At 63.2% G+C, this 56,676-nt stretch carries 53 protein-coding genes and 3 pseudogenes (1 of these 56 running past the window's edge); 29 read left to right on the top strand and 27 right to left on the bottom strand.

Annotated elements, in window-relative coordinates:
* Positions 1-211: 211 nt before the first annotated feature.
* From V1279_RS07820 to V1279_RS07805, 4 genes are all read right to left on the bottom strand, one after another.
* A complete protein-coding gene (locus V1279_RS07820; protein WP_334434076.1) occupies positions 212-1,480 on the bottom strand; it encodes a TRAP transporter large permease in 1,269 nt (422 codons plus the stop codon).
* Entirely contained in the window at positions 1,477-2,040 is a 564-nt protein-coding gene (locus V1279_RS07815) for a TRAP transporter small permease (protein WP_334434073.1), read from the bottom strand. The genes V1279_RS07820 and V1279_RS07815 overlap by 4 nt, the downstream gene beginning before the upstream one ends.
* A 114-nt stretch (positions 2,041-2,154) precedes the next feature.
* On the bottom strand, positions 2,155-3,192 hold the full coding sequence (locus V1279_RS07810) for a TRAP transporter substrate-binding protein (protein WP_334434071.1): 1,038 nt from the start codon (positions 3,190-3,192) through the stop codon (positions 2,155-2,157).
* Positions 3,193-3,340: 148 nt separating this feature from the next.
* Complete coding sequence (locus V1279_RS07805; protein ID WP_334434069.1) at positions 3,341-4,546, bottom strand: CaiB/BaiF CoA transferase family protein; 1,206 nt, start codon at positions 4,544-4,546, stop codon at positions 3,341-3,343.
* Between the two features lie 185 nt (positions 4,547-4,731).
* Here V1279_RS07805 and glgA point away from each other — a divergent pair, with 185 nt between their 5' ends.
* Positions 4,732-6,159: a glycogen synthase GlgA gene (glgA, locus tag V1279_RS07800; protein WP_334434067.1), complete on the top strand. Its 1,428-nt coding sequence runs from the start codon at positions 4,732-4,734 to the stop codon at positions 6,157-6,159.
* Positions 6,160-6,166: 7 nt separating this feature from the next.
* On the opposite strand, the gene V1279_RS07795 is transcribed toward glgA, so the two are convergent.
* Positions 6,167-7,330, bottom strand: a complete 1,164-nt coding sequence (locus tag V1279_RS07795) for a patatin-like phospholipase family protein (protein ID WP_334434065.1) — start codon at positions 7,328-7,330, stop codon at positions 6,167-6,169.
* Positions 7,331-7,357: 27 nt separating this feature from the next.
* Positions 7,358-8,182: a 3-hydroxybutyrate dehydrogenase gene (locus tag V1279_RS07790; protein ID WP_334434063.1), complete on the bottom strand. Its 825-nt coding sequence runs from the start codon at positions 8,180-8,182 to the stop codon at positions 7,358-7,360.
* A gap of 186 nt (positions 8,183-8,368) precedes the next feature.
* Here V1279_RS07790 and V1279_RS07785 point away from each other — a divergent pair, with 186 nt between their 5' ends.
* The 5 genes and pseudogenes from V1279_RS07785 (at position 8,369) to V1279_RS07765 (ending at position 12,092) form a co-directional block, all read left to right on the top strand.
* Positions 8,369-9,271, top strand: coding sequence for a LysR family transcriptional regulator (locus V1279_RS07785; protein WP_334434061.1), 903 nt, complete (start codon positions 8,369-8,371; stop codon positions 9,269-9,271).
* Between the two features lie 101 nt (positions 9,272-9,372).
* Positions 9,373-10,092, top strand: coding sequence for a DUF899 family protein (locus V1279_RS07780; protein WP_334434059.1), 720 nt, complete (start codon positions 9,373-9,375; stop codon positions 10,090-10,092).
* Between the two features lie 274 nt (positions 10,093-10,366).
* Positions 10,367-10,693: an antibiotic biosynthesis monooxygenase family protein gene (locus tag V1279_RS07775; protein WP_334434057.1), complete on the top strand. Its 327-nt coding sequence runs from the start codon at positions 10,367-10,369 to the stop codon at positions 10,691-10,693.
* A gap of 230 nt (positions 10,694-10,923) precedes the next feature.
* A pseudogene (locus V1279_RS07770) lies at positions 10,924-11,494 on the top strand (NuoB/complex I 20 kDa subunit family protein).
* A gap of 82 nt (positions 11,495-11,576) precedes the next feature.
* Entirely contained in the window at positions 11,577-12,092 is a 516-nt protein-coding gene (locus V1279_RS07765) for a hypothetical protein (RefSeq protein ID WP_334434055.1), read from the top strand.
* A gap of 29 nt (positions 12,093-12,121) precedes the next feature.
* Here V1279_RS07765 and V1279_RS07760 read toward each other — a convergent pair.
* Positions 12,122-12,855, bottom strand: a pseudogene (locus V1279_RS07760) (peroxiredoxin-like family protein).
* A 68-nt stretch (positions 12,856-12,923) separates the two neighbouring features.
* Positions 12,924-13,208 (bottom strand): hypothetical protein, encoded by a 285-nt coding sequence (locus tag V1279_RS07755; RefSeq protein WP_334434053.1) that lies wholly within the window; start codon positions 13,206-13,208, stop codon positions 12,924-12,926.
* A 338-nt stretch (positions 13,209-13,546) separates the two neighbouring features.
* On the opposite strand from V1279_RS07755, the gene V1279_RS07750 reads away from it, so the two are divergent.
* The gene (locus V1279_RS07750) at positions 13,547-13,981 is read left to right on the top strand and encodes a cupin domain-containing protein (RefSeq protein ID WP_442894878.1); all 435 of its coding nucleotides are present in this window, start codon (positions 13,547-13,549) and stop codon (positions 13,979-13,981) included.
* Between the two features lie 158 nt (positions 13,982-14,139).
* The gene (locus tag V1279_RS07745; protein WP_442894739.1) at positions 14,140-15,330 is read left to right on the top strand and encodes an MFS transporter; all 1,191 of its coding nucleotides are present in this window, start codon (positions 14,140-14,142) and stop codon (positions 15,328-15,330) included.
* Here V1279_RS07745 and V1279_RS07740 read toward each other — a convergent pair.
* The 4 genes from V1279_RS07740 to V1279_RS07725 form a co-directional block, all read right to left on the bottom strand.
* Complete coding sequence (locus V1279_RS07740) at positions 15,302-16,531, bottom strand: MFS transporter (protein ID WP_334446255.1); 1,230 nt, start codon at positions 16,529-16,531, stop codon at positions 15,302-15,304. The two genes, V1279_RS07745 and V1279_RS07740, sit on opposite strands and share 29 nt — an antisense overlap.
* A 220-nt stretch (positions 16,532-16,751) precedes the next feature.
* On the bottom strand, positions 16,752-17,237 hold the full coding sequence (locus V1279_RS07735; RefSeq protein WP_334434047.1) for a PRC-barrel domain-containing protein: 486 nt from the start codon (positions 17,235-17,237) through the stop codon (positions 16,752-16,754).
* A 42-nt stretch (positions 17,238-17,279) separates the two neighbouring features.
* A complete protein-coding gene (locus tag V1279_RS07730) occupies positions 17,280-19,478 on the bottom strand; it encodes an amylo-alpha-1,6-glucosidase (protein WP_334434045.1) in 2,199 nt (732 codons plus the stop codon).
* Positions 19,479-19,544: 66 nt separating this feature from the next.
* Positions 19,545-21,308: an ABC transporter ATP-binding protein gene (locus tag V1279_RS07725; protein WP_334434043.1), complete on the bottom strand. Its 1,764-nt coding sequence runs from the start codon at positions 21,306-21,308 to the stop codon at positions 19,545-19,547.
* A gap of 303 nt (positions 21,309-21,611) precedes the next feature.
* Here V1279_RS07725 and V1279_RS07720 point away from each other — a divergent pair, with 303 nt between their 5' ends.
* Positions 21,612-22,682 (top strand): glycosyltransferase family 4 protein, encoded by a 1,071-nt coding sequence (locus V1279_RS07720; protein WP_334434041.1) that lies wholly within the window; start codon positions 21,612-21,614, stop codon positions 22,680-22,682.
* Between the two features lie 152 nt (positions 22,683-22,834).
* On the opposite strand, the gene V1279_RS07715 is transcribed toward V1279_RS07720, so the two are convergent.
* Both V1279_RS07715 and V1279_RS07710 read right to left on the bottom strand, forming a co-directional pair.
* Entirely contained in the window at positions 22,835-24,781 is a 1,947-nt protein-coding gene (locus tag V1279_RS07715) for an alkyl/aryl-sulfatase (RefSeq protein WP_334434038.1), read from the bottom strand.
* A gap of 41 nt (positions 24,782-24,822) precedes the next feature.
* Positions 24,823-25,320 (bottom strand): hypothetical protein, encoded by a 498-nt coding sequence (locus V1279_RS07710; RefSeq protein ID WP_334434036.1) that lies wholly within the window; start codon positions 25,318-25,320, stop codon positions 24,823-24,825.
* 10 nt (positions 25,321-25,330) lie between these two features.
* Between V1279_RS07710 and V1279_RS07705 the strand changes: the two genes are divergently transcribed.
* Genes V1279_RS07705 through V1279_RS07690 form a run of 4 tightly spaced genes read left to right on the top strand, consistent with a single transcriptional unit; the run spans position 25,331 to position 28,218 of the window.
* Positions 25,331-25,561, top strand: a complete 231-nt coding sequence (locus V1279_RS07705) for a hypothetical protein (RefSeq protein ID WP_334434034.1) — start codon at positions 25,331-25,333, stop codon at positions 25,559-25,561.
* A complete protein-coding gene (locus V1279_RS07700; RefSeq protein WP_334434032.1) occupies positions 25,548-26,372 on the top strand; it encodes a GNAT family N-acetyltransferase in 825 nt (274 codons plus the stop codon). Before V1279_RS07705 ends, V1279_RS07700 begins: the two co-directional genes overlap by 14 nt.
* An 11-nt stretch (positions 26,373-26,383) precedes the next feature.
* Positions 26,384-27,439 carry a dihydrodipicolinate synthase family protein gene (locus V1279_RS07695; RefSeq protein ID WP_334434030.1) on the top strand — a complete coding sequence of 352 codons (1,056 nt, stop codon included), beginning with the start codon at positions 26,384-26,386 and terminating at the stop codon, positions 27,437-27,439.
* On the top strand, positions 27,427-28,218 hold the full coding sequence (locus V1279_RS07690; RefSeq protein WP_334434028.1) for an ABC transporter ATP-binding protein: 792 nt from the start codon (positions 27,427-27,429) through the stop codon (positions 28,216-28,218). The genes V1279_RS07695 and V1279_RS07690 overlap by 13 nt, the downstream gene beginning before the upstream one ends.
* Positions 28,219-28,288: 70 nt before the next feature.
* On the opposite strand, the gene V1279_RS07685 is transcribed toward V1279_RS07690, so the two are convergent.
* The 4 genes from V1279_RS07685 to V1279_RS07670 all read right to left on the bottom strand — a co-directional run bounded on the left by V1279_RS07685 (position 28,289) and on the right by V1279_RS07670 (position 32,701).
* The gene (locus tag V1279_RS07685) at positions 28,289-28,717 is read right to left on the bottom strand and encodes a DUF1772 domain-containing protein (RefSeq protein WP_334434026.1); all 429 of its coding nucleotides are present in this window, start codon (positions 28,715-28,717) and stop codon (positions 28,289-28,291) included.
* Between the two features lie 66 nt (positions 28,718-28,783).
* A complete protein-coding gene (locus V1279_RS07680) occupies positions 28,784-29,887 on the bottom strand; it encodes an ABC transporter ATP-binding protein (RefSeq protein ID WP_334434024.1) in 1,104 nt (367 codons plus the stop codon).
* Between the two features lie 28 nt (positions 29,888-29,915).
* A complete protein-coding gene (locus V1279_RS07675) occupies positions 29,916-30,947 on the bottom strand; it encodes an ABC transporter substrate-binding protein (protein WP_334434022.1) in 1,032 nt (343 codons plus the stop codon).
* Positions 30,948-30,970: 23 nt separating this feature from the next.
* Positions 30,971-32,701, bottom strand: coding sequence for an ABC transporter permease (locus V1279_RS07670; RefSeq protein WP_334434020.1), 1,731 nt, complete (start codon positions 32,699-32,701; stop codon positions 30,971-30,973).
* Between the two features lie 285 nt (positions 32,702-32,986).
* On the opposite strand from V1279_RS07670, the gene V1279_RS07665 reads away from it, so the two are divergent.
* The 10 genes from V1279_RS07665 to soxA all read left to right on the top strand — a co-directional run bounded on the left by V1279_RS07665 (position 32,987) and on the right by soxA (position 42,016).
* Entirely contained in the window at positions 32,987-34,384 is a 1,398-nt protein-coding gene (locus V1279_RS07665) for an MFS transporter (RefSeq protein ID WP_334434018.1), read from the top strand.
* A 51-nt stretch (positions 34,385-34,435) separates the two neighbouring features.
* A complete protein-coding gene (locus tag V1279_RS07660) occupies positions 34,436-35,419 on the top strand; it encodes a TRAP transporter substrate-binding protein (RefSeq protein WP_334434016.1) in 984 nt (327 codons plus the stop codon).
* 260 nt (positions 35,420-35,679) lie between these two features.
* Positions 35,680-36,129 carry a (2Fe-2S)-binding protein gene (locus tag V1279_RS07655; protein WP_334434014.1) on the top strand — a complete coding sequence of 150 codons (450 nt, stop codon included), beginning with the start codon at positions 35,680-35,682 and terminating at the stop codon, positions 36,127-36,129.
* A gap of 10 nt (positions 36,130-36,139) precedes the next feature.
* Positions 36,140-38,338, top strand: coding sequence for a xanthine dehydrogenase family protein molybdopterin-binding subunit (locus V1279_RS07650; protein WP_334434012.1), 2,199 nt, complete (start codon positions 36,140-36,142; stop codon positions 38,336-38,338).
* Between the two features lie 58 nt (positions 38,339-38,396).
* Positions 38,397-38,690: a c-type cytochrome gene (locus V1279_RS07645; protein ID WP_334434010.1), complete on the top strand. Its 294-nt coding sequence runs from the start codon at positions 38,397-38,399 to the stop codon at positions 38,688-38,690.
* A gap of 9 nt (positions 38,691-38,699) precedes the next feature.
* Positions 38,700-39,983, top strand: coding sequence for an FCSD flavin-binding domain-containing protein (locus V1279_RS07640; RefSeq protein WP_334434008.1), 1,284 nt, complete (start codon positions 38,700-38,702; stop codon positions 39,981-39,983).
* A 13-nt stretch (positions 39,984-39,996) separates the two neighbouring features.
* Complete coding sequence (gene soxX, locus V1279_RS07635) at positions 39,997-40,434, top strand: sulfur oxidation c-type cytochrome SoxX (RefSeq protein WP_334434006.1); 438 nt, start codon at positions 39,997-39,999, stop codon at positions 40,432-40,434.
* Between the two features lie 9 nt (positions 40,435-40,443).
* Positions 40,444-40,926 carry a SoxY-related AACIE arm protein gene (locus tag V1279_RS07630; protein WP_334434004.1) on the top strand — a complete coding sequence of 161 codons (483 nt, stop codon included), beginning with the start codon at positions 40,444-40,446 and terminating at the stop codon, positions 40,924-40,926.
* The gene (gene soxZ, locus V1279_RS07625) at positions 40,926-41,246 is read left to right on the top strand and encodes a thiosulfate oxidation carrier complex protein SoxZ (protein ID WP_334434002.1); all 321 of its coding nucleotides are present in this window, start codon (positions 40,926-40,928) and stop codon (positions 41,244-41,246) included. Before V1279_RS07630 ends, soxZ begins: the two co-directional genes overlap by 1 nt.
* On the top strand, positions 41,243-42,016 hold the full coding sequence (gene soxA, locus V1279_RS07620; protein WP_334434000.1) for a sulfur oxidation c-type cytochrome SoxA: 774 nt from the start codon (positions 41,243-41,245) through the stop codon (positions 42,014-42,016). The genes soxZ and soxA overlap by 4 nt, the downstream gene beginning before the upstream one ends.
* 19 nt (positions 42,017-42,035) lie before the next feature.
* On the opposite strand, the gene V1279_RS07615 is transcribed toward soxA, so the two are convergent.
* On the bottom strand, positions 42,036-42,809 hold the full coding sequence (locus V1279_RS07615; protein ID WP_334433998.1) for a ferredoxin--NADP reductase: 774 nt from the start codon (positions 42,807-42,809) through the stop codon (positions 42,036-42,038).
* Between the two features lie 145 nt (positions 42,810-42,954).
* Here V1279_RS07615 and V1279_RS07610 point away from each other — a divergent pair.
* From V1279_RS07610 to V1279_RS07595, 4 genes and pseudogenes are all read left to right on the top strand, one after another.
* Positions 42,955-44,155, top strand: a pseudogene (locus tag V1279_RS07610) (amidohydrolase family protein).
* Entirely contained in the window at positions 44,155-44,319 is a 165-nt protein-coding gene (locus tag V1279_RS07605; RefSeq protein ID WP_334433996.1) for a hypothetical protein, read from the top strand. The pseudogene V1279_RS07610 and the gene V1279_RS07605 overlap by 1 nt, the downstream one beginning before the upstream one ends.
* A 149-nt stretch (positions 44,320-44,468) precedes the next feature.
* Entirely contained in the window at positions 44,469-46,055 is a 1,587-nt protein-coding gene (locus tag V1279_RS07600) for an SUMF1/EgtB/PvdO family nonheme iron enzyme (RefSeq protein WP_334433994.1), read from the top strand.
* A 19-nt stretch (positions 46,056-46,074) separates the two neighbouring features.
* On the top strand, positions 46,075-46,500 hold the full coding sequence (locus V1279_RS07595) for a DUF4399 domain-containing protein (protein ID WP_334433992.1): 426 nt from the start codon (positions 46,075-46,077) through the stop codon (positions 46,498-46,500).
* Between the two features lie 41 nt (positions 46,501-46,541).
* On the opposite strand, the gene V1279_RS07590 is transcribed toward V1279_RS07595, so the two are convergent.
* From V1279_RS07590 to V1279_RS07580, 3 genes are read right to left on the bottom strand one after another with little or no spacing between them, the layout of a single operon-like run.
* Positions 46,542-47,399: a crotonase/enoyl-CoA hydratase family protein gene (locus tag V1279_RS07590; RefSeq protein ID WP_334433990.1), complete on the bottom strand. Its 858-nt coding sequence runs from the start codon at positions 47,397-47,399 to the stop codon at positions 46,542-46,544.
* 24 nt (positions 47,400-47,423) lie between these two features.
* Complete coding sequence (locus V1279_RS07585) at positions 47,424-48,236, bottom strand: crotonase/enoyl-CoA hydratase family protein (RefSeq protein WP_334433988.1); 813 nt, start codon at positions 48,234-48,236, stop codon at positions 47,424-47,426.
* A 13-nt stretch (positions 48,237-48,249) separates the two neighbouring features.
* Complete coding sequence (locus V1279_RS07580) at positions 48,250-48,912, bottom strand: TetR/AcrR family transcriptional regulator (RefSeq protein WP_334433985.1); 663 nt, start codon at positions 48,910-48,912, stop codon at positions 48,250-48,252.
* Positions 48,913-49,331: 419 nt separating this feature from the next.
* On the opposite strand from V1279_RS07580, the gene V1279_RS07575 reads away from it, so the two are divergent.
* A complete protein-coding gene (locus tag V1279_RS07575; protein ID WP_334433983.1) occupies positions 49,332-50,732 on the top strand; it encodes a selenium-binding protein SBP56-related protein in 1,401 nt (466 codons plus the stop codon).
* Positions 50,733-50,734: 2 nt separating this feature from the next.
* A complete protein-coding gene (locus V1279_RS07570; protein WP_334433981.1) occupies positions 50,735-51,400 on the top strand; it encodes a hypothetical protein in 666 nt (221 codons plus the stop codon).
* Positions 51,401-51,420: 20 nt separating this feature from the next.
* Here the strand turns inward: V1279_RS07570 and V1279_RS07565 are convergent, their stop codons facing one another.
* The 5 genes from V1279_RS07565 to V1279_RS07545 all read right to left on the bottom strand — a co-directional run.
* Positions 51,421-51,876 carry a MarR family winged helix-turn-helix transcriptional regulator gene (locus V1279_RS07565; protein WP_334433979.1) on the bottom strand — a complete coding sequence of 152 codons (456 nt, stop codon included), beginning with the start codon at positions 51,874-51,876 and terminating at the stop codon, positions 51,421-51,423.
* 26 nt (positions 51,877-51,902) lie between these two features.
* On the bottom strand, positions 51,903-52,607 hold the full coding sequence (locus V1279_RS07560) for an ABC transporter ATP-binding protein (RefSeq protein WP_334433977.1): 705 nt from the start codon (positions 52,605-52,607) through the stop codon (positions 51,903-51,905).
* The gene (locus V1279_RS07555) at positions 52,604-53,395 is read right to left on the bottom strand and encodes an ABC transporter ATP-binding protein (RefSeq protein WP_334433975.1); all 792 of its coding nucleotides are present in this window, start codon (positions 53,393-53,395) and stop codon (positions 52,604-52,606) included. The genes V1279_RS07560 and V1279_RS07555 overlap by 4 nt, the downstream gene beginning before the upstream one ends.
* Positions 53,392-55,278 carry an ABC transporter permease gene (locus V1279_RS07550; RefSeq protein ID WP_334433973.1) on the bottom strand — a complete coding sequence of 629 codons (1,887 nt, stop codon included), beginning with the start codon at positions 55,276-55,278 and terminating at the stop codon, positions 53,392-53,394. The genes V1279_RS07555 and V1279_RS07550 overlap by 4 nt, the downstream gene beginning before the upstream one ends.
* 205 nt (positions 55,279-55,483) lie before the next feature.
* Positions 55,484-56,676, bottom strand: the 3' portion of a protein-coding gene (locus tag V1279_RS07545) for an ABC transporter substrate-binding protein (protein WP_334433971.1). The gene runs 10 nt beyond the window's last position; only the last 1,193 of its 1,203 coding nucleotides appear in the window; its start codon lies beyond the right edge, outside the window; it ends in the stop codon at positions 55,484-55,486.

Raw genomic sequence — 56,676 nt, 5'->3', positions numbered from 1 at the left:
GAACGAAAAGGAGACACAAGATAACACAGTTTTCCAGAACAATGCTCAATTGAGCGAGTTGGCGAAACAATTAAACCGGCCTGACCAGATCGTCACAAAGCCGCCCGAGCACATCGGCGCTGATCCGGCCATCGGCATCGATTGGCGAGACCAGATAGGGGAAGACGCCGTGAAAATCGGTCGAGGTGGCGAATGTGCCGGCCCCGCAACATCAGAACTTCCCGTTGACAAAGTACATCGCGATCCAGGGTTGCCATATCACCAGCGCCAGACAGGACATCATCAGCAGGATGAAGGGAATCGCGGCGATGCAGAGTCGCCCGAACGGTTGCTTGAACGCGCTCATGGCCACGATCAGGTTCAATCCTACAGGTGGCGTGAGATAGCCGATCTCCAGATTGAGAATCATGATCAACCCGAAGATCACCTTGTCGTAGCCATAGGCCGCTGCGACGGGCGCCAGCAGCGGGGCCAGCACCAGAATCGCTTCGCCTGTCGTCATAAGACAGCCGACGAGCAGCAGCAGCACGTTGACGATCAGCATGAACATCAGCGGACTGGTGATGTAGCCCTGGATGGCCGTCACCAGCATTTGCGGCACGCGGTGCTCGGTCAGGATGATGTTGAGGCTGAGCGCGATCGCCAGCACCGGAAACAGCGACCCGCCGAGTTTCGAGGTATCGAGTACCACGTTGTAGAAGTCGGAGAATTTCAGTTCGCGGTGAATGAAGACCTCGACCAGCATGGCGTAGCACAGCGCCACTGCCGCGGCCTCGGTCGCGGTAAAGTAGCCGGTGTAGATGCCCCCGAGCAGGATGACCGGCATCATCGCCGACCAGATGCCGTTCCTGAACGCCTCCTTGAAGTGGGCGAAGTCAAACCGCTCGGTCGGCATATGCCGGTTGACCCAGACCGAATAGATGGACAGCACGACGGTGAGCAGGATTCCGGGACCGAAGCCGGCAGCAAACAGATCGGTAACGCTGGTCTCGGTCACGAGACCATAGATGATCATCGGGATCGACGGCGGGATGATGATGCCGAGGGTACCGCCGGACATGATCGCGCCGAGCGTAAAGTTCAGATTGTAGCCGGCCTGCCGCATCGCCGGATACATGATCGATCCAATCGCCAGCATGGTCACGATCGAAGAGCCGGAAATCGCGGCGAATACCGCGCAGGAAAGCACACAGGCCACCGCCATGCCGCCCGGCAGCGGGCGGGTGATCGACGCCAGAATATTGATCAGGCGCTGGGCGATCGAGCCGCGCGTCATCACACTGCCGCAGAGGATGAACAGCGGAATCGACAGAATCACTTCCTTGTCGAGGCCGACCCACATGTCCTCGATAATATAATCGAGTTTGGCCTGCCCCCAGACAATGTGAATGCAAGCGGCGACCGACATCAGTATGACAAGCAGCGGCTGACGCAGGATCAGCAGTGCCAGGACGATTCCTACCAGCAGGAGCGCGGTCATTCCTGGAACTCCGGCGGCAACGGCCTCAGACCCGGCCAGGCGGAAAACAGAAAATAGCGTACCGCCGCGGACACAAATCCCAAGGGAATCGCCAGCTGGAACGGCCAGACAGCCCAGTTGAGCACTGGCGCCCTCAAGTCGGTCGCCATCGAAGACTGAACGAAGTGGAAGCCGTAATAAGCAACGATCAGCAGGAACACTCCAGTGATGAGGTCGGCGAGACGGTCAACTGTGGGGCCCCAGCGTTCAGGGACCAGATTGAAGGCCACGCGCGGCACCAGATGGGCGCCGGTAGCGGTGGCGATACCGATGCCGGCGAAGCTGCCGATCACCAGCGCAAACACCGACATCTTCTGCGCCGCAAATATTCCGGTGGCCTGCTTCAGCCCCATCAGACGGACGATCGGTCCAAGCAGTTCACGTCCGAGCACATCGAGCAACAAAATCACGGCGATGAAGGTGAAGGCCGCGACGGCCACCCAGCACTCCACGGTGTGCCAGTTGACGACGAAACTGTGGGCCCAACGCGGCGCTTCCGTCGCTTGCGAGTGCTCAGACATTTGCTGCGCCTGGATGAGGAGTGGGACGGGTTCAGCCTTTGCTGCGGCCGAACCCGTCCGTTGGAAGGAAGAAAATTTGATCACTGCAAGCCGGGGCGGGACGCCCTCGGTGGCTTACACGCCGCAGCTCGCTCGTCCAGCTTCGATGGCCTTGAACAGGGCTTCACCTTCAGAGCCGATTTCCTTGATCATAGTCGGCCATACCGGCTTGATCTTCTTGCGCCATTCCTCGCGCTGTTCGCGCGTGATCTCGACCACCTGCCCGCCACCCTTGACGTGCAGGTCTCGCAGGGTCTGCTCGAAACTGCGGATTTCCTTGCGCAGCAGATCGGCCGAACGCCGCGCAATCGCCCGCTCCAGCGCCGACTTCTGATCGGCCGTGAGCTTGTCCCAGGCGGCCTGGTTCATCACGATGATGCCGGGCGCGTCCGCCATCTCGACCCGGGTCAGCACCGGCGCGATCTTGTTGAGTCCGGACGGCAAGTAGAAGGTGATGACCTGCGCCTGCACGTCGACCAGCCCGGTCTGGAACGCCGACGATATTTCGGTGATGCCGATCGGGTTGGGGTTGGCGCCCAGCGCCGACCACAGCGCCGCGGAGACCTTGTTGCTGGCGGCGGCGGCCTTCAGACCATTGACGTCGTTGGGCGATACGAACGGCCGCTTGCCGATCACATCGGCCGTGCCGACTTCGGTCCATCCCAGGAACTTGACACCCTTCTTGGCGAGGCCGGCGGATATCGGCGCGGTCATGTACTTGTCGATGATGCAGTCCTGCTCGGCCGTGCTGCCAAACAGGAACGGAATGCTGAGCACCGACAATTCCGGCAGCACCAGCGCCACCGCGCCGGTCGAGAAGCCGCCCATGTCGATACGGCCGCGGGCGATTTGCTGGATGGTGTCCTGCTCATTGCCGAGCTGGGCGGCGATGAAAGGATCGATCTTGAGCGCGCCCTTGCTCTCTTCGTCGACATCCGCCACGAAGCGCTCAAGCTGCGTCACCCAGGGCGTCTTGGCAGGGGCGCCCGTGGTGTAGCGAAGCGTCGTGGCCGGCGTGCCCTGCGCCGACGCGGTCGTGATTGACGCCGCCACACCAAATCCCGCCACAAGAAATATTCGCGCGAGCGCGCTCGAACGGATCGCCGCTTTCATAGATGTTCCCTCCGATGTGTCATCCGTCCGGCATTCCGGATCGTGATCGCTGCGGCAAGATTGTCTGGAATCGCCGTCGCGGGCAAGGCCGTTCGCAACCCGCGGATGAAACGCCGCAGGTTCATGTTTCGCTGTGCGGAGCGCGCCGTCAGCCGTGCGCGGCGGCCTGCGCCTTGCCGGCAAAGGCTGCGATTTCATCCTCCGACAGGCCGGTCTCCTTCAGGTAGGCACGCGTGTGCTCGCCGAGCGTCGACATCCGTCTCGCCGCCGACACTTTGGCGCCCGACATACGGAACGGCAGATTGAGCACCTTGAAGGTGCCGCCGCCGTCCTCGACCTCGGCCAACGCGCCGCGATGGGCGATCTGCGGATCGCGCAGCGCCTCGGCGACGGTGCGGTAGGCCGATGAGGGAACGCCGTGCGCATTGAGCGCAGCGAGGCACTGCTCGGTCGTGACAGTGCGCGACCACGCCTCCACGCCTTCGATCAGGCTCGTCCAGTTCTCCCGGCGGTCGGAATATTTCGCAAAGCGCGGATCGCTCACCCATTCGGGATGGCCGATCACCTGCATCAGGCTCTGAAAAGTTTTCTCGCTGGCGATCGCCATCATCACGTAGCCGTCCGTCGTCTCGATCGGGCCGAACATTGGCCGCTGCGTCGGCTTCACCTCGAATTGCGACCATTGCAGTTCGTTCAACGTCAGGCTCAGCATGGATTCCAGCATCGAGACGTCGATGTGCTGGCCCTGCCCCGTTGCCATGCGCTGATACAGCGCCGCCGAGATGGCGCCGAACGCATAGACCCCGGTGAGCACGTCGGCGTGGTAGATGCCGCAATAGTCCGGCCGGCTTCGTCCCGGCTGGTAAGCCAGATGCGCCATCTCATAGCCCGAGGCCGCGTGGATCACCGGCGCATAGGCCGGCAGCTCGGCCGACGGCCCGGTCTGGCCGTATCCCGAGATCGAGCAATAGATCAGCTTCGGGTTGACCTCATGCAGCGAGGCGTGGTCGAGCTTCAATCGCCGCATCACGCCCGGACGGAAATTCTCCACCAGCACATCAGCGGTTGCGACCAGCCGGCGGACCGCCTCCAATCCTTTTGGCGACTTCAAATCCAGAACCAGGCTGTTCTTGCCGACATTGAGCTGGCCGAAGGCGGTCGAACAACTATTGCGAACCGGGGGACGGGTCCGCATCGTCTCGCCTTCCTCCGTTTCAATCTTGATGACCTCCGCCCCCATATCGGCTAGCATGCGCGTGCAGTGAGGCCCGGCAATCGTGGTTGAGAAATCGAGGACCCGCAGGCCTGCGAAGCTGCCTGTCAAATTCCTCTGATCATTGCCGGCTATGGTCATTGCGTGAAACTCCCCGGCCTTTTGCGGCCATTCGTTTTGGTGGCGGGCGTGACCCTAAATTGTGCAGCGTCGACAGGGAAGTAGTTCGGTTGGGAACGACGGCCCGCAGCGCGCGTTGTAACCGGTAAGGAAGTTGGACCTATTCTTGCATCAATAACATTGCGGCAGGTACGAGGACGCTTGACTTGAAGGTCTTGTTCGTCACCACTGAAATGGATGACTTCGTCCGGGTGGGCGGTCTCGCAGCCGTTTCCGCCGCCCTGCCCCGGGCGCTGCGCCGCTGGAGTGACGTCCGGGTCATGCTGCCCGGTTATCGGGACATCATCGAACAGTTCACCCACATTGAAATCGTTGGAGAATGCCCCTCTCTGGCCGAGATGCCGGCCTGCTCGCTCGGGCGGTCAGCGACCAAGGATGGCCTGCCGGTTTACGTCCTGCTCTGCCCGCAGCTTTACGACCGGCCGGGCAACCCCTATGGCGACGAATCCGGGCGCGACTGGCCGGACAACGACGTCAGGTTCGGCCGCTTCGCATCCGCCGCCGCCGAACTTGCCGCGGGCACCCTGGACAAGAATTGGGCAGCGGACCTGGTCCATGCCAACGACTGGCAGGCCGCGCTGGCGCCGGCCTATCTGGCATGGAGAGGCTCAAAGCTCCCCTCGATCCTGACCATCCACAACCTCGCCTATCAGGGACTATTCCCACCGGACTCGCTGCGCCGGATCGGGGCTCCCGAAAGTTCCTTCCACATCGACGGGCTCGAGTTCTACGACCATGTCTCGTTCCTCAAGGGCGGCCTCGTCTACGCCTCGCATCTGACCACCGTCAGCGCCACCTATGCGAAGGAGATCACGACGCGCGAGCTCGGCTGCGGGCTCGAGGGCCTGCTGCAGCGCCGCTCGAACGCGGCGCAATTGACCGGCATCTTGAACGGCATCGACGAAAGCTGGGATCCCAGCGCCTGCGCGCATCTGGCGCAGACCTTTGCCCCCGGCGACTGGGACGGCAAGCAGGCGAATGCCGATTACGTCCGTAAGCAGTTTGGCCTCGCGGTGTCGCGCGGCCCGATGTTCGGCCTTGTCGCCCGCCTGGTTCACCAGAAGGGCATCGACCTCGTCCTGTCTGCCGCCGACGAAATCATCGAGGCGGGCGGGCAGATCGTGGTGACCGGCAGCGGCGAGGCCCAGATCGAACAGGCGCTGGTCAAGGCGCACCGCCGCAGGCCAGATGCGATAGGCGTCGTGATCGGCTTCAACGACGCCCAGGCGCGGCGAATTTTTGCCGGCAGTGATTTCACGCTGATGCCGTCGCGGTTCGAACCGTGCGGGTTGAGTCAGATGTATGCGCAGCGGTTCGGATCGCTGCCGATCGGTCACCAGACCGGCGGGCTGGCGGAGACCATCAAGGACGGCGAAACCGGATTCCTGTTTCCGAAGCCGTCAGCGGAGTCCTTCCTCGGCGGTGTCAGACGCGCGTTCGATGCGTTCCGCGCCAAGGATCGCCTCGACGCGATGCGGCGCAGCGCCATGGCACGGTCCTTTAGCTGGGATCTGTCGGCTGCCCTTTACAGCTCGCTGTATCGCAAGACGATCGCCCCCTCCATCATCGCGTGACTTTCGGCTACTCCGCCGCTTCCGGCATGACCTCCATCTGCTCGTGGAGGATGACGCCGGAGAGCGGATCGAACTCGCCGACCCAGGGCTTGTTTTCGAGCACCGACCTGGTGTGGCGGTAACCGGCCTCCCACCGCTGCATGATGCCGGACGGGCTGAAATCAATGTCCTTGGTGTGGTCCTCGCGGCTGAGCTGCGGGGCGAGCAGCCGCACCACATGCATCCGGGTCGAGCAGCCATAACCAGCCAGTTCCCTCACCGCCTCGCTGTTGCGCTCGGACTCCGGCAGGCGTGCGGCGAGCTGGTTGATGACGTGGCGCAGCCGATGCGCCTGCTGCTGCCGCGCAATGTGGCTCGCGATCCGGCTAGAATACTGCACGTCCTTGTGCCGGTTCAGCACCTCCGCCATTGTGGACGGCTCGGCGCCGGACGGATTCCACAGATGCACCGCGAAGATCAGCGAGTTCTTGCGCGGATTGTCATCGAACACGGCCTCTGTCGGCGTGTTCGATAATATGCCGCCATCCCAATAAAGCTCGCCGTCAATGCGGACCGCCGGGAAGGCCGGCGGCAGCGCGCCCGACGCCATGATGTGCTTGACGCCAAGTTCGCCATCGCGGCTGTCGAAATAGCGCATCTGGCTGGTGCGGACATGGGCAGCGCCGACCGTCAGGCGCGGCGTGCATTGATTGACCAGATTGAAATCGACCAGCTCAGTCAGCGTCCGCTCCAGCGGCGAGGTCGAGTAATAGCCGGCATTGTCTGCCCCGAGCGGATAGCTGTCGCCGGCATGGGCCAGCGGGTTGGGCCGGAAGAAACCGGGAATGCCGTTGGTCACCGTCGACCAGTAAGAGAGCTTTTCGTTGAAGCCCGGAAAGATGTCGCGAAAGCTCCAGACCGGATTCTGTTCCATTTTCTTCCAGAACTCGCGAAGGCGCGACAAGCGGTTCCGCGGCGAGTTGCCGGCGATCAGGCTGGCGTTGATGGCGCCGATCGAGGTGCCAATGATCCAGTCCGGCTCGATGCCGACCTCGTGCAGCGCCTGGTAGACGCCGGCCTGATAGGAGCCGAGCGCGCCGCCGCCCTGCAGCACCAGCACGACCTGACCAGGCTCGGACCTGGCCAGCGATCTCAAGTTCGGCGAAGAGGCGATGTCCTGAATATCTTTCATGTCACGCTCCCTCGGATATTTGTGGCGCTAGTGCGCAGTCCAGCCGCCATCGACCGGCAACGCAGTCCCAGTAATTGATGCCGCTGCGTCGCTGGCGAGAAAGACCGCCAGCGCGCCCAATTCCTCAACGCCCGCAAAATGCTTGTTGGGCTGCTGCGCCAGCAGCACGTCGTGGATAACCTGCTCGCGCGAAATGCCGTGCGCCTTGGCCTGGCTGTCGATCTGGGCCTCGACCAGCGGCGTATAGACGTAACCCGGGCAGATCGCGTTGCAGGTGATGCCGTCTTCCGCCGTCTCCAGCGCCACCACCTTGGTCAGACCGACGATGCCGTGCTTGGCCGCAACATAGGCCGCCTTGAAGGGCGAGCCGACCAATCCGTGCGCGGACGCGATGTTGATGATCCGCCCGAACTTGTTCTTGCGCATCGCCGGCAACGCCAACCGCGTGGTGTGAAACGCCGACGACAGATTGATCGCCAGGATCGCGTTCCATTTCTCGACCGGAAACTGGTCGAGCGGCGCGACGTATTGAATGCCGGCATTGTTGACGAGCACGTCGAGCCGGCCGTGCCCGGCGACGGTGGCCGCGATCATCTCGGCGATCGCCTCCGGGCTCGTCATATCGGCCGCGGAATAGCTGACCTCGACGCCGAAATCGGCGGCAACCTGATCCCGGGTTTTGGCGATCTCGGCCGCTATGCCAAAACCGTTCAGCACCACCGCCGAGCCGGCTTCCGCCAGTGCGCGGGCAATCCCGAGCCCGATACCACTGGTCGAACCCGTGACAAGCGAGACCCTGCCGGCCAGCGGCCGCACAGCCGCAGAACCTTGCGTCTTGAGCTGGATATTCATGGCTGCCCTTTCGTGTGGCTGGTCCGCGTCGTAACGAGACCATTTCCGCTTCAATTTGCGCGGCGGGCAGGTTTTTAGGAAATGCCGTTTGGCTTCCAAAACCATACGCTGACGCTATGGCGGTTTGGGTGGCCATCCGGGGGCGTAATCGGGTAGCTTTGCTGCACGATAGACCGGGGCACGACCATGGAGATGCATCAGGTTCGCTACTTCCTCGCGGTTGCGCGTGTACTCAACTTCACGCGCGCCGCGGACGAGTGCAACGTCACGCAGCCGTCGCTGACGCGGGCCATCAAGCAGCTGGAAGCCGAACTCGGCGGCGACCTGTTTCGCCGTGAGCGACCCGCCGCGCAATTGACCGAACTCGGCCAGCGCATGCATCCGCTGCTCAAGCAGTGTTACGAGGCGGCGACCGGCGCGCGCGAGCTCGCCTCATCCTTCAAGAGCGGCGAAGTCGGCGCGCTCAGGATCGCGCTGACCCATTCCGTCGACCTGTCGCTGTTGATTCCGCATCTCGACCAGATCAAGCGGCTGTTCAATCGTCTGGAGTTTCGCTTTCTGCGCGGCAACGCCTGCGAAGTCGCGGAATTTCTCAGGAAGGGTGAAGCCGAGCTCGGCATTGCCGCCGAAATCAGCGAGGAGTGGGACCGGCTCGACACCTGGCCACTGTTCACGGAAAACTTTCGACTCGTCGTCAACAAAAACCATCCGCTGGCGGCCCGCGAGAAAATCGATTTCGTCGATCTGCGCGCCGAGCAATTGCTGTCACGAAACTACTGCGAGCATGTGGCGCGGGTGAACAGTTCGCTTCGCGAGCACGGGCTCGACGTCGATCGCAGCCACGAGATCGCCTCCGAACGCGATTTGATCGAACTGCTGGAGGCCGATATCGGCGTTGCCGTGGTGCCCGACACCTCCTCGATCCCGCCGACGCTGAAGCGTGCCACCGTCGAAGGGCTGGATGCGCGTCGCACCGTGAACCTCTATGGCGTTGCCGGGCGTGAACGGACTGCGGTGGCATCTGCCGTGATGCGAATGCTGCGCGGCGCCGACTGGCAGCAATTCATCGGCAAGTCCGCAGGCGTCTGAGGGTTAACCCGCTAGCCGACCTCATCACAATGTGGAGGGAACTCTAGTTTCCGAGGCGAGTTTAATCTCGAACAGGTTCCTCAGCGTCTGAGAGGGCAGCCATGGAGCATATCCACTACCCCAATGAAAGCGCCGAATACCGGGCCGCCCGAAACGCGCTTCTGGATGACGAGATTGCGCTTCGGGCGCAGATTGAGGCCGTTGCAGCGAAGCGTCGCGCGCTGCCGCTGGGCGGTGAGGCACCCGAGGACTACGTCTTCGAGTGGATCGGCAAGACCAGCATGCCGGAGAAAGTGAAGATGTCGGAGCTGTTCGGTCCACATGACACGCTGATTCTGTACAGCTTCATGTACGGCCCCGAACGCGAATTACCGTGTCCGGGCTGCACCCATTTGCTCGATGGGATAGACGGCGCCGCGAGACATATAGGCGAGCGCGCTGCGCTCCACATCGTCGCCAAATCACCGATCGCGCGTCTTGCCGCCTGGGCACACGAACGTGGCTGGGAACACCTCTCGCTGCTTTCGACCGCAGGCAATAGCTACGACGCGGACTACTTTGGTGACACGTCAAAATTTTCCAAGGGAATGCGCACGCAACATCGAGTTCCGGACGGCGACAACTGGGACGAAACAATCTTCAACGTCTTCAGAAAGAAGAACGGGGCGATCAGGCACTTCTGGGGCTCGGAGATGAGCTTTGCCCCATCTGCTCCCAACCAGCACCATCGCGCTGGCGATCTCGCCGACCCGCTCTGGGGTCTTCTCGACATGACACCTGAAGGCCGTGGCGATTTCTTTCCAAAGGTGAACTACGATTAAACGACGCTTGACGGTGCACCGCAGAGCTGGGATCCATCGCCGTAGCATGCGGGTCACGGATCAGCGGCACACCACGCCGCAAAGTGCGGCGTGGTGCACAGTGGGCTGATCCAGATGCCCTTGGCTGATCGTCTGGAACTCCCTCCCATTGCGGGAATTTCCATAGTTGATGCGAGGTCGCCACGGCTGAAGCACTATTCGAAATTTCACCGTCCGCTTCGGCCGCAGCACCCCGATGACATCAATGAAAATCCCTAGGCTAGGGAGATCAGCCATGCCGCAGATCCATACCGACAATCAGCCCGTTACCCAGATCACGATCATCGAGTCAGAGCCCGAGAAGCAGGCCGAGGCATTATCCCTCATGACCGAGCGCGCCCGCTTCATGGCGAGTCAGCCTGGTTTCGTCTCCATCAGCCTGCATCGCAGTCTTGATGGCCGCCGCATCGTCAACTACGTGCAATGGCAGAATCGCGATCTGCTGCGATCAGCCCATCAATCGCCGGAATTTCGCAAGCGGTGGGGCCATTTTGACGAGATAACGAGCGAGATCGATCCTCATCTGTACGAGGTCTCTGCAGTCATGGACGGTGGACGGTAAGCATCGCGGCTCCCGATCCACGCCCTTTTGGCTCGCTCGATGGGAACGGGTGGAAGCGCTGCCGCGTTGAACAGTGTCGCGTTGAACATTGAAAGGCTGCCGAGCCAGTCCAGCCCCTGGGAGCGTGAAGGAGGTGCAGCAAACGCGGTGCTGTTCCGACGAGCATCAGAAGGGACGAGGCAAATCCGGACGCGGTTGCAGCCTTGGCCAGACCAAGCTGGAACAACCACATGCAACATTCCCGACCATTGATCACGCCTTCCGGAAGCGGAATTCTGGATCCGGGGACCGGCCGTCCCATGAGTGACGACTACTTTTTTGCGGGGTTGAACAGCGAGCTAAGCGATAAAGGCTTTTTCATCGCCGCCGCCGACGACCTGATCACGTGGGCCCGCAGTGGTTCGTTAATGTGGATGACATTCGGCCTCGCTTGCTGCGCGATCGAAATGATGCAGATGGCGATGCCCCGCTATGACGCCGAGCGGTTTGGATTTGCGCCTCGTGCCAGTCCACGCCAGTCGGATGTGATGATCGTTGCCGGTACGTTATGCAACAAGATGGCCCCGGCGCTCCGCAAGGTTTATGACCAGATGCCCGAACCTCGCTATGTGATTTCGATGGGTTCGTGCGCCAATGGCGGCGGCTATTACCACTATTCGTACTCGGTCGTGCGCGGCTGCGACCGGATCGTTCCGGTCGATATCTATGTTCCAGGCTGCCCGCCGACCGCCGAAGCGCTGCTGTACGGAGATGATGTTGTTGCAGAAGAAGATCAGGCGTTCGGGTACCATCGAGCGTTGACTTTCGATCGCCAGGAAGGCGGGAACCTTGCCATAGCCCCTCGTGTTGACACTATGTCGGAACCAGCACTGAGGAGCATACGATGGTAACGGCAAAGCAAAGCGCTGCAGCGAAAAAGAACGTTCGCAAGGCGCGCACGGCATGGCGTGGCATGTCGGACCGAGCCCATGCACGGGCTCAGCCCGAGGGGCGCGGCCGCGCAAAGCCCGGAGCACGCAGCGGCGGCAGTTTCTTCCATATCGAGGTACGGCCGCGGCGCCAATTCAAGACGTTCCGCACTCAGGATGTAGGGAAGAAAGCCGGGATCGAGCGGGTCGCTGGCAAGCGCGGGAGCGGCTCCTGGGATACGCAGAAATGGTTGATCAGCAAGGAACATGCCCATCGCGTCGGTGCTCGTCTGGTGCCGGATACTGCGGATGCACGAAAGATTCTGAAACTTCTCGGCACACCGCCGCGCCATCTTTCCGGTGACCGCTTCAAGGCAGCGGATCGGCCCAATGTGCCCGAGCGCGCCAAGCCGACGCCGGCCATGCGGCGGGCACAGGCACGCAATATACGCAAGGCCCAGACGGCGAAACGCAAGCGCGCCTCCCGCTAAGCACAGTCCGAAGGCGGCAAGAGTCCTGGCTACCGTTCTTCGCTCGCGCTCTTCAGCGCGGCGATCAGATCGTCGATTTCCATGCGCTTGCGGAAATCCGGATCGACGAAGCGGGCCTTCACCAATCCGTCGCGGCCGACCACGAAGGTCGCCGGGATCGGCAACACCCAGCCGTCATTGCCCTGGAAGCTCGCCATGTCCTGGTATGAAGCAACCGCTGGATTTCGGTGCCGAGCCAGATCGCAAGGTTGAGCGACAGCGCGTAGCCATTGTCGAGGTCGGTCAGGACAGGGAAAGGCGCTTCCGCCTCGGACTTGAATTTCTCGGCATAGGCCTGCGTCTCCGGCATGATCGCAACGGCTTGCGCACCCAACGCCTTGATCCGGTGCTGGGCCTGGATCACCGCCCGCACATTCAGCCGGCAATAAGGGCACCAATGGCCGCGATAGAACATCACGGCGACCGGGCCGTGGTCGGTCAGTGATTTCAGGCTGACCAGCCGGCCGGTCTCATCCGACAGCAGGAACGGCGGCATCGCCTCGCCCGGCCTTGGCGCATTTTCACCGCCGCCGTTCTCATTGAGCCGCGCCACGAGCCGATCGACGGCTTCGCCATAGGCCGGAAAGATCTCCCGCCCCGCCGCGGCGTAGGCCTCGAGCTGATCGCGCAAGCTGCCTTCCATGTCACGGCATTGCTGAAACGCCTGCTTGAGACGTTCGGCATTGGCTGATGATAGCGTTGTCGTCATGGTGTGCTCCGGCATATATCAGCATTATTTTCCGGTCCGGGCCGCCCCGCAAGGGCGACCCAAACGCTTCAGCACCTAAAGGCTCAGGGCAGATAGAAGTTACCGGTCGGGTCGAGCATGCCCGAGGTCGAGTAGAGCTGGCCCTTGTCCATGAAGAACACGGTATTGCTCGGCACCTTCCTGGCGTTCTTCATCATCGCATCGTGATTCTTGGGCGCCGCCGCCATGGCCATCGCCGACATTTTTCCGGGGCCGGCATAGATGTAGGCCATGCCCGGATTGAATTCCCAGGGAACTTGCGAGAAGGCCGTGGTGGCAATGGCGGCGAACGCCGCGGCGGCTATGAGGGTCTTGGAAACAATGTTCATGGGAGGTTCCTCAACAATGGAAATGACGCCCGCCAATCGAGCGCTGTGCCATCAGAGGGTCGCCTGAGCCGAATGAGAAATGCCGTTGCACAATCGGTTCGATAGCCGCGACGTAATGAGAGCCTGCCAATAGCCCGCCGTATCGACTTCAGAGCACATAGCGCGACGCTATGGACTTAAGAGCCAACCGGCATTTCCTCCCCCACGCGAATTCAATGATTGTCGTGGACGTAGCCGGCCGGATCGTTCGGGGCCGCAAAACCTGAAGAGGAGACCACGACATGCCCAACTCCAACGTCGCGTCACGCACCATCTGGCAAGGCTTCGCGCTTGCCGCAATGATTGCAGGTTCGGTTGCGACCACCTCGACCGCCATCGCGGGCGAATGCCCGGCCGGCAAGATGCAGCCCAACGTCCGCCCGATGGTCGACTACAAGCCGGTCGGCGTCACCGACGTCACGCTTGGCTCGATCAACCTCGAAAAGCAGCCGGCCAACATCAGGGATCGCGAGCTGCGCTTCCGCAAGCTGACGATCGAGCCCGGCGGCATCGTGCCCTGGCACAGCCATGACGACCGTCCCGCGCTGATCTTCGTCCAGCAAGGCGAGATCGTCGAATATGCCAGCAACTGCGTCGATCCGATCGTGCACAAGGCCGGCGAGATCAGGCCGGAAGTCGCCGGTACCTCACACTGGTGGAAGAACCTCGGCAAGGAGACCGTCATTCTCTATGTCGGCGATGTCCGCAAGGATCCGCACGACAAGCACATGTAAGGAGCTGTAACGAGCGCCACCCGACGTCTCGTTGCCGGATGTGACGCCCTGGGATCCCACGTGTCGCCCCACACGCCCAGGCGTCACATCCTTCTTTCTCAAGAACAGCATTGAGAAGCGCCACGACCGACATGCCGGCGCAGATAAAATCACACGCAATGGAAATGCATGGTCATTCACCCGGCGTCGTGCTGCGATCCCTCGTCATCGGCCTCACAGCGTTCCTGACGGTGGTTGATCTGTTCGCCACGCAGGCGATCCTGCCCTCGCTGACCCGGCATTACAACGTAACCCCCGCCGCCATGGGCTTTGCGGTCAACGCCAGCACCATGGGCATGGCGGTCGCGGGGCTCGTGGTCGGTTTCTTGAGCCCGCACATCGACCGCCGGTTCGGCATTCTCGCAAGCCTGATCCTGCTCGCGATCCCCACCACGCTGCTGGCGAGCGCCCCCGATCTCACCGTGTTCACGGTCCTGCGCATTGCGCAGGGCCTCTGCATGGCCTCGGCCTTTGCGCTGACGCTGGCCTATCTCGGCGACCAATGCAATCAGATGGATGCAGGCGGCGCGTTCGCGGCCTACATCACCGGCAACGTCGCCAGCAATCTGATTGGACGGCTGGTGTCGGCCGCAGTCGTCGATACGCTCGGACTGGCCTCGAACTTCTATTTCTTCGCGCTGCTCAATCTCGCCGGCGCGGTGCTGGTCTACTTCACCATCCAGCGCGTCAAGCCGATGCACGCGACGCCCAATGCGCAATCGCCGTTTTCTGCCACGGTCGAGCATTGGCGCAACCCGGCGCTGAGATCGGCCTTTGCCATCGGCTTCTGCATCCTGTTCGCCTTTATCGGCACGTTCACCTTCGTCAATTTCGTGCTGGTGCGCGCGCCGCTGTCGCTCGGGCGGATGGATCTCGGCTTTGTCTATTTCGTGTTCGCGCCATCCGTAATCACGACATTGTTCGCCGGCAGGGCGGTGGCGCGCTTCGGCACGCGGCCGGCGATCTGGGGCGCGCTTGCGGTCGCCGCTGTGGGCCTACCCCTGATGCTGTCTTCGCATCTGCCCGCGGTGCTGACCGGCATGGTGCTGGTCGGCATCGGCACGTTCTTCGCACAGGCCTGCGCGACCGGCTTCGTCGGACAGGCGGCCCGCGACAACCGCGGCATTGCCAGCGGAACCTACCTCGCCTGCTATTTTCTCGGCGGCCTCGTCGGCAGCGCCGTGCTCGGCCAATTGTTCGACCGCTTCGGATGGACCGCCTGCGTCGCTGGCGTCGGCGCATCGCTGGCGATTGCGGCGCTATTGACCGCGCGACTCACGCTCACTCGGTCCGCCGGGTCTCGGGCATGAACAGCCAGATCACCGTGAGGCCAAGCGCTGCGATCCCGGCCAGCCCGGTAAAGGCAACACTGCTGCCAAAGGTATCGCTGATATAGCCGGCCAGCACTGTGCTCAGCGACGCGCCAATACCGGTCGCGGTTCCGACGATGCCCAGCGCCAGGTTGAAGTGGCCGCTTCCGAAGGCGACATCGGCCACGATCAGCGGCACCATTACGCTGAGCACTGCGGCAGTGATACCATCGAACACCTGCACCGCGACCAGGAGATAGGGATCCCTGACGACCGCAAACAGCAGCCCGCGGATCGCCAACGCGCCGAACGCCAGCAGCAGTAGCGGCCGCCTCCCCCACGCCTGCGCCTTGCGCCCGACCGAGGGCGAGGCCAACGCGACAATGGCTTGCGGCACGATGATGCAGGCCGCAATCAGCACCGGCGCCCATTGGCTCGACCGCGTGGTGACGACGCCTGCCATCAGCGGCAGCATGGCCGCATTCGCGAGCTGAAACAGCAGCACGCCGCCTGCAAAGATCAGCAGCGGACGTTGGCGCAGGAGGTGGAATACGCTGGTGGCCTCTTCATCGGGAACCTCCCGCACAACGGCGCCGTGGCTTTGCGCCACGTCGATCTCCTGCCCGCGAATCCGGGAGAGCGCCAGCAGTGTGGGGATTGCCAGAAGGAAGGTCACGAGAAACACCGCCTGGCTCGACAACAGGTAACCGGTCGCACCCATCAGCGCCGCCGCCGAGCCGTTGCCGAGCGAAGCGAAGCGGGCGTTGCGTCCGAGCCGCTCCCCGATCGCGAACGGCCCCACCAGGCCAAGACTGATCGCCGCGATCGCCGGACCCAGCACGCAGCTCGCCAGTGCATGCAGCGTCGCCGCCGCAGTCACCACCGGAAAGATCGGCCATAACGCATAGGCCAGCGCAGCGCAGCCGATGGTCGCGACCGCCAGACCGGCCACCAGCCGCTCAGAGCGCGCAGCATCGACGATAGCGCCGCCCGGCATCTGTCCGAGCAGGCCGATGATGCCCCCGATCGACAGCACGAAGCCGATCTCGACCTGCGTCCATTTCTGCGTGGTCAGATAGACCGCAACGAACGGACCGAAGCCGGTCTGAACGTCGGCGAGAAAGAAGATGAACCAGTCGAGGCCGCGTTGGCTTTCGCGCGAGGGCTTCGGCCTGGTGCCGGGTGCGGGCGGGGGCGGCACAACACTACCTTTACCGGCGGATCGCCCGTGGCGATCGTCGTCAATCCGGTCGAACGATTGGGACGGACGCACGACCAGGCTGCTCCTCCTTACTTGAGCATGATCTCCGGGCAAACGCTGCGCGTTTGTCCCGAGGACCTACTTTCCAAATCACGCTCTAGACTCTAGTTTTGACGCGTTTTCTTGACGCGAACCGGCCTCCACTTCGCTCGAAAACGCGTTAGTGATCGACATCCCACGGCTGCAACCGGCCGGCCGCACCGAGAACGATGACCGGCGCGCCCTCCTTGTATTCGGGCGCCGCCGCCACCTGGGCCTTGTTCAGCTCGAGCGTGATGCTGTCACGCTTGTTGGCCACGCGCCAAAAACCCAGCGCGCCCCAGTCGACGACGATCTTCCGGCTTCCGACGCCGAGAAAACCACCGAAATCGATAACGGCGGCGCGCACGGTGCCCTCGCGGTCCACGATCACATCGACGACGCGCCCCATGTCTTCATTCGCCGCGCTACGGACCTCGCGGCCGAGGATGCCGTGGGCATCCCTGGCGCCGATGACGGTCACCGAGGGCGGCGGCGCGGCCTCCTTGGCGGCATCCGGCGGAGCGGGGCGGCTACCCTGCGTCGCTCCGGTGTCCTCTGCCGCAGAAGCCGCCGGGCTGCCGGCGAGTCCCGCGATCAGAAGCAGAATGAGAATACCAATGCGCATGTGGCCCTCCTGACTTTTAGTCGCATGAGCCGCGCATGGCTCCTAATGCGTCAATACGATCGACACCTGAATATGGCCGCGGGTTCGCACGACCTCGAGCGATACTTCATCGCCGTGACGGCGAACCCTCAAGTCGACGCTGGAAGGCCCGAGCCGCAGATCGCGCAACAGCACCTCGTTGAGGAATTCCGGCAGGCGCGGATCGCGAAGCCTGATCTCGCCGCGCGCGGCATCGAATTCTAGACCGAGCGCCGCTTCCAGCAGGGTGAAGGGCGTCGCACTGGCCCAGGCCTGCGGCGCGCAGGCGACGGGATAGAGCACCGGTCCGCGCCGCCTCTCGCGTCGGAATCCGCAGAACAATTCCGGCAGCCGCCGCAGGTCCATGTAGCTCGCGGCGTCGAACAGCGCCTTGAACAGATGCGCCACCGAATGCTTCAGGCCATAGCGCGCGAAGCCGAGCGCGATCAGCGCATTGTCGTGCGGCCAGATCGATCCATCGTGATAGGACATCGGGTTGTAACGGGCTTCGCCGCGCGCAACGGTGCGGATGCCCCATCCCGAAAAGAATTTGTGGCTCATCAGATCGGCCGCGACCCGCCGCGCACGATCGGTTCGAACGATGCCGGTGAAGAGAAGCTGGCCGGCATTCGAGGTTCGCACCTTGCACGGCCGCTTGGCGCCGTCGAGCGCCACCGCATAGGTGCCGAGTTCCTCGCACCAGAACGCCTCTTCGAAGCGCTCGGCAAGGAGCAGGGCTTCGGATTCGAGCTTTGCCGCCTGATCGATCAATCCCAGCCGCCGGGCACCGCGCGCCGCCAGCCGCTTGCCGGCAAAGACATATCCCTGAACCTCCGCCAGCGCGATATAGCCTTCGGCGAGTTGCCCATCGGCATGAAAGATCGCGTCGAAGGAATCCTTCCAGCCCTGGTTGGCAAGCCCCTGCTCGGTGGCGCGCTGGTATTCGACGAATCCGTCCTTGTCGGGATCGCCGGGACCGTCGATCCATTGCAACGCCGCCTCGATCGCCGGCCACAGCTCGGCCAGCGTTGCCTCGTCGCCGGTGCGCTCGACATAAAGACCAGCCAGCAGAACGAACAGCGAGGTCGAATCGACGCTGCCGTAATACTGCGCGAACGGCACCTCGCGCAGCGCCGCCATCTCGCCGCCGCGCATCTCGTGCAGGATCTTGCCGGGCTCGGCATCGGCCAGCGGATCTGTGGTCTTGGCCTGGAAGAAAGCGAGCCGCCGCAGCACGCCCTGGGCAATACGCGGATCGACCCACAGCATTTGCAGCGCGGTGATCAATCCGTCGCGGCCGAACGTGGTCGAATACCAGGGAATGCCCGCATAAGGGTACCGCCCCTGCGGCGTTTCCGTCATCAGCATGTTGAGGTCGGCCATCGCCTGACACAGCACCTCGTTGAAGATATCGTTCGACGTCTCGATGCTGGCTGCGCCGCTCGTCAAGCGCCGCATCTCGCGACGGTGCGCCAGCAGGCCGCGGAAGAACGGCACCGGCTTCTGCATGATCGGCTTGTTGCAGGACACCGCGACGAACAATGCGATCACTTCCTTTGGCGCCAGCTCGAAATGATAGGTCGCCGAGTGGACGGCGAGCCGTGTCGGCCGCGGCTCGAAATGCAGGGCGGTAATGCGGGTCTGGCCGTCGAGCCCGCTATATTCCAGCACGACATCGGCGGGGCCGAGCAACCGGCTGGAGCCTATTCCCCGGCGCGGCCGGCGCTCGCCGCGCACCTCGAACAAATCGGCGAAATCATTGTCGAACAGCAGTGTCAGGTCGAAGCTCGCCGGCCGGTCACCGTGATTTTGCAGAGCGATGCGCTGGTAGGCCGTGCCGCGCCACAGGAAAATCGAGCGCACGATGTGCAGCGTGTCCTTCTGCAAGGCCAGCCTGCCGTTGCGGTAAACGTCGGAATTGGTGAGGTCGACGGTCAAGGCCGAATTGTCGTCGCGCAGATTGGTGCCGAGCAGCAGCGGCTGGACTTCGTCGAGCACCATCTCCAGCCGGGCGAGATAACGCGTATCAGCGTTGAACAGACCGTCGGGTCCGCCGGCAGAGGCCCCGATATCGCCATGGCTGTCCAGCACGATGAAGGTGTCGTCGTGCTTGAGTGTGCAGCGCGGTCGCGTCGCCGGGCCCGTCATCGGGATGTAGAACGACGATTCCGCGACGTGTTCGGCAGCCTCGATGGCGATCAGTTGGGTGACTTCGGCTGTCATCTGGACCTCAAGCGATTTCCTTGCGTTGTGATGGACGCATCGGGACGCAAACGCTACTGCCGCAGATCAGGCCGCATGGCTGGCGAGACGGCCCATTTCGCGCGCGACCAACTCGCGGTAGGGTCCCCTCCCCTGCACGAGAATATCCGGCGGTCCATCCTCGATGATCCGCCCGCCCTGCAGTACCACCACGCGGTCGAAATTGCGCAAGGTGGCGAGACGATGGGCGATGGCGATCACGGTACGCCCGCGCATCAGCCGTGACAACGCCTCGCGGATCGCCTCTTCGGATTCGCTGTCGAGCGCCGCGGTCGCTTCGTCCAGCAACAGGATCGGCGCATCCTTCAGGAAGGCGCGCGCGATGGCGATCCGCTGCCGCTGCCCGCCGGAGACCTTGATACCGCGATCGCCGACCATGGTCGCCATGCCCTCGGGGAGATTTTCGATGAAATCGCAACGCGCCGCAATCGCCGCGCGCAGCACCTCGTCGTCGGTCGCGTTCGGCCGTCCGTAGCGGATGTTTTCCATGATCGAGCGGTGGAACAGCGAGATATCCTGTGGCACCACCGAGATCGCCTCGCGCAGGCTTTGCTGCGTCACCCGCGCGATGTCCTGGCCGTCGATCGTGATGCTGCCGTGCTGGATGTCGTAGAACCGCTGCAGCAGCGCGAACAGGCTGGATTTTCCACCGCCGGAATGGCCGACCAGTCCGACCCGCTGCCCGGGCTGAATGCGCAGGTTGAACTTCTCGAACACCTGAACGCCGCCGGGATAGTGGAACGCGACGTTGTTGAAGCCGACGGCGGCGCCGCTGCGGACCAGCGGCTCAGCCTCAGGATGATCCTTCAACTCGTGCGGCAGCAGCAAGGTCGCGATCGCTTCGGTCAGGCGCGCGACGTGCTGGGTCACGTCGACCAACGCCACTGCAAGGTCGCGTGTCGCGCTCAGGATCGAAAGCCCGAGCGTGCAGACCAGCACGACGTCGCCAGTAGTCGCCCCGCCCCGCTGCCAGAGCGTAATGACCCACGCCAGCAGCGCGATCGTCAGCAGGATTGTCACGACAGCGTGAAGAAGCCGCAGCTTCTCAAGATAGCGCAGGCTGCGTCCACGGGCGTCGAGTTCCCGCTCGACGGTGGCGTCGAAGCGGTCGTGTTCGTAGCTGAGGCCGCAGAATGCGCGGACCAGCGGCAGGTTGCTGATAACGTCGACCATCTCGCCGTCCACCGCAGCCGCCTTGTCGGCAAAATCGTCGTGCAGCGGCTTGCCCGCCGCGGCGAGGTGGAACATCGCCATCAGCATGATACCCGCGATGACGATCAGCCCCGCGGACATCGCCAGGCTGACGGTCCCTATCAGGAGTATAGCCGAGACGGTCGCGATGCACGGCGGCAACACGTTCCAGACAAACATGTTTTCAACGGTGAACACCGCGTTGGAAGTCGCGGTGATGCGGCTGGTCAGCATGCCCGGCAGCCGGTCGGAGAAATAGCTGGGGGCGTGACCGGTCAGATGGCGGAACATATCGCGGCGGAGATCGCCGGTGACGCCGACGAAGGTGAAGCTCGCCGTCCAGCTTGCCACCCGCCACAGCAGATTATCCGCCGCGATCAGCGACATGAGAAAAGCGAATGCCAGCCATACGCTGCTCGCGTGCGACGCACCGGCCGTCAGGCTGTCGACCAGATTCTTCACGCCGTATTGCGTGCCCACCGAGCAGGCAACCGCTGCAACGACGGCAGACACGATGACCACGTGGGCCGCGCGGCGCCGGCGCAGATAGCGCAGCACGAATGGAAACGGCCGTCGCACATACCCTGAAAGATTGTCCATGAGCTCCGCAAACCTGTTGAGAGTGAACGAGAATCCCTACCGGGTTTCGCACACGATGACGTGAAGAATGCCGCTTCGGGTTTCCGCGCGCGTGGCCATCACTGCGCAACAATTCTGCAGCATCGAGACGGCTGTAAATCTGTTTGTGTCAGATGGCATCAGCAAGACAGCCGTGTGGAAGAAGCAAGATGTGCTGATAAAGGGAACTTCGCAGATACGGGAACGTTCCAGCCAATGACACGCCCGTGTCGATCGTGGGCCGAGGGCTTTGTTCAACCACCATTCTAAACAGGAGATGCAAATATGCGCATCGCGCAGGTCGCCCCGCTCACGGAGGCTGTCCCCCCCAAACTGTACGGCGGCACCGAGCGGGTGGTGCACTGGCTGACCGAGGAACTTGTGGCATTGGGGCATGACGTCACGCTGTTTGCCAGCGGCGATTCACGCACCTCGGCAAAACTCGACGCAACGTGGCCGAAGGCGCTGCGCCTCGACGGCTCGGTGCGGGATCCCAATGCGCTGCATATGGTGATGCTGGAGCGCGTGCGGCAGAAATGCGACGATGAGGAGTTCGATTTTCTGCACTTTCATCTCGACTACTATCCATTCTCGCTGTTCTACCGGCAGCCGACGCCGTTCCTGACCACCCTCCACGGCAGGCTCGACCTGCCGGAGCATCAGCCGGTATTCAGCACCTTCTCCAAGGTTCCGGTGATCTCGATCTCCAATGCGCAGCGCCGGCCGGTGCCGCAGGCCCACTGGGTGCGCACCATTCACCACGGATTGCCGGAGAACTTGCTGACGCCGCAGCCGGTGCGGCCGTCTTATCTCGCCGTGCTCGGGCGCATCGCGCCGGAAAAGGGCGTGGATCGCGCCATCCGGATCGCCACAAGATGCGGGATTCCGCTCAAGATCGCGGCCAAGGTCGACCGCGCCGACCAGGACTATTACGATGAGTTGATCTCCCCGCTCATCAAGGCCAACCCGCTGGTCGAATATATCGGCGAGATCAGTGACCGCGAGAAATCCGATTTTCTCAGCGGCGCGATCGGCCTGTTGGTCCCGATCGACTGGCCGGAGCCGTTCGGCCTCGTGATGATCGAATCCCTGGCCTGCGGCACGCCTGTGATTGCCTATAACCGCGGATCGGTCCCGGAGATCATCGACCCCGGACTCACCGGCTTCGTCGTGGAAGACGAGACCAGCGCGGTTGCGGTGGTCGACCGTCTTGCCGCGCTGGACCGCGCCGCCATCCGCAAGCAGTTCGAGGTCCGCTTCACCGCGCGCCGCATGGCGCTCGACTATCTTGCCGCCTATCGCGGCCTGATGGAGGAAGCCGAGCCGCGGATCAAGCTCGTCAGCAGCGCGGAGTAGCTGACGGCGCTACCACACTCACCGTCATGGCCGGGCTTGTCCCGGCCATCCACGTCTTTGCCTTCACAAAGAGAGAGACGTGGATGCCCGGGACATCTAGCGCGAAGACGCGCTTCGCGCTTTTGCCCGGGCATGACGATCTACTCCTACTCTCAGCTCACCATTGTCCGTTTCGGCTCGACGATCTCGAACATCCGCGGGAATTCATCCATCAGCATCATCAACTCGCCGAGCCGCATAGCATTTCCGCTGACCCTGATCTTGCCGGAGCCGATTGCTTCCTGGAAGGTCGTCAGCTTTGCAATCACTTCGTCGAGCACGCCGCGCGGCAAAGTGAAGCTGGCGTCGGCATCGGCCGCCTGCGCGCCGGCCGTATAGGTCAGCGCGCAGTTTTCCAGATTGAGAATGAAGGTCTCATTGGTGTCGGTGAAATTCCAGTTCAGCACGATACGCTTGCCTTCGGCCTTGGGGCCGTTGAGGCGCACGCCGAGCACGTCCCATAGCTGTTCGGTGCGCAGCGCAGCCAGCGTTTCGCGCGGCATCGATGAACGCGGCGGCACCTTGGGCATGCCCTGTCGCAATTCCTGCGCGCCGAACAGATAGGCGTTGCGCCAGGTCGAACTCTCCGAGGCGTAACCAAGCTGCTCGAAGGTGTCGGCCAGCATCGCGCGCGCCGCCTGGTTGTCGGGATCGGCAAACACCAGATGGCTCACGGCTTGCGCGATGAAGCGGAATTCGCCCTTGGCAAAATCCTTGGCCGCCCGCGCGAGGATCGCGTCCGCACCGCCCATATACTCGACATATTTTTTGCCCGACCCGACGGGCGGCAGCGGATCGAGGTTGACGGGATTGGCGTCGTACCAGCCGAGATACTTTTGGTAGATCGCCTTCACGTTATGCCGGATGTGGCCGTAATAGCCGCGGCCGTGCCAGGCACCCTCCAGGCTCGCCGGCAAACGGATGGCCTCCGCGATTTCGGTTGCGGTGAGTCCATGATTCATCAGGCGGATGGTCTGGTCATGCGCGAACTTGTAGAGGTCGCGCTGCTGGCGGATCATGGTGTCGATCCGCTCCTGCCCCCACACCGGCCAATGATGCTGGCCGCACATCGCATCCGCCTTGCCGCCCCACATCTGCAGGGCTTCGCCGAGATACTTTGACCACGCCAGCGCGTCGCGCACATCGGCGCCGCGGAACGGCAGCAGATTGTGGAAATTGTGCGTGCAGTTCTCCGCAAGGTTCAAAAGCCTGTAGCGCGGGATGAAGAAATGCATTTCCGCCGGCGCTTCGCTGTTCGGAGCCATCTGGAATTCGAATTCCACGCCGTCGATGGTTCGCTTGTCACCGGTCGCGATGATGAGGTCGGTCGGACGCAGCAGCGCGACCGCACCCGCCGCCATGGTCTTGCCGAGCCCGCAATCAACCTGCCCGCGTACGCCCTTCGCCAGCAGCGGCCCGAACTGGTACATCGCACGGCGCAGCATCGCCGGCCCCGCGATGATGTTTTCGGAGACCGCGTGTTCCATGAACAGATTGGGCGCGATGATCGGCACCTTGCCGCCCGCGAGCGTCTCGTCATCGAGCACACCGCGCGCGCCGCCCCAATGGTCGGTATGGGTATGGGTGAAGATGACGGCGGCGACCGGCCGCTTGCCCCGGTGCTGGCCGTAAAGGTCCATCGCGGCCCGCGCGCCCTCGATCGAGGTCAGCGTATCCACCACGATGACGCCGCTGTCGCCCTCGATCAGCGTCATGTTGGCGATGTCGAGGCCGCGCACCTGGTAGACGCCGGGCACCACCTCGAACAGGCCGTGGTGCATGTTGAGCCGCGACTGCCGCCACAGGCTGGGGTCGACCGTGGGCGGCGCTTGTTCCGCCGAAAGGAAGCCATACGGCTCGAGGCTCCAGACCACCCTGCCCTGTGGCGACGTGATCTTGGCGTTCTCCACGGTGCCGAGAAAGCCCCGCGCGGCGTCGTCGAAATCTCTGACGTCGGAGAACGGCAGCGCCTTCAGCGTCGCCGCATGCTGCGCGATGATGGAGGCGGAAGCCTCCTTCGGCGATTCCTTGCGGGTTTCCGTCGTGGCTGATTGGCTCATTGTTGTGTACTCCCTCGCGCAAACAAAAAATCGGAACGGCGTCAGCGGAACTGCAGTCCCTCGAACTGGCCGCTGTTGCGCCATCCGTCGATATATTTGAAGTAGGCCAGCGGCCCTGCGGGATGGCCGACATTGAGCTTGGCCGCCGGTCCCGGCTCGCGTCCTTCATTGTTGTAGTAGCCGGGTGTGCAGTCAGGCGAGCCTATCATCCGGCCGGCACCGGTGAGCAGCAGTTCGACCCAGCGGTCCTCGGCTTCCCTGGTGACTTCGATCTCCTTGAAGCCGTTCGCCTGTGCATGCCGGACCAGCAGCGCGATCGTCTTTGCGGCTTCGGTCAGATTGTGCGGCACGTTGGAGATGAGATTGGCGCCCTGCGTCGGCTGGACGAAGAACGCGTTTGGAAAGCCATGAACGTGGATGCCGTGCTTGGTGCGCATGCCCTCGGCCCAATGGTCCGACAGCTTGACGCCGCCCCGGCCGCTGCGCTGCCTCGCGCATTGCGACACGCCGACATCGCCGATCAATGTCAGTGGCCACAAGATTCACGCCGTGCGCGATCTCGCCGCGAAATTCGGCCAGCGTTTCGGCCGCGCGCCTGTGATCGTCGGCAAGGAGGAGCCGACGGCATGGCTCACCGACACCTCGCAGGCGGTGAAACTATTCGGCCTGCCGATCGTCAATACCGAGCAACTCATCAGTTGGACCGCCGACTGGGCGTCGCGGTCGATGCCGAGCCTCGGCAAGCCCACCAAATACGAGGTGCGCGATGGCCGCTACTGAACCTGTCGACATTGTCGAACTCGGCGTTGGCGACGCGCAGGCCGGGCTGGTGCTGTCGACCGAAGCGGGCTGGAACCAGAACGAGGCCGACTGGCGCTTCTTCCTGAGCAAGGGAATCGTGTTCGGCATGAGGGACGGCGCCAGATTGGTGGCGACTGCTGCGCTGCTGCCCTACTCGGCGGCCAATGCCTGGATCAGCATGGTGCTGGTAACCGCAGACTTTCGCCGCCGCGGCATTGCGAGGAGGCTGGTCGATGCCTGCCTCGGAGTGGCGACACGGCGCGGCCTGACGACCTGGCTGGACGCTACGCCGGCTGGCACATCCGTCTACGGTCCCCTCGGCTTCACCCCGACGCTGCAATTGCGTCGGCTGCGGCTGCCAAAGCCCCCGGAAGCCAAAGCGACACGGCAGCTTTCGGCCGGCAACATCGAGGCATTGGTCGTGCGCGATGCCGGCGCCATGGGATTCGACCGCAGCACATTGCTGTCGGAATTCGCCGCGCGGTCCGGCTCACACGTTGTGTCCTGTGCCCAGGCGATGGCCCTGATCCGGGATGGACGCACCGCGCGGCATATCGGTCCCGTGCTGGCCGACCGTCCCGATCAAGCGCTGGCGTTGGTAGATGCCGTCGTTGGCACCGAGCCCGGCTCCTGGCTGATCGACGCCGTTCACTCGCAGGACGAATTTCTGAACGGCCTCATCCGGTCAGGCTGGAACATCGAGCGGCCGTTTCAGCGCATGCGCTTCGGCCGCGCCACCATGCTGTCGGCGGAATTGCCGTTCGCCGTCGCAGGACCGGAATTTGGATAGGAATAGCAGCGATGCATCATAGCGAAATCAAAGCCGACGTTCGGAAGTTGATCGCCGACGGCACGGTGCTCCCAGCGCATCCGCTCGCGCTCGATGCCCACCGCGCACTCGACGTGCGACATCAGCGGGCGCTAACGCGCTATTATCTCGATGCCGGCGCCGGAGGATTGGCTGTCGGCGTCCACACCACGCAATTCGCGATCCGCGATGTCGGCCTGTATCGGCCGGTGCTGGAGCTGGCGGCCGAGACCGCGGTCTCATGGACCAAACGGCCGCTCGCGATGATCGCAGGGCTGGCCGGACCGACCCAACAAGCAATGGCAGAGGGGCAAACTGCTCGTGGCATCGGCTACCATGCCGGCCTGCTCAGCCTTGCCGCGATGAAATCGGCATCCGAGGACGAGATCATCGCGCATTGCGAGGCGGTGGCACGGGAGATTCCGCTGGTCGGATTCTACCTGCAGCCTGCTGTCGGCGGCGTCATCCTCAGCGCCGATTTCTGGCGCCGCTTCGCTGCCATCGACAACGTCATCGCCATCAAGATCGCGCCGTTCAACCGCTATCGGACGCTCGACGTGCTGCGCGGCGTGGCGGCCGCAGGCGCGCTCGACCGCGTCGCGCTCTATACCGGCAACGACGATCACATCCTGCTCGATCTGATGCTGCCATTCGATCTGCGCGACAACGGCGTCACCACCCGCGCCTACTTCAAGGGCGGGCTGCTCGGGCACTGGTCGGTCTGGACTGCGAGCGCAATCAAGCAGTTCGAGATGTGCAAGGCGGCGCGCGGCAAGGACAGCGTGCCGGCCGATCTCCTGGCGCTCGACGCACGTGTGACCGATTGCAACAGCGCGTTCTTCGACGTCGCCAACAATTTTCACGGCTGCATCGCCGGTTGCCATGAAATCCTGCGGCGGCAGGGATTGATGCAGGGGCTCTGGTGCCTCAATCCCGCCGAGGGGCTCAGCCCCCGGCAGATGTCGGAGATCGACCGCGTCTGTCGCGAGCATGCCGACCTCTCCGACGACACCTTCGTGAAGGCGAACTTGCAGAAATGGCTGGCATGAGCGCCAACGAGCCCTTCATCAGCCTGCGCAACGTACGCAAGGTCTATCGTTCCAAAGGCGCGGAATTCCTTGCCGTCTCCGACGTCACCATGGACGTGGAGGAAGGCGAGCTGGTTTCGCTGGTCGGCCCCTCCGGCTGCGGCAAGACCACCGTGCTGAAAATCCTGGCCGGGCTTCATGATGCCGACGGCGGGACGATCAAAATCGGCAATTCGAAAACCCCGTTCGACCCCGCCCGCGATATCGGAATGGTCTTTCAGCAGGCCTTGCTGCTGAAATGGCGAACCATCTTGGACAACGTGCTGCTGCCGGCCGAAATCGTCGGCCTGCCGATGAAGGCCGCGCGCGCCCGCGCTCGCGATCTGCTCAACCTCGTTGGCCTTGCGGGGTACGAAGACAAATATCCGCAGCAATTGTCCGGCGGCATGCAGCAGCGCACGGCGATCGCGCGCGCCTTCATCCATGATCCCAAGCTGATCCTGATGGACGAGCCGTTCGGCGCGCTTGATGCGCTGACCCGCGAACAGATGAACCTCGAAATGCTGCGGATCTGGCGCGAGAGCGGCAAGACTATCCTGTTCGTCACGCACAGCATCCAGGAAGCCGTCTTCCTCGCCTCGCATTGCGCCGTGCTGACCGCAGGACCGGCGCGGATGGCGGAGTATTTCCCGATCGAGCTGCCGTTCCCGCGGGACCTGCCGATCAAGACCACCGACGAATTCGGCGCCTATGCGCGGCGGATTTATGCGAGCCTTGGATTGAGCGCAGGTCCAGGCTGAATCCATTTTGCACGTCGTATTGATCGGCCGGCCATGGCGCTGCCGACGCGGCAACGTCGCGTCGGCACGGCTAATTGAGCGCCCATAGATAGGCCAGCGTCGCCGCGATCCCGAGGCCCGTCCTGACCGCGTGCAGCCCTCCCCACTTCACGATCAGCGCGCGTGAATTGGGACCGGCGTCATTTTCATCAATCGCATTCAGCAAACGGTTGGTGGGCATAATGCCGAACAGCGTATAGGGCCAGTTGGCGAGAATGAGCACCGCGCCGACGACCCAGCGCCAGTCATGGGTTTGCCATGCAGCCAACAGACCGAGCGCACCCGAAATGACCGCGCAACTCGCCTGCATCGCGAAGCCGCGCGCGTAGCTCGGCTTCCATTGCCTCAAGAGACCCCTGTCATCGAGCCCGAGACGCGCCGGCTGCTCGGCGAAGTTGATAAAGAACGCGGCGCCGGCAAAGGCGGCGGCGACAATCGTTGCAAGCTGTCCTGCAAACATAACCCTACTCCGTCACCAGAACCCAAATCCGGGCAGGCTTTCGCATCGAGCACGCTTTATCGGCTTCTATTCGTACGCCACAGGTCCGGTATCGCGATAGGCCCAGCAACTCTCCTTCGGCAGCGAAACCTGGGTTTCAACACCTACCTGATGCCGGGCCGCGGTGCCGAGTTCAACCACTTCCAGCCGCCGGCCGAACAGTTCGATGCCATAGGCAGTCTGCGTACCCTGATAGCGGCGGTCGAGGACGCGAGCGGGAAAAACGTTGGCGCCGTTATGCTGACCGATGGTGATGTTTTCCGGCCGCAGCGCGATGCGTACCTTTTCGTCCGGGCCGAGCGGGTGCAGCAAGGCCACCTCGCCCCGTCGCCCCTCGCCGAAATCGACCGTGCCGAATTGGCCGTTGCGGGCTACCAGCGTGCCGGCGAGTTCGTTGGTCGCACCGGTGAAATTGGCGACGAACAAATCTGCCGGGCGATTATAGATCGCATCCGGCGTATCCATCTGCAGCAATTTGCCGTCACGCATCACGCCGATGCGGTCGCCCAGCACCACCGCTTCCGCCTGGTCATGGGTGACATACAGCGCGGTCATCCCGGTCTGCTTGAGGATGACGCGGAGATCATCCCGCAACCGCAGGCGCAGCTTGGCATCGAGGTTCGACAAGGGCTCGTCGAGCAGCAGCAATTGCGGCCGGTAGACGATGCTGCGCGCCAGCGCCACGCGCTGCATCTGGCCGCCGGACAATGCGACCACCGGCCGTTCGGCATATTCCGACAGCCCGACCAGCTCGAGCGTCTCGTCGACCTTGCGGCGGGCGTCGTTGCGCGAAAGCTTTCGATGCTTGAGTGGATAGACCACATTCTGGCGCACCGTCATGTGCGGCCACACCGCATAGGACTGAAACACCATGCCGAGCTCGCGCAAGCGCGGCGGCACCAAAATTCCGCGTTGGGGCGACGAGACCACCCTGCCGGCGATGCTGATTTCACCCGACGTCGGGTGCTCCAGTCCGGCAACGCAGCGCAGCGTCGTGGTCTTGCCGCAGCCGGAGGGGCCGAGCAGAACCACGATCTCGCCGGCCGGCACGCCAAAACTGACGCCGTCGATCGCCGGCCGGCCGATCGCAAACTGCTTGCGCAGGTCGGTGACTTCGAGGGTTGCCGTCATCGGTTCGATGATTTCCCTGATGCGACGATCATTGCCCGTAGCCGTAGGTCTTGTTCCACTCGGCCACCCAGGCCGAATGCAGCTTCACATACTCGTCGAATTTGGGGAACCAAACCTTGACCACTTTGGGATCGAAGCCTTCCGGATACGCCGGCGGCACCTTCAGTGACGTGAGATTGCCGAACTCCTTGATCATGAACGTCTGTCCCTCTTTCGACAGGCACCAGTTCAGAAACAGTTTTGCGGCGTTGGGATGCGCGGCGGTCTTCGGAATGCCCGTGGCATAGGGGTTGACCGGCGCGCCTTCCGGCGGAAAGAAGATCTGGATCGGCGCGCCGTCCTTCTGCTTTGGATAAATCGCGTTATAAAGCAAAGGCCCCATGGCGATTTCGCCGCGCACCAGCGAGTCCGACATCGGCGCACCCGATGGATACAGCACCGGACGGGTCGCCGCCTGCTTGGCCCAATAGTCCTCGCCGAGCACCTGGCGCTCGAACATCACCCGCGTCCACGTGGTGCCGCCCGACGGAGCGATCACCTGCCCGATCAATTTGTTGTATTCGGGCTTGGTGAGGTCCATCCAGGTTTTAGGCGGGTTCTTGACCAGCTCGGTGTTGTAGGCGATCGACCATACCAGCGTGGCGCGCGGCCAGAGCTGGGGCGCGATCTGCGCATCGGGATTGTAGTCGGCGGCATTCGGCGGCGCGTAATCCTGGAACATGTCCGCCAAGGGCTGCATCAGCGCGCGGTCGGAATGATCGACCACGTCGGCGATCAGCTTTCCGGCCGCGGCCTCGGTCTTCACGCGGGTGATGAGCTGCCCGCCTGGCGCGCGCACCATCTCGACCTTGATCTCGGGGAAACGCTTGTTGAACGCCTTGATGACCTGCTGTTCGACCTCGGCGAAGTTCGCGGTGTAGTACACCAGCTTGCCCTCGGCCTTCGCCGCCGCAATCAATTCGGGCGAACCGAATTCCTGCGCCCGCGCCGCTCCGCTCCATGTAAATGCAAAAGCCGCGATGCCGGCGATTACAATGTTGGTGAAGATCCTTCCAGTCATAGCCAATCCTCCCGTTCGTGTTGTTATCCGGTTCGGGCGACACTGCCCTGCGCCGCACCGCGCGACAGCCAGTTGGCGCCGCCGATGAGAACGCCGAGCAGAACGGTTTGCACCAGGCTGAACGCGGCGGTCTTTCCAAGGTTTCCGCCTTCGTAATAGTCGAGCAGCAACACCGACATCACCATCGTGTTGCTGGTGTAGAGGAACAGCGACGAGCCGAGTTCGCGGATCGCCAGCACGAACAGCAGCGTCATCGACGCGATCACGCCCGACCGCGCCAAAGGCAGCACGATCGTCCTGATGGTGCCGAGCATGCCCTTGCCGCAGACCCAGGCCGCTTCCTCGAGCTCGCGATGAATCTGCAGGAACGAGGTCGACAGCGCCTTGACCGTATCCGGCATGAAGCGTGCGATGAACGCCAGCGCCAGGATCCAGATCGTGCCGTAGAGACCGCCGGGAATGCCGATCCACGCCCACAGATAGGCGACGCCGACCACGAGGCCGGGGATCGCGACAGGCAAGGTCGAAATCACGTCGATCCAGCGCCGGCCCGTCACCTGGGTGCGGTGAATGGTGTAGCCGATGGCGAAGGCGAGCGCGCCGCCGACCACGGCGGTGATCAGCCCGACCTCGACCGTGTTGTAGATCGAGCGCATGGTCAGCGGATTGTCGAAGATGCTGTAGAAATGCATCAGTGAATACTGCCTAGCATCGAACAGGCTAGCGACGTCGCGGATGAACATGAACTTGCGGAATGCGGCAACGATCAGTGCGAGCGACGGCAGCACCACCACGATCAGCAGGTAGACAATTCCGAGGCCGAAGGTGAACCAGCGCCAGCGCCCGAGATCGAGGCTGCGCGGACGGAACGCCTTGCCAGCGACGGTGGTGTAGCTGCGGCCGCTCAGCATCTTCTGCTGCAGAAAGACGAGAAGGCCGGTGACGACCATCAGAATGATCGCGACCGCGGCCGCCGTGTTATAGAGCGGCGGCGACCAGTTGGTGAGCTTGAAAATATAGGTGGTCAACACGGCAAGATTGGTCGGCGCGCCCAGCACCGCCGGAATGCCGTAGATGCCGAGCATGACGATGAACGACAGCAGCATGCCCGAGACGATCGCGGGCATGATCAGCGGAAACGTTACCGAGAACAGTGTCGCGAACGCGCTGGCGCCGGAAATCTCGGCGGCCTCTTCCAGGCTCGGATCCATGTTGCGCAGCGCTGAAGCGGTGAACATGTAGACATACGGCGCGTAGTAGATGCCGAACACGAACACCAAGCCCCACATCGAATAGAAATCGACGCGCCAGTCCAACCCCATCCATTTGAACATGGTGTTGATCAGGCCGGTCTTTGGAGACCCCAAAATGGCCCATGCGACGCCGGCGACCAGCGGCGGCGCAAACAACGGCAGAATGCTGGCGGCCGCGATAAACCCCTTGAACGGCGTGTTGGTGCGGACGACGATCCAGGAGAACAATAATCCGATTACGACCGCGATCAGGGTGCCGCCGCCGCAAGCGATCAGCGTATTCGCCAGCGCCTCGGCGACATTCGGGTTCGCCAGCACGGTGAGGAAGTTCGTGACCGAGAGGTGACGGAGCGAGATGCCCTCGACCACCGGATTGGTGTCGGTGAGCGCGCCGAGCAGCAGCATCAGAATCGGATAGATGACCAGAAAGCCGAGGATCGCCAGCAGGAGCGTGACCCACAAGCTGGCCCACGCGCGCTGCCCCTCACTGGCGCTACGCATGATTTCGCCGCGCCGGCTCGTCTGTCCGTTCAACGCGCTTCCCCTCGCCGATGACCGTCTTTTTATGGAATTGCGGTCGCGATGCGCGGGAAGCCTAGTCGATTGCGTGGCGCGCGGAAAGCTATCCGAAAGGCGGCGCGCGGATATGGCGCGGCAGGCGCTTTTTTTCCGACACCGACTGTTGCTTCGCATATGCATCATGCAGCGGCGTGCCTGTGGCCCGTGCCGCGTCCGTAGTACACGCCGCAGAGGGCGCGACCGCCCCCGGCGTGGAGAGCCCGACTAATGTCACTGGATACAACCGCAAAGCCGCCCGCCCCCGCGCCAATCGACGGCCTGCCCCCGGAACTCCGGCGCTGGGCGGTCGCGGCAATCTTTACGGCGCTGGCACTGGCCTCGCTGGATACGGCGATTGCCAACATTGCCCTGCCCGCCATCGCCGCCGACCTCCATGTCAGCCCGGCCGACGTGGTCTGGGTGGTCAACATCTATCAGATCGCGCTGGTTGCGACGCTGCTGCCGCTCGGCGCGCTCGGCGAAATCGTCGGCCATCGGCGGATCTATCTCGGCGGCCTGTTGCTGTTCACGCTGGCTTCGCTCGGTTGTGCCTTCGCATGGTCGCTGCCCAGCCTGACGGCGGCTCGGGCCCTGCAGGGGTTGGGCGCCAGCGGCATCATGAGCGTGAACGCGGCGCTGGTCCGTTTCGTCTACCCGACCCACATGCTGGGCCGCGGTTTCGGCCACAACGCGCTGGTGGTCGGAACGGCGTTCACGTTCGGTCCGACCATTGCCTCCGCGATCCTTTCGATCGGAACATGGCCGTGGCTGTTCGCCATCAACATCCCCTTCGGCGTGATCGCGATCTGGATCGGCCTGAAGACCTTGCCGAAAACGCCGCGCGCCAAGCACGCGTTCGATTTTGCGAGCGCGGCGCTGACAGTAAGCTGCCTCGGGCTCTTCATTATCGGCATCGGCAGCGCGGCACATCAGGCTCCTCCCGCCTTGGTCGGACTGGCGCTTGGCGCTGCATTGCTGCTCGGCTGGATCATGACCCGCAGAGATGCGAACCACCCCGCACCGATGTTGCCGATGGACCTGTTCCGGCGGCCGATGTTCGCGTTGTCGGCGGCCACATCGGTTTGTTCGTTCGCGGTGCAGGGACTGGCCTTCGTCTCGCTGCCTTTCTACTTCGAGGATGTGCTGCACCGTTCCCAGGTGGAGACCGGCTTCTTTATGACGCCCTGGCCGCTGGTCGTAGCGATCATGGCGCCGATCGGAGGCCGGCTGTCCGACCGCTATCCCGTCGGCATCCTCGGCGGCATCGGTCTGGTGCTGCTCGGCATCGGCATGGCGCTGCTGGCGACGCTGCCGCCGGACCCGAGCATTGCCAACATCGTCTGGCGCACCGTGATTTGCGGGATCGGATTCGGGTTCTTTCAAACGCCCAATTTGCGGGCACTGATGTCGAGTGCACCGCCGCACCGCAGTGGAAGCGCGAGCGGCATTGTCGCCACCGCCCGCCTGACCGGGCAAACCCTGGGCGCCGCGCTGGCAGCTCTGTGTTTTGCCCTTGCCGGCCATGATGGCGCGACGCTTGCATTGGCACTCGGCGCCGGGTTTGCTGCGCTCGGCAGCGTGATGAGTTTCCTGCGTCTCGCCGTGGGTCCTCCGCGTAGTATATGACTGTCATCGCCCGGCGGCGATCGGGCCGACGCAGTGGATTTGGAGGACGAGTTGCGACTTCTCAGTATGCTGGCCGGCGCGTGTCTTTTGCTGTTTCCGGCCGCCCTTCAGGCCCAGACCGTCTGGGACATGCCAACGGAATATCCGCAAAACGCGATGCCGGGCGTTGGCCTGACGGCCTTCACAAAACACGTCGCCGAATCCAGCGCAGGCAAACTCGAGATCAGGCCGAGCTTCGATGCCAAGGCCGGCATCAAATCGGCCGGCATGCTCGCCGCGATTGCGGAAGGCCGGGTGCAGGCCGGCGATGCCTTCGCCGGCGCGCTTGAGGCCGAAGACCCGATCTTTGCGCTACCCTCGCTACCATTTCTAGTGACGTCGACCGCCGACGCCAAACGCCTTGCCGACATCGCGCGGCCGCATCTTGCGGCGGCGCTGCAGAAGAAAGGCCTGCGGCTGCTTTATCTGACGCCTTGGCCGCCTTCAGGCATTTGGTCGAAGACGCCACTGACGTCACCACCCGACCTCGCCGGGCTTTCCATTCGCACCTATGACAGGACCTCAACCGAGGTATTCCTAAGCGTCGGCGCCAAGTCCGCATCGATCAGTTTCGCGGACACGATGCCGAAACTGGTCGACGGCAGCATCAACGCGGTGTTGTCGTCGGGAGACGGCGGTGCCGGCCGCAAGCTTTGGGAGCATCTGCCCTGTTTCAGTGAAATCACCTATTCGCTGCCGCTTTCGATCGCGAGCGTCAATCAGGCGGCCTATGACGGTTTGAGCCCGGACACGCGAGCCGCGGTCGATGCCGCCGGCCGTCAAACCGAGAGCGAATTGTGGCTCGCTCTGTCGACCCGGTTGGAGGAGAACTATCAACGCATGCGCCAGAACGGCGTCACGATCGATTCAAATCCCGAGCCGTTGATCGTTGAAGCGCTGCGAACGGGAGCGGCGGCAGCGCAGCGTGCCTGGTGCACCCGGTCGGGGCCCGTCTGCGCCGAGATTCTCGAGGCCTTCAGGGCCGGCAAACCATAGCGGCCTGGACGGGCACGCCGGTGGCGCTGATGCTCGGCGCCGGGTTTGCCGCGCTTGGAAGCCTGATGAGTTTCCTGCGCCGGGCAGTGGGCGCAGAACGGACATGACTGGCATGCCGAACCCGCAATGCCCGCAACACCGGCGGATCAAATTTCTTCCGGCTCGTAAGCACGCTTTTTCTTGATTTGAACTATTCCAAGTTGCAGGCCATCTTCCCGCGCGCAGCTCACTCGGTGGATTGAGCTAACAGGGGATACGCGATGGCAAACCTCACAATTAACGGCAAATCAATCAACGTGGACGTCGAAGAAGACACGCCGCTTCTTTGGGCAATCCGGGAGAACGTCGGACTGACCGGCACCAAATACGGATGCGGCATTGCACAATGCGGCGCCTGCACCGTTCATGTCGACGGGGTCGCGATGCGCTCCTGCGGAGTAACGGTCAGCGAGGCCGTCGGCAAGCAGATTACCACGATCGAAGGTCTCGCCAGCAACGGCGCCCTGCACAAGGTGCAGCAGGCCTGGGTGGCCAATGACGTGCCGCAATGCGGTTACTGCCAGGCCGGCATGATCATGGCGGTCGCAGCGCTTCTCAAGGAGAAGCCGAAGCCGACCGACCAGGACATCAACGAGGCCATCACCAATATCTGCCGATGCGGGACCTTCCAGCAGGTCCGCGAGGCGATCCACGCCGCCGCGAACGCTTGAGGGGAACGCCATGAACAAGCACGTCATGTCCAATTCAAATCTCAAGCTCAACCGTCGCGCTTTCGTGATCGGCACCGCTGCCGCCGGCGCTGGTCTCGCGATCGGCCTCGATATTCCCTTCGGCGGACCGACTGTCGTCCGCGCCGCCGATGGCTCGCCTGAAGTCAATGTCTGGGTGGTGATCCGCCCCGACGACACGACCGTCATTCGCATTGCCCGGTCGGAGATGGGCCAAGGCACCCTCACCGGCCTCGCCCAGCTCGTCGCCGAAGAACTCGAATGCGACTGGTCGAAGGTCGTCACCGAATATCCGACGCCGGGTCAAAGTGTCGCACGCAAGCGCGCCTGGGGCGATTTCTCGACCGGCGGCAGCCGCGGCATCCGCTCCAGCCAGGAATACGTCCGCAAGGGCGGCGCCACCGCGCGGGTGATGCTGATCCAGGCGGCCGCCAACCAGTGGAAGGTGCCGGCCTCGGAATGCACCGCGGCCAACAGCGTCATCACCCATACGCCATCGGGCAGGACCACGACTTACGGCAAGGTGGTTGAAGCCGCGGCGAAGCTCGAACCGCCGGCCGACGTGAAGCTGAAGGATCCCAAGGACTGGAAGATCGCCGGCAAGGGCGTGAAGCGGCTCGATACGGTGGATAAGACCACCGGCGCCATGATCTATGGCTCCGACGTCAAGCTGCCCGGCATGCTCAACGCCGCGATCAAGGATTGTCCGGTCTTCGGCAGCAAGCTGAAGAGCTATGACGAGGCCCAGATCGCCGGCATGAAAGGCGTCAAGAAGGTGGTGAAGGTCGGTGACAGCGCGGTCGCCGTCGTCGCCGATACCTGGTGGCACGCCAAGACCGCGCTCGATGCGCTACCGATCGTCTGGGACGAAGGCGAGAACGCCAAGGTCTCCAGCGAATCCATCGCAAAGTGGCTGGCCGAAGGCCTCGACAATGCACAGCCGGCCTACATCGGCAACCAGAACGGCGACGCAAAGGCCGCGATTGCCGGCGCCGTCAAGAAGGTCGAGGCGGTCTACAACTATCCCTACCAGAACCACGCGACCATGGAGCCGATGAACGCCACGGCGCTCTATACGCCTGATAAATGCGAGGTCTGGTGCGGCACGCAGAACGGCGAAGCGGCGTTCGCCGCCACCACGGAAGCCTCAGGTTTGCCGGCCGAAAAATGCGAGGTACACAAGCTCATCCTCGGCGGTGGCTTCGGCCGTCGCGGCATGACCGACTACGTCAGGCAGGCGGTTCTCATCGCCAAGCAGATGCCCGGCACGCCGGTCAAGCTGCTGTGGTCGCGCGAAGAGGACATGGCGCAAGGCAAGTTTCATCCGGTTACACAATGCAAGATGACCGGGGCCTTCGATGCCGACAACAATCTTACGGCGCTGCACGTCAGGTTGTCCGGCCAATCGATCCTGTACACGGTGCGTCCGGCGGCGTTGGTGAACGGCATGGATACGGCTGCGTTCCAGGGCCTCAGTCCTTCCGGCGACGCGGCGATCGGCTACTCCGTGCCGAACCTGCTGGTCGAGCATTCCATGCGCAACCCGCACGTTCCGCCCGGCTTCTGGCGCGGCGTGAACGTGAACCAGAACGCGATCTACATGGAATGCTTCATGGATGAGCTGGCGCAGTCGGTGGGCCAGGATCCGGTGGAATTCCGCCGCAAGCTGATGAGCAAGCACCCGAAGCATCTCGCCGTGCTCAACGCCGTGGCCGAGAAAATCGGCTGGGGCAAGCCCGCGTCGCAAGGCGTCTATCGCGGGATTGCGCAGGTGATGGGCTATGGCAGCTATGTCGCGGGCGCCGCCGAAATCTCCGTCGCCGAGGGCAGCAAGATCAAGGTGCACCGCATCGTCGCCTCGACCGATCCCGGCTACATCGTCAACCCGGCGCAGGTCGAGCGACAGATCGCGGGCTCCTTCGTCTACGGCCTGTCCGCGCTGTTTTACGGCGGCTGCACGGTGAAGGACGGCAAGATAGAGCAGACCAACTTCGACACCTATAACTCGATGCGCATCGCGGAGATGCCGAAGGTAGAATGCGTGATGGTGCCGAGCGGTGGCTTCTGGGGCGGCGTCGGCGAGCCGACCATCGGGGTCGCCGCGCCCGCGGTGCTCAACGCCTACTTCGCGGCAACCGGCAAGCGCATCCGTTCGGTGCCGCTGAAGGACCAGAACATCACGTTTGCCTGACAATAGCGGACGGCGGCCCCACCCCCGGGGCCGCCGTTTCTCCATCGAGAGATTGCTGATGAAAGCGTTGCGTGCCGCCATCGCAGCTGCCACGGTCGCGGCGTGGTATCAGCCGTTGCTTGCGGCTTCCGATCCCCCGCCCGGCGCGGCATCCTGCTCCGGCTGCCATTCCTCGGGAGCAACCGCCTCGTCGATTTCGCGGCTGTACGGCCGCGACGCTGGCGACATCGTGAAGGCCATGGCCGGATTTCGCGACGGCTCGCTTCCCGCCACGGTCATGAACCGCATCGCCAAAGGTTTCACCGACGACGAGTCGCGCGCGATTGCGGCGTGGCTCGCGGCACAGAAATAAGGGGCCGGCATGGGTAACAGCCATCGCATGAGCCGCCGGGAGTTCTGCCGCGTCGGCGCGGTCGCCACAGTGACGGCCGTGACGTTTCCGCTACCCGCGTTCGCGCAATCGGCGGCACGTGTGGTCGTGATCGGCGGCGGCTTCGGCGGCGCGAGCTGTGCGCGGGCGCTGAAACAGATCGAGCAGAAATTGCAGGTCACGCTGGTCGAGCCGAACCGGACCTTCATCGCCTGCCCGTTCAGCAACAATGTCATCGCCGGACTGCGCTCGATCGAGGAGCAGCAATTCAGCTACGACAAGATCGCTGCCAGCGGCGTGACGGTGGTGGCGCAGGCGGCAACGGCCGTCGATGCGACGGCGCGGACCATCGGCCTCGCCGACGGCACCTCGCTCGCCTATGACCGGCTGGTGCTGTCACCCGGCGTCGATCTGCGTTTCGATGCGCTACAGGGTTATGACGAAGCCGCCGCCGCGAAGATGCCGCATGCCTGGAAAGCCGGCGAACAAACGCTGCTGCTGCGCAAACAACTCGAGGCCATGGACGACGGTGGTCTGGTGGTGATCGCTGCCCCCGCCAATCCCTTCCGCTGCCCGCCGGGACCTTATGAACGCGCCTGCCTGATTGCGTATTACCTGAAAACCAAAAAGCCGCGCTCCAAGCTGCTCATCCTCGACGCCAAGGACACCTTCTCCAAGCAGCGTCTGTTCCAGAACGCGTGGAAGGAGCTCTATCCGGGAATGGTCGAATGGGTGTCGCTGTCGCAGGGCGGCAAGGTGAACGCCGTTGATGCAGCGACCAATACCCTGATCACCGATTTCGGCAACCACACCGCCCAGGTAGCCAACGTTATTCCGCCGCAGCGGGCCGGCCGCATCGCCACGATCGCAGGCGCGACCGACAGTACCGGCTGGTGCGCGATCGATCCCGTTACCTTCGAGTCCAAATCAGCACCGAACATCCATGTCATCGGTGACGCCTGTCTTGCCGGCGGCATGCCAAAATCGGCATTCTCGGCCAATGCGCAGGCCAAGACTTGCGCGCGCGCGATTGCCGCGCTGCTATCAGGCGGATCGCCTGCCGCGCCGAAACTGATCAACACCTGCTACAGCCTGGCGGCGCCTGACTATGGCATCTCGATTGCCGGCGTATACCAACCGAAGAACGGATTGCTGGCCGACGTCGAAGGCGCCGGCGGCGTCAGCCCGCTGGAGGCGCCGCGCGATGTCCGCGCGCGCGAGGCCGACTATGCGCAATCCTGGTTCGCGACCATTACGGCGGAAGTCTTTGGCTAGATTCGGATTTCGCATGTCGGTGCCGATCCTTGCCGGAGCGCTCCTTGCCCTGCCCGGCGGCGGCGCCGCGCAGGAACCTGGCAGCTATTCCGTCGTAGGCGACGCCATTCCGGAGCCGCTCACGAATGCGCGAGGCGATGCAGCGCGCGGGCGCGCCCTCGTCGTCGAACGTTCCAGCACTTGCATCCTCTGCCACAGCGGCCCATTTCCCGAACAGAAATTCCAGGGCGATCTGGCCCCCAGCCTTGCCGGTTCCGGCAGCCGCTGGTCGGAGGGTCAGCTCAGGCTTCGGCTGGTGGACGCCTCCCGCCTCAATGCCGCGACCATCATGCCGTCCTACTACCGCGTGGGCGGCCTCAATCGCGTCGGGACGTTGTGGCGCGGCAAGCCGATCCTGTCGGCCGAACAGATCGAGGATATCGTGGCTTATCTCGTAAGCTTGCGCGAATAGGAAGGTACGATGCAGCAACCACCAAAAAAATCATCACGCCGCCGGTTCCTCGGCCTCGCCGGCGGCGCGGCCGTGATCGGCGCGCTCCCGGTCGTGATTGTGCGTCCTGCGGAGGCGACGCCCGCCATGCTTGCGTCGGCGATCCAGAATGTCACCGGCGGAGCGACGGTGCGCACCGGCAAGGTCAAGCTCGACATCCCGCCGCTGGTGGAGAACGGCAACACGGTGCCGATGACGGTCAGCGTCGCCCACCCGATGGCGGAGGAGGATCACGTCCGGAGCATTCACGTCTTCAACGAAAAGAATCCGCAGCCCAACATCGCCAATTTCCAGCTCGGCCCGCATAACGGCCGCGCGCAGGTTTCGACCCGCATCCGTCTCGCCGACAGCCAGAAGATCGTCGCGATCGCAAAGCTCTCGGACGGATCGTTCTGGTCGGCCAGCGTCGATGTCGTGGTGACACTCGCAGCCTGCACCGAGGAGGTAATCTGATGGCTTCCGCGCTTATCAACGTTCCGGCGAAAGCCAAACGCGGCGACATTATCGAGATCAAGACGCTGATGTCGCACATCATGGAAACCGGCTATCGCCATACGGCTGCAGGCGAAGTTGTTCCGCGCAACATCATCACGAGCTTGACATGCCGCTTCAACGGCAACGAGATCTTCCGCACCGATCTGTTTCCGGCGATCGCCGCCAACCCCTTCATCACGTTCTTCGCCACTGCGACCGAGAGCGGCAAGTTCGAGTTCGAATGGATCGGTGACAAGGGCTTTTCCGAAACCGCGTCCGCCTCGATCACGGTCGAATGAGGCCCATTGGCGCCATAGCCGTCGCCCTGTTGACCGCAAGCGCGGTTTGCGCCGCCGAAATCCCCCAAGCCGACCGCCGCTCCGGCTACACTTTTATGAAGGCCGACACCAAGGCGATGCAGGACGAGGATACCGCCAATCCAGGCATGCTCTGGGTGCTCGACGGCGAATCGCAATGGAAGCGCAAGCTAGGTGCCTCCAACAAGGCCTGCGCCGATTGCCACGGCGATGCGCGCACCAGCATGAAAGGGATAGCCGCCCGCTACCCCGCCTTCGACAAGGCAACCGGCCGTCCGATCGATCTGGAGCAGCGCATCAATTCATGCCGCACCAGCCAGCAGCAGGCGACGCCGCTGCCCTTCGAGAGCCGCGAACTGCTGGCGCTCACGGCCTTCATCGCAAGGCAGTCGCAAGGCGTGCCGATCGAAACCGGCGCCGACCCGCAGCTCGCGCCGTTCATCGCCAAAGGGCGCGAGCTCTACATGCAACGGCAGGGACAGCTCAATCTCGGCTGCGCCAATTGCCACGATGATAACTGGGACAAGCGGCTCGCTGGCGCCGCGGTCACGCAGGGACACCCGACCGGCTACCCGCTCTACCGGCTGGAATGGCAGTCGCTGGGATCGCTGCAGCGGCGCCTGCGCGCCTGCATCACCGGCATCCGCGCGCAGGCCTATGATTACGGCGCGCCGGAACTGGTCGAACTCGAATTGTATCTGATGTCGCGGGCGCGGGGCATGCCGATCGAAGCGCCGGGGGTGCGGCCGTAACTTCGCAAGCGGTTAGCGCTTACCGCTCCGCGAACGCCTTCTCGACCACGAACTGCGCCGCCTCGCCGTGATTGCCTTCGACGAAGCCTTTGCCCGTCAACAGCGCACGCGTGTCCGTCACCAGTGCGGGGCTGCCGCAGATCATGACGCGGTCGTGGGCGGGGTCGAGCGAGGCCAGCCCGATATCAGCGAATAGTTTGCCAGAGTTGATCAGGTCGGTGATACGGCCGCGGTTGCGGAACGGATCGCGCGTCACGGTGGGGTAGTAGATCAACTGGTTGCGGACATATTCGCCGATCAGTTCGTCGTTCGGCAGCTTTTCGGTGATCATCTCGCCATAGGCGAGCTCGGCGACGCGGCGGCAGCCGTGCAGCAGCACCACCTTCTCGAACCGCTCATAGGTCTCGGGATCCTTGATCACGCTCAGGAACGGGGCCAAGCCCGTGCCGGTGCCGATCAGATAGAGGTTGCGGCCGTCTTCGAGGTTGTCGATGACCAGCGTTCCGGTCGCCTTGCGGCTGACGATGATCTCATCGCCCTGCTTCAAGTGCTGGAGGCGTGAGGTCAGCGGCCCGTCCGGCACCTTAATCGAGAAGAATTCGAGCCGGTCCTCATAATTGGCGCTGGCGACCGAGTAGGCGCGGAGCAGCGGCTTCTCGCCGACCTTCAGCCCGATCATGGTGAACTCGCCGTTGCGGAAACGGAACGAGGGATCGCGCGTGGTGGTGAAGCTGAACAGCGTGTCGGTCCAGTGATGGACGCTCAAGACGCTTTCCTGGTTGAAGTTGCTCATCGCACCATTCCCTGACCGGCAAGCCGGATTGACCAGTTCAATCATTCGTATACGATCATTCGTATACAAATGAATAATCCAGCTTGATCCGATCGTCAAGCCGGGCAGAATGTGCGGCGAAGGCATTGAACCAAAAGGAAAAACCATGGCCCACGATGCACCCCAGGCGACCGGTCCCAGCAAGCTGGTGATCCGCAATATCGGGCTGCTGCTGTCGGGGGCGCTGGAGAAGCCGATCCTGGACGGCGATACGATCGTAGCCGAGAACGGCAAGATCACAGCGATCGGACGATTCAAGGACGTCAACACCGAGGGCGCCACCACCGTTGTCGATGCCAACGGCACCACGGTCGCCCCTGGCCTGATCGACAGCCACGTCCATCCCGTCGCCGGCGACTGGACGCCGCGGCAGAACCAGACCAACTGGATCGACAGCTATCTCCACGGCGGCGTCACCACCATGATCTCCGCAGGCGAAGTTCACATGCCCGGCCGACCCCGCGACGTCGTCGGCCTGAAGGCGATGGCGATCTTCGCGCAACGCGCATTCTGGACGCTGCGTCCGGGCGGGGTGAAGGTGCATGCCGGCGCACCCGTGATCGAATGCGAAATGGTCGAGGACGATTTCAAGGAAGTTGGCCGCGGCCGGCGTCAAGCTGCTCGGCGAAGTCGGCCTCGGCGGCGTCAAGGACGGCCCTACCGCGCGCAAGATGGTCGGCTGGGCGCGCAAATACGGCATCCAGAGCACGATCCACACCGGCGGTCCTTCGATCCCCGGCTCCGGCCTGATCGACAAGGACGTGGTGCTGGAAGCCGACACCGACGTGATCGGTCACATCAATGGCGGCCACACCGCCCTGCCCGACGACCAGATCCGCTGTATCTGTGAAGGCTGCAAGCGCGGGCTGGAACTGGTGCACAACGGCAACGAGCGCTCGGCGCTGTTCACGCTGCGCATCGCGCGCGAAATGGGCGACCTCAACCGCGTCATCCTCGGCACCGACGCGCCGGCTGGCTCCGGCGTGCAGCCGCTCGGCATTTTACGCATGGTCTCGATGCTGTCCTCGCTGGGCGATCTGCCCACCGAACTCGCCTTCTGCCTGGCAACCGGCAACACCGCCCGCATGCGCGAGCTCGACTGCGGGCTAATTGAAGTCGGCCGCTCCGCCGATTTCGTGCTGATGGACAAGGCCCAGCACTCGCCCGGCAAGAACATTTTGGAAAGCGTGCAGCTCGGCGACCTTCCCGGCATCGGCATGACCATCATCGACGGCATCGTCCGCACCCAGCGCAGCCGCAACACGCCGCCGGCGGGGAAAGTGCCGGAGATCATCATCGGGCATTGATGAAGAACTCGCTGCCAATTGCCGGCGACGTTACCGGCGCGGTGGCCGGCTTTGTTGCCACGGTGCTGATCCTTGGGCTCGTCGATTTCAGGAACCGGGCCGACTGCTCGTTCGATGCGGTAAGCGTGCCACAGTACCCGATCGACGAAGATCCATACCGGTAGTTGGCGAGATCAGTCCGACCGCTATCGGTGACGGTTCCACGCATTGTGGCCGCTCGCTTGCTACATACCTGCAATATGCTACGCTATTGGTGCTGGATAGATTGTTTGCCTCACACTGTCATTTCACAGTCTTTGGAACAATCTGAACAATGGCTCAGATTCGTGACATCAAGGCAGGCCGAGTTGGCGCGCCGCCACGCGAACCGACGCCGCGCCGCCTTGCGGCCATCGTAGCAGGCGATATCTCCGGTTACAGCCGCCTGATGCAAATCGACGAAGAGGGCACGCACAACCGTGTCAAGCGTATCGAGCGCGATCTCATCGAACCCAGCATCATAGAACATCACGGCAGACTTGTTAAAACCACCGGCGACGGGTTCATTGCGATTTTCGACAGCCCTGTCGAAGCCGTCCGCTGCAGCATCGTGATTCAGCAAAATCTGGTGGGGCGCAATGCGGCACTGCCGAAGCATCATTGGATCGAGTATCGAATTGGCGTCAATCTCGGCGATGTCATCATCGAAACGGACGACGTTTACGGCGACGGCGTCAATATTGCCACGCGGCTTGAAGGCATAGCCCAGCCCGGCGAGGTCTATATCTCCGGCGGCATCTACGAACAGATAAAGCACAAGCTGGTTTGCGGATACGAATCGCTCGGTGATCGCCACGTCAAGAACATCACCGACCCGGTGCGGGTCTATCGTGTGCTTTCCGATCCGGCTGCGCTTCTGCACAGCCGGAAGCGGCGCGAAGGCATTCTGGTCTCCTTGCTGATCCTTGCGCTGCTGCTCATTGCGGGCGGCGCTCTCTGGACGCTCTTGCCAACCGGCAAGCTGCTAAATCTGGTTTCGGCTCCCGTTTCGCCTCCGGCAGAAGTGCAGAAGGCGCCCTCCGCAAAGCCACCAGCGCCCGCCCAGCCTACGGTGGCCCCAACTCAACAACAGGCGGCGCCTCAGCCCGAGCCGTCTCCAGCTTCCAAACAGGCTGCGCCGCTACCGCCGTCCGCGTCACCCGCCGCACCTGCTGGTCAACCAACCACGCAGGGCGCCGCGTCGATTCGAGAGCCCGAGATGGTCTCGCTTCGGGGTGGCAGCTTTGCCATGGGCAGCAACGAAGACGTTTCGGAAAAACCAGTCCGTCAGGTAACGGTCAAGCCGTTTGCGATGGCGAAATTTCCTGTCTCCGTGCGCGAATGGAATGCATGCGCTGCCGCAAAGGCCTGCGGATTTACCGCGAGCGGAAAGGACGATGCGCCTGTTACAAACGTAAGCTGGAGCGACGCCAAGCAATATGCTGCGTGGCTCGCGGAAACTACCCGCAAGCCGTATCGGCTGCCGAGCGAAGCTGAATGGGAATATGCGGCGCGCGGCGGCATGCAGACCCGGTACTGGTGGGGCGATCAATTTCAGCCCGGCATGGTCAATTGCAAGAACTGCAGTGACATTCCAGCCATCGATCAGCCGGTGAAGGTCGGCAGCCTGAAGCCAAATCCCTTTGGGCTATTCGATATGGGCGGCGGCGTTGACCAATGGGTGGAAGACTGCTGGCACAGAAATTATCAAGGCGCGCCGGCGGACGGGTCAGCGTGGGTCGAGAATGCATGTTCCTCGCATGTCATCCGTTCCGGCTCCTGGAGGAAAGACTCAGACTATGCCCGGACGTCAAGCCGCGGCAGCTATGACACCAACGTGCGATATCCCACCCACGGGTTCCGCGTCGCACTTTCCCCCTAGGGAGCGTTGAGAGACAGTCATGAAGTTTATGCAGTGGATCGCTCTGTCAGCAGCGCTCACTTGCCTGCCGTTCGCCGCGTATGCTCAAGGAAAGCCCGCCCCGAAGGATGCCCTTCTCTATTTCGTGTGGCCGCAGAACGGCGCCGTCATCAAAGGTGGGTTTTGGTGCCGGTTTGGTCTGCGCAACATGGGCGTAACCCACGCGGGCGACAACTACCCGAACAGCGGCCATCATCATCTTCTGATCGATGTGAATGAGCCGCTCAATCCGAACGAAGAGATCCCGCAGGACAAATCACATCTTCATTTTGGGGCGGGTCAAACCGAAGCCCGGATCGAACTTCCACCCGGCAAGCACACGCTTCAGCTCGTGCTGGGAGACGCCGGCCACTATCCGTTCAACCCTCCAGTGGTCTCGCAGAAAATTACCATCACGGTCAAATAGAGCGGAACTCTCTCCGTCGACTTGAATCCTTGCGCTTCGAATTACCTGTTTTGCGTGATCGGCTGATTGGTCGTCCAGTCGAAGGTACCCTGGTCGCGTTCGTCGACGGCGTGTTTCCACCCCATCTCCTCCGACCGCCGCTTGAAGTTCAGCCCCTCGGGGGAATGCCGGGTAATGCCGTCGAACACGGTGGCGATCATCTGCGTGCCCATCAGACCCATATTGTAGAGCGCCTGGTTGACCATCAGCTTCTGCATCATGAGCTGGTTCTGCGGCACCGTCGCAATCCGGTGCGCGAGCGCGTCGACCTCGTCGTCGAGCCTGTCGGCCGGAACGGCTTTCAGCACGAGGCCCAGCGCCGCCGCCTCAACCCCGGTGATCTTGTCGCCGGTGAACAGCATGCGTTTGGCCTTTTCGGCGCCGAGCCGATAGACCCACATCGCCGTGGTCGGACAGCCCCAGACCCGAACCGGTGGATAGCCGATGCGCGCATCTTCCGCCATCACGATCATGTCCGAACAAAGCGCGATGTCGGACCCGCCGGCAACCGCAAATCCATGAACCTTGCAGATCACAGGCCGCTTCGAACGAAACAGGCTCATGAACTTGTTGGTATTGTCGGACATGCCGGCATAATCCTTCATCGGATCCCACGGCATTTCCTGCGTATAGCGATTGGCTTTGTCGCCGGAGGCGTAAGCCGTCAGGTCGTATCCGGCGCAGAAGGCGCGGCCGGCGCCGGCAAGCACGATCACATGCGCGCCCGGATCATTGTCGGCACGCGCTACCGCGTCGGCGAGCGCGCCCGGCAGTTCGTCGTCGATCGCATTCATGACTTCCGGCCGGTTCAGGGTGATGCGGGCAATGCGACCGTCGCGCTCGTAGAGAACTTTGGCCATGTGTTGCTCCCTCGGAAAGCAGGATCAGATCTTGGCAAAATCGCCGTGGCGGCCCTTGCCGCTGGCAAAGCGGGCAGCGCCGCTGACGCCTTCCTTGAAGATGGCTTCAACGCCGTTGGTCCATTCCTGCCGCAACGCATCGCGGACCGGCAGCCCGTAGGTTTCCACCACGGAGCGGCGATCGGCCCGCACGGCCGCTTGCGGAAACCGCGCGATCTCCCGCGCCATCGCTTCCGCCGCGGCCCGCGCGCCCCCGCTCTCGACCACCTGCTCGCACATGCCGATGCGCAGCGCTTCGTTCGCTGGCACCTTGCGCCCCGTCAAAATGATTTCCATCGCGCGTCCCTGCCCGACCAATCGCGCCAGACGAACGCTGCCGCCGTCCAACAGCGGGATTCCCCAGCGCCGGCAATAGACGCCGAAATAGGCGCTCTCGGCCATCACGCGAATATCGCACCACAAGGCGAGCTCCATGCCACCGGCAACGGCCGGCCCCTCCACCGCGGCGATCACCGGCTTCGACAATTCCAGCCGCGTCGGCCCGAGCGGACCGCGCGGCGCGGCGTTGGCGCCGGTCGGGAACGCCAGGCCGTCGACGACGTGACGTTGGAAGGCATCGCGATCCCCGAGCGTGCTGGCGAATTTGAGATCCCAGCCGGCGCAGAACGCGCCGCCCTCGCCCCACAACACCGCGACGCTGGCGGAATCGTCGGCGTCGAATTCCCTGAAGGCCGCTGCCAGCGCTTCCGCGCTATCGGGATCCATCGCGTTGCGTGCTTCCGCAAACCGGCTGTGGACGACGGTCCAAACGGCGCCATGCTTTTCGATCCGGACCATCTCGCTTACTCCCTTACTGTTTTGATTTGCGTGCGGCCTTCACGTTCTTCGACACCGTCGAGGCAAGGCATTGCGCCAGCATCATGCGAAGCAGCGTCTGCGCGCTGGTTTGCAGAAAATCCAGCCGGCCCGCGATCTGCAACACGAGAGCCCCGATCATCTGGCTGGTCAGCAGCGCCACCCACGGCCGAACCTCTGAAGGCTTGAGGCCGCGCACCTCGGTCAGCGGCAAGGCGATGCGTTCCAGCACCTTCCATAGCGCCTGGTTGAGTTCCTCATCCGATGGTTTGCCGACGCCCAGCCGCTTGAGGCCGCGGAACGCATAGAGGCCCAGATTTATCTCGAAGCGGTGATCGAGGTAGTAGTTCAGGAAGGCGCCGCAGGCCGCCTCGACCTGCGCTTCCGGAGTCCGCGCAGCAGCCACGGCCTCTGCAACGTAGGCATCGAGCGCCGCCAGCGACTGTTTCAGCAGTTCGGCATAGATCGCCTCCTTGCTGTCGAACAGCGGATAGATCGCGCCCGTCGTGCAGCCGGCGCGAACCGCGATGCCGCGCATGGTGGCGCCTTCCAGCCCCTGTTCGGCGAATTCATCGCGGGCGGCGCGCAGGAGAAGCTCGCGCTTCGCCCCCTTCACGACGTCCGACCAGTCCTTGGCAGCGGTTGCGGGCTTGTTCATAATAACAGTGTTATCAAATAGTTTTAGATGAAGTCAACAGTAACAATGGTTTTAGAGGTGCGCCCACCTGACGCCGCAGATCAAGCAACGCTCGATCGATTGCACGGGAAGGAGCGCGGACGACGCGGGCGTCGTCCTGCAAATGGTCGCAAGCGGAACGGCGATGATCGAAGCTGCGCCGACACGTTCGCCGCCGCCAGCCATACTGGCGATCAGCAGGATTCCGCACCCTTTGCGTCGCGCGGCGGACCGGTAGCACCATCGTTATTTTCGCCTGCCGCATTGCGGTGTATGGTCGATGGGCAAACCCCGGCTGGCGGCACTCTCAAAGAGGAACTCAACGCGCCCGGGTGATTTCTTGCTGCTGCATGCCGCTGAGCCGTGTTGCTGTACATCGAGGCAAACAGGGAGGCAGTACGATGAACATTCGGCCCGACCCCACGTTTCACGCTTCGCCAAAGCTTGCCATGGAAGCTCCGCCGGAGAGCTTCGCCTACACCGTGCTGCTCAGCCCGGACTCTTCAAAGCCGGACGCACTGGCTGTCATCGACGTCAAGCCGGACTCCCAGACCTACAGTCAGGTCGTTCACACCGTGACGATGCCGAACAAGGGCGATGAGTTTCACCATTTTGGCTGGAATGCCTGCTCGTCCGCGCTATCGCCGCTGACCGGACACGCCTTCCTCGAACGCCGCTATCTCATCATCCCCGGCATGCGGTCATCCCGCATCTACATCGTCGATACCAAGCCGGACCCCACCAAGGCCGCCATACACAAGATCATCGAACCCGAAGAAATCTTCAGGAAGACCGGATACTCGCGGCCGCACACCGTTCATTGCGGGCCGGAAGGCATTTACGTCTCTACGCTCGGCGGCGGCGGCAAGAACGGTACCGACGGACCGCCCGGCGTCTTTATCATGGACTGCGAGACCTTCGAGGTGCTCGGACGGTGGGAGATCGATCGCGGCCCCCAGACAATGCACTATGATTTCTGGTGGAACCTGCCACGCGATTACATGGTGACGAGCGAGTGGGGGTTGCCGCCGCAGTTCGAGAACGGAATCGTGCCGGAGGATCTGCTCTCGAACAAGTACGGTCACCATATTCACTTCTGGGATCTGCGGGCCCGGCGAAACGTGCAGACGATCGATCTCGGGGCCAATCATCAGATGGGGCTGGAAGTGCGTCCCGCGCATGATCCGGTTCGCGAGTACGGCTTTCTGGGCACCGTGGTCGACACCACAAACCTCGAAGGCTCGATCTGGACCTGGTGGCGCGAGGGCGGCAAGTTTCACGTCGAGAAGACGGCGACGATCCCACCGGAGGCGGCGCCGAAGGAGCAATTGCCGCCGCTGCTGCAGGGCTTTGGCGCAGTGCCGCCGCTGGTGACGGACATCGACCTGTCGATGGACGACAAATTCCTCTACGTTGCCTGCTGGGGCACCGGCGAGCTGCGTCAATACAATGTCAGCGAGCCGCGAAGGCCGAAGCTTGCCGGCTCGGTACGCATCGGCGGCATCACACGGCGCACGCCGCACCCGAACGGCAAGGCCTTTGGCGGCGGTCCGCAGATGGTCGAGATCAGCCGCGACGGCAAGCGGGTGTACTGGACCAATTCGCTGTATTCGACCTGGGACGACCAGTTCTATCCCGATGGTGTCCCCGGCGCCATGGTGATGGCCAATACGAAGCCGGACGGTGGCCTCGAGCTGGCACGAGACTACTGGGTCAATTTCCCCGACGGATACCGCGCGCACCAAGTCCGGCTCGACGGCGGCGACTGTTCGACGGATTCGTTCTGCTATCCGTCGGTCTGAATTTGAGCGGAGCCGACTGGACACCTGCCTGGCTTTGGCTGGCTGTCATCGCGAGCGGCCTCTATCACGGTGTCAACCCGGGCATGGGGTGGCCGCTCGCCGTTTCGGCTGGATTGATGGAGAAGAGCCCCCGCGCCCTAGCGGCCGCGCTTGGGCCGCTTACGGCCGGCCATCTGCTCGCGATGCTCCTCGTGATCCTTCCCTTCGCGCTATTGGTTGCCGTGGTCGAATGGCAACGCACGATACAGATCGGCGCAAGCCTCCTTGTCATCGCCTTCGGTCTTTACCGGCTTGCCAACCGGCGACACCCGAGAGTGCTGGCCCGGATATCGCCGGCGCAACTAGGGCTTTGGTCGTTCGCCGTGGCGCTCGCGCATGGCGCCGCGCTGATGCTGGTGCCGATCTATCTCGGGCTCTGCCGGGAAGCCGAACTTGACCAGGGTCACCAGGCCGCCGGCACGCTCATCAACGCCAATCTCGGCATGGCCGTGCTGGTCGCCACTGTCCACGCCGCCGCGATGGTTGCCGCCGGCGGATGCTGCGCGTGGCTCGCCTACCGCTATCTCGGCCTCAAATTCATATCGCAAAGCTGGTTCAACCTGGATACGACCTGGGCCGTCAGCCTCATTCTGGTGGGCGCGATCGCGCTGGTGCTCAACCTGAGCTGACGCGAAAGCCGGCCGGCCGTTCAACGCAACTTGTCGAGTAGCGCGATCAGTGTTTCGCGCTCCTTGGCATCCAGCGGCGCCAGCGTCTCGCGGCTGATCGCGAGCGCGTTCGGCGCGGCTTTCTCGGCCAGTTGCTGGCCGGCGCGCGTGAGGCTCACGAGCAGTCGGCGGCCGTCCTCGGGGTCCGGGCTGGTCTCGGTCAGCCCGCGCGCGGTGAGGCGGTCGATCACGCCCTTGATGGTCGCGACGTCCATCGCCGTCAGCCGTCCCAGCAGGTTCTGCGAGCACGGCCCGGTCTCGGTCAGTTTTGCAAGCGCCGCCCACTGCGTCGGCGTCAAATTGATACCGATCTCGCGGGCGAAGATCGTGGCGTGGCGCTGCCAGACCTGACGCAGGATGAAACCGATCTGCTCATCGAGGATGTAGGACGGCCGTGCGGGCTTGACCGCTCGTTTCGGCGAAACGCTCCTTCCCATTTTCCCGCCCCTTCCCTTGCCACCGGCTACAGCGACAGATGCGCGTCCCGGATGTCCGGCCGCGCGTCGAGTTCCGCCATCGTGCCGCCGAAGCAGATCTTGCCACGCTCGATGATGTAGGCGCGGTCGGAGATCAGCCGCGCGAAATGCAGGTTCTGCTCCGAGACCACGATGCTGACGCCTTCTCGCTTCATCGCGAGGATGGCTTCGACCATCTGTTCGACAATCTTCGGCGATAGCCCTTCCGACGGCTCGTCGAGCAGCACCAGCGACGGATTGCCCATCAGGGTCCGCGCGATCGTCAGCATTTGCTGCTCGCCGCCGCTCATCCGCCCGCCTGGACGGTTGCGCATTTCGCCGAGATTGGGAAACAGCGTGAACAGTTTCTCGCGCGTCCACTGCGGCGCGTTCGACCGCTTCGGCTGGCGCCCTACTTCGAGATTTTCGTCGACCGTCAGATCCGTGAAGATGCGCCGCTCTTCCGGCACGTAGCCGAGCCCACCACGCACGATCGCATGCGTTGGCTCACGCGAGACGTCCCTGCCCTCGAAGACAATCCGTCCCGAGCGGTTCTCGACGAGACCGACGATGGAGCGGAAGGTGGTGGACTTGCCGGCGCCGTTACGCCCGAGCAGCGCCACCACCTCGCCTTCGCCGACTTCGAGCGCGATATCGAACAGGATATGCGCCGGGCCGTAAAAGCTGTTGAGATCGGCGACCTGCAGCTTCATGCGCCGGCTCCCTCGCGGTGACGTGCGTCGTAGACCAGACCCTCGCCGAGATAGATGGCGCGCACCTGCGGATTGCCGCGAACTTCCTCCGGCGAGCCTTCGGCGATCAGGCTGCCGCGGTTGAGCACCAGGATGCGGTCGGCATGTTCGAACACCACATCCATGTCGTGCTCGGTGAAGAGCACGCCGATCGATTGCTCGCGGGCGATGCGCGCGGTCAACCGCATCAGTTCGATCCGCTCGCGCGGCGCCATGCCGGCAGTCGGCTCGTCCATCAGTAATAGCTTGGGCTGGTTGGCGAGCGCGATCGCAAGCTCCAGCCGCTTGAGGTCGCCATAGGCGAGTTCGCCGCACGGACGCCCGGCATAGGCGCCCATGCCGACGAGATCGAGCAGCCGGCCGGCTTCGTCGCGCGCGTAACTTGCGGTTGAGCCCCAGAGATTGAACAACTGCCTGCCATACGACACCAGCGCGACCTGCACGTTCTCGCGCACGGTCATGGTCGGGAACGTCGCGGTGATCTGGAACGTGCGGCCGACGCCGAGCCGCCAGATCGCGCGCGGCTTCCGGCCGACCGTATCCTCGCCGAGCAGAGTGATCCGGCCACTGTCCGGAATGTTCTGGCCGTTGAGCATGTCGAAACAGGTGCTTTTCCCGGCGCCGTTGGGCCCGATCAGCGCCAGGATTTCGCCCGCGCGCAGTTCGAACGACACGCTGCGCACGGCATGGACGCCGCCATAGGATTTGCTTAAGGCCTCAACCGACAGCAATGTGGGGACCATGCTCATTCGGCGGTCTCGATCCGGGAGGTGGCAAGCGCGGATTTTTTCTCAGGGGATCGCCAGCGATTCCTGATCGTCTCCAGCGTGCCGACGATGCCCTTGGGGAAAGCCACCACCATCAGCACGATGAAGCCGCCCAGCACCAGCTTGGAAAGATCGGTCTGGCTGACCAGCCAGATGCTGGCCGCCTTGAAGACGATGGCGCCGATAACAGCACCGGAAACCGTCTCGACGCCGCCGAGCAGCACCATGACCAGCGCATCCACCGACAGCGAGATGCCGAGGCTGTCGGGGAAGACGCTTCCTTTCAGATAGGCGAACAGCGCGCCGCCAATCCCTGCGACCGTGCCTGATATGACGAAGGCCGTCCATTGCACGCGTTTGCCGTCGATGCCGATCGCTTCGCTGCGCAGCGGCGAGTCCCGCGTCGCGCGCAACGCGAAGCCAAATGGCGAGAACACGATCACGCGCAGCACGGTGACCACGAGCGCGGCGATGCCGAGCGACAGCCAGTAGAACGCAGATGGGCCCGCGGCCCACTTCTCCGGCCAGACGCCGAGAATGCCGTTGTCGCCGCCGGTCACCTCGACCCACTGGAAGGCGATCGACCAGACGATCTGCGCAAAGGCCAACGTCAGCATCGCGAAATAGACGCCGGAGAGTTGCACGGCGAAGAAGCCGAATACCGCAGCACCAAGCAGGCCCAGTATTGGCCCCAGCAGCAGCGAGACGATCATCGGAAATCCCGCCGCTTTGGCGAGGAACGCGACGCCATAAGCGCCAAGACCGAAATAGGCGGCGTGGCCGAACGAGGCTAGCCCGCCGACCGACATCAGGAAATGCAGGCTGGCGGCGAAGATCACGTAGATTGCGATCTCCGACCCAACCGTGAGCGCATAGTTGCCGGCGAACAGCGGCAGCATGGCCGCAAGGACCAGTGCGCCGAGCGACATCAGCCGTTCGCCTGATGTCAGCCGCCGCCACGGCGTGACGGTCAGGCCCGGCGTGCGGCGCGCGGCCGCTTCCGGTTTGCCGAACAGGCCCCATGGCCGCACGATCAGCACGACCGCCATCACCAGGAACACCAGGATGATGGAGATCTTCGGGAAGATGAGAATGCCGAAGGCGTTGAGTTCGGAAACCAGCACGGCGGCAACGAAAGCACCGATGATGCTGCCGAGCCCGCCGATCACCACGACCACGAACACTTCGACGATGATACGAAGGTCGAGCGCATGATGCACGGCATCGCGCGGGATCTGCAGCGCGCCGCCGAGGGCTGCGAGAAAGACCCCGAGTGCGAACACGCTGGTGAACAGCCATTTCTGATTGACGCCCAGCGCCGCCACCATGTCGCGGTCCTGCGTCGCCGCGCGCACCAGCACGCCCCAGCGCGTGCGCTGGAACAGCAGCCAGAGCCCGCCGAGCACGACCGGACTGAGCGCGATCAGGAACAAATCGTAGCTCGGGATGTTCTGGCCGAAGAAATCGACCGCGCCTCTGAAGCCGGGCGCGCGGCGGCCGAGCAGATCATCCGGACCCCAGATCAGCACCACGATATCCTGGACCATCAAGGTCAGGCCGAAAGTTGCGAGCAACTGGAACAATTCCGGTGCATGGTAGATCCGCCGCAGCAGCACCATCTCGACCAGCACGCCGACGACGGCGACGATCAACGCCGCAACGACGATGCCGCCCCAGAAGCCGAGCGCGCCGGAGAAACGTTCGGTCAGCGTGAACGCGACATAGGCGCCGAGCATGTAGAACGCGCCATGGGCAAAATTCACGATCCGCGTCACGCCGAAAATGATCGACAGCCCCGACGCGACCAGAAACAGCGACGCCGCGCTGGCGAGACCGGTCAGGAACTGAACGAAGTAAAAGGCCATGAGCGGTCCGGGTTGGAATTGTCGCGCCGCGTTGGGTCGGCGCTGGGCTTGCTTTGCCTCTCCCCGCCTTTGCGGGGAGAGGCCGAAATTCGAGCTTCAGCTTGAATTTCGGGTGAGGGGCTCTCTCCGCGAGCACGACTCGTCGAGAGAGCCCCTCACCCCCACCCTCTCCCCATAAGAACGGGGGGAGGGAGAAGCGAAAGCATCAGTCCTTCGGACGAAGCTTTTCGACTTCCGCATCGCTCGGGAGATAGTCCGCGCCCTTGCGATAGACCGAGTTCACCATCACGCCCTTGCCGTCCTTCAGCGCGGTCTTGCCGACATAGGCTCCGAGCGTCGACTGATGATCGATCTTGCGGAACGTGATCTCGCCGAACGGCGACGGCATCGACAGGCCTTCGGTCGCTGCGATCAGCTTCTCCGGATCCGTCGAGTTGGCTTTGGCAAGAATCGCCGCAGCGGCCTTGATGGTCTGGTAGCCGACGATCGAGCCGAGGCGCGGATAGTCGTTGTACTTGGCCTGATAGGCTTTGAGGAACTTGTCATGGTCCGGCGTCTTGATGTCGTACCAGGGGTAACCCGTGACGATCCAGCCCTCCGGCGTCTCGTCCTTCAGCGGATCGAGATATTCCGGCTCGCCGGTGAGGAAGGAGACCACCGCGCGGTTCTTGAACAGGCCGCGGGTGTTGCCTTCGCGCACGAGCTTGACGAGATCGGCTCCGAAGGTGACGTTGAGGATCGCTTCGGGATTGGCCGCGGCAACCGCCTGCACCACCGGACCCGCGTCGATCTTGCCCTGCGGCGGCCATTGTTCGTCGACCCACTGAATGTCGGGACGCTTAGCCGACATCAGCTTCTTGAACACCGCGACCGCCGACTGGCCGTATTCATAGTTCGGCGCAATCGTCGCCCAGCGCTTGGCCGGAAGCTTCGCGGCTTCCTCCACCAGCATCGCCGCCTGCATGTAGTTGGAGGGACGCAGGCGGAAGGTGTAGCGATTGCCCTTCGACCAGGTGATGGCGTCGGTCAGTGGCTCTGCCGCCAGGAAGAAGACTTTCTTCTGGTTGGCGAAATCGCTGACGGCCAGACCGATGTTGGACAGGAACGTACCGGTCAGCATCGCCACGTTCTCGCTCGACACCAGTTCGTTGGCCGCGGTCTGCGCGTCCGCCGGTTTGCCGCCGTCGTCCTTGGAGATGACGACGAGTTTCTTGCCGTTGATGCCGCCCGCGGCGTTGACTTCCTCCACCGCAAGCTGCCAGCCCTTGCGATAGGGCTCTGTGAAGGCGGGCAACAGCGAATAGCTGTTGATCTCGCCGATCTTGATCTCGCTTTGCGCCATGGCGGTATTCGTCATGCCCGCAACAGCGATCGCCAATCCAGCTCCCAGCAAATGTC

This window comes from Bradyrhizobium sp. AZCC 1610, from assembly GCF_036924515.1.
In the GTDB taxonomy this organism is placed as follows: Bacteria; Pseudomonadota; Alphaproteobacteria; order Rhizobiales; family Xanthobacteraceae; genus Bradyrhizobium.
The sequence above is the reverse complement of the archived record's forward strand: the minus strand, read 5'-3'. Positions and strand labels throughout refer to the sequence as shown.

Coding starts and splice junctions, on each gene's coding strand:
- V1279_RS07600 (WP_334433994.1), top strand. CDS start 44,469: ATGGCTCAGATTCGTGACATCAAGGCAGGCCGAGTTGGCGCGCCGCCA.
- V1279_RS07655 (WP_334434014.1), top strand. CDS start 35,680: ATGGCAAACCTCACAATTAACGGCAAATCAATCAACGTGGACGTCGAA.
- V1279_RS07735 (WP_334434047.1), bottom strand. CDS start 17,237: ATGCGCATTGGTATTCTCATTCTGCTTCTGATCGCGGGACTCGCCGGC.
- V1279_RS07640 (WP_334434008.1), top strand. CDS start 38,700: ATGGGTAACAGCCATCGCATGAGCCGCCGGGAGTTCTGCCGCGTCGGC.
- V1279_RS07685 (WP_334434026.1), bottom strand. CDS start 28,717: ATGTTTGCAGGACAGCTTGCAACGATTGTCGCCGCCGCCTTTGCCGGC.
- V1279_RS07815 (WP_334434073.1), bottom strand. CDS start 2,040: ATGTCTGAGCACTCGCAAGCGACGGAAGCGCCGCGTTGGGCCCACAGT.
- V1279_RS07780 (WP_334434059.1), top strand. CDS start 9,373: ATGGAGCATATCCACTACCCCAATGAAAGCGCCGAATACCGGGCCGCC.
- soxZ (WP_334434002.1), top strand. CDS start 40,926: ATGGCTTCCGCGCTTATCAACGTTCCGGCGAAAGCCAAACGCGGCGAC.
- V1279_RS07810 (WP_334434071.1), bottom strand. CDS start 3,192: ATGAAAGCGGCGATCCGTTCGAGCGCGCTCGCGCGAATATTTCTTGTG.
- V1279_RS07605 (WP_334433996.1), top strand. CDS start 44,155: ATGAAGAACTCGCTGCCAATTGCCGGCGACGTTACCGGCGCGGTGGCC.
- V1279_RS07555 (WP_334433975.1), bottom strand. CDS start 53,395: ATGAGCATGGTCCCCACATTGCTGTCGGTTGAGGCCTTAAGCAAATCC.
- V1279_RS07615 (WP_334433998.1), bottom strand. CDS start 42,809: ATGAGCAACTTCAACCAGGAAAGCGTCTTGAGCGTCCATCACTGGACC.
- V1279_RS07700 (WP_334434032.1), top strand. CDS start 25,548: ATGGCCGCTACTGAACCTGTCGACATTGTCGAACTCGGCGTTGGCGAC.
- V1279_RS07590 (WP_334433990.1), bottom strand. CDS start 47,399: ATGGCCAAAGTTCTCTACGAGCGCGACGGTCGCATTGCCCGCATCACC.
- V1279_RS07630 (WP_334434004.1), top strand. CDS start 40,444: ATGCAGCAACCACCAAAAAAATCATCACGCCGCCGGTTCCTCGGCCTC.
- V1279_RS07650 (WP_334434012.1), top strand. CDS start 36,140: ATGAACAAGCACGTCATGTCCAATTCAAATCTCAAGCTCAACCGTCGC.
- V1279_RS07565 (WP_334433979.1), bottom strand. CDS start 51,876: ATGGGAAGGAGCGTTTCGCCGAAACGAGCGGTCAAGCCCGCACGGCCG.
- V1279_RS07750 (WP_442894878.1), top strand. CDS start 13,547: ATGATTGCAGGTTCGGTTGCGACCACCTCGACCGCCATCGCGGGCGAA.
- V1279_RS07580 (WP_334433985.1), bottom strand. CDS start 48,912: ATGAACAAGCCCGCAACCGCTGCCAAGGACTGGTCGGACGTCGTGAAG.
- V1279_RS07680 (WP_334434024.1), bottom strand. CDS start 29,887: ATGACGGCAACCCTCGAAGTCACCGACCTGCGCAAGCAGTTTGCGATC.
- V1279_RS07775 (WP_334434057.1), top strand. CDS start 10,367: ATGCCGCAGATCCATACCGACAATCAGCCCGTTACCCAGATCACGATC.
- V1279_RS07575 (WP_334433983.1), top strand. CDS start 49,332: ATGAACATTCGGCCCGACCCCACGTTTCACGCTTCGCCAAAGCTTGCC.
- V1279_RS07820 (WP_334434076.1), bottom strand. CDS start 1,480: ATGACCGCGCTCCTGCTGGTAGGAATCGTCCTGGCACTGCTGATCCTG.
- V1279_RS07805 (WP_334434069.1), bottom strand. CDS start 4,546: ATGACCATAGCCGGCAATGATCAGAGGAATTTGACAGGCAGCTTCGCA.
- V1279_RS07595 (WP_334433992.1), top strand. CDS start 46,075: ATGAAGTTTATGCAGTGGATCGCTCTGTCAGCAGCGCTCACTTGCCTG.
- V1279_RS07675 (WP_334434022.1), bottom strand. CDS start 30,947: ATGACTGGAAGGATCTTCACCAACATTGTAATCGCCGGCATCGCGGCT.
- V1279_RS07795 (WP_334434065.1), bottom strand. CDS start 7,330: ATGAAAGATATTCAGGACATCGCCTCTTCGCCGAACTTGAGATCGCTG.
- V1279_RS07755 (WP_334434053.1), bottom strand. CDS start 13,208: ATGAACATTGTTTCCAAGACCCTCATAGCCGCCGCGGCGTTCGCCGCC.
- V1279_RS07730 (WP_334434045.1), bottom strand. CDS start 19,478: ATGACAGCCGAAGTCACCCAACTGATCGCCATCGAGGCTGCCGAACAC.
- V1279_RS07560 (WP_334433977.1), bottom strand. CDS start 52,607: ATGAAGCTGCAGGTCGCCGATCTCAACAGCTTTTACGGCCCGGCGCAT.
- soxA (WP_334434000.1), top strand. CDS start 41,243: ATGAGGCCCATTGGCGCCATAGCCGTCGCCCTGTTGACCGCAAGCGCG.
- V1279_RS07585 (WP_334433988.1), bottom strand. CDS start 48,236: ATGGTCCGGATCGAAAAGCATGGCGCCGTTTGGACCGTCGTCCACAGC.
- V1279_RS07690 (WP_334434028.1), top strand. CDS start 27,427: ATGGCTGGCATGAGCGCCAACGAGCCCTTCATCAGCCTGCGCAACGTA.
- V1279_RS07785 (WP_334434061.1), top strand. CDS start 8,369: ATGGAGATGCATCAGGTTCGCTACTTCCTCGCGGTTGCGCGTGTACTC.
- V1279_RS07715 (WP_334434038.1), bottom strand. CDS start 24,781: ATGAGCCAATCAGCCACGACGGAAACCCGCAAGGAATCGCCGAAGGAG.
- V1279_RS07670 (WP_334434020.1), bottom strand. CDS start 32,701: ATGCGTAGCGCCAGTGAGGGGCAGCGCGCGTGGGCCAGCTTGTGGGTC.
- V1279_RS07550 (WP_334433973.1), bottom strand. CDS start 55,278: ATGGCCTTTTACTTCGTTCAGTTCCTGACCGGTCTCGCCAGCGCGGCG.
- V1279_RS07665 (WP_334434018.1), top strand. CDS start 32,987: ATGTCACTGGATACAACCGCAAAGCCGCCCGCCCCCGCGCCAATCGAC.
- V1279_RS07645 (WP_334434010.1), top strand. CDS start 38,397: ATGAAAGCGTTGCGTGCCGCCATCGCAGCTGCCACGGTCGCGGCGTGG.
- V1279_RS07790 (WP_334434063.1), bottom strand. CDS start 8,182: ATGAATATCCAGCTCAAGACGCAAGGTTCTGCGGCTGTGCGGCCGCTG.
- V1279_RS07720 (WP_334434041.1), top strand. CDS start 21,612: ATGCGCATCGCGCAGGTCGCCCCGCTCACGGAGGCTGTCCCCCCCAAA.
- V1279_RS07725 (WP_334434043.1), bottom strand. CDS start 21,308: ATGGACAATCTTTCAGGGTATGTGCGACGGCCGTTTCCATTCGTGCTG.
- V1279_RS07695 (WP_334434030.1), top strand. CDS start 26,384: ATGCATCATAGCGAAATCAAAGCCGACGTTCGGAAGTTGATCGCCGAC.
- V1279_RS07765 (WP_334434055.1), top strand. CDS start 11,577: ATGGTAACGGCAAAGCAAAGCGCTGCAGCGAAAAAGAACGTTCGCAAG.
- V1279_RS07745 (WP_442894739.1), top strand. CDS start 14,140: ATGGAAATGCATGGTCATTCACCCGGCGTCGTGCTGCGATCCCTCGTC.
- soxX (WP_334434006.1), top strand. CDS start 39,997: ATGTCGGTGCCGATCCTTGCCGGAGCGCTCCTTGCCCTGCCCGGCGGC.